Raw genomic sequence first — 56348 nt, 5'->3', positions numbered from 1 at the left:
CTGGGCGACATCAGTCGGGATCTCATCAGCCATCGCGGTAACGCACAGACTGCTGAGGGCCAGAACTAATAAAGCTTTCATTTGCGTTTTACCTTTCTAAGGTCGTGTGGGGTCACGCAGCCTTTGTGGGGCTGCGTGTGGAACTTGAGTAGAAGTTTGATTAACTGCCTTCGTGGGGGCTGCAACTTGGTTAATCAGATTGCCTGTTTGGCGAGACGGATTTTAGGCCCGGGGTCGGCGGCCATATAGGCGTACTTTTGATAAACACCTTTGACAGTTTTTGTAACAATCCCCGAAAAAGGCCTGTCTGCAGGTCTGTTTGAACATTTTTATCCGCGGTGAATATCGCTGTAAGCAGCGTTCTTGAAGGGTTGCGGCAAATATCAGGGTATTTCGCAGGGGGTTGTTACTACCATCGTCGAATGGTTCTATAGGCGCCCCCCGGCTACAACGGGGTCATACAAAAACAACTATGTCACCGAGGTAAGAAAGATGAGTGCGGCTTCTCTGTATCCCGTTCGTCCCGAGGTTTTGGCCAATACGCTGACTGACGAGGCGACCTACAAGGCCATGTACCAGCAGTCGGTCGTGAACCCGGACGGTTTCTGGCGCGAACAGGCCAAGCGTCTCGACTGGATCAAGCCTTTTACCACGGTGAAGCAGACCTCCTTCGACGACCACCACGTGGATATCAAGTGGTTCGCCGATGGCACCTTGAACGTCTCCTACAACTGTCTGGATCGCCATCTCGCCGAACGTGGCGATCAGATCGCGATCATCTGGGAAGGCGACGATCCTTCCGAAAGCCGCAACATCACCTACCGCGAACTGCATGAAGAAGTCTGCAAGTTCGCCAACGCCCTGCGCGGCCAGGACGTGCACCGCGGCGACGTGGTGACTATCTATATGCCGATGATCCCCGAAGCGGTGGTGGCCATGCTGGCCTGTACCCGTATCGGCGCGATCCATTCGGTGGTGTTCGGTGGCTTCTCGCCTGAGGCGCTGGCCGGTCGCATTATCGACTGCCGTTCGAAAGTGGTGATCACTGCCGACGAAGGCATCCGGGCGGGCAAGAAGGTGCCGCTCAAGGCTAATGTCGACGACGCCCTGACCAATCCGGAAACCAGCAGCATCCAGAAAGTCATCGTGTGCAAGCGCACCGGTGGCGACATCAAGTGGAACCAGCACCGCGACATCTGGTACGAAGACCTGATGAAAGTGGCCGGCAGCGTCTGTGCACCGAAAGAGATGGGTGCCGAAGAAGCGCTGTTCATCCTTTACACCTCTGGCTCCACCGGCAAGCCCAAGGGCGTGCAGCACACCACTGGCGGTTACTTGCTCTATGCGTCGCTGACCCATGAGCGGGTGTTCGACTACCGTCCGGGCGAAGTCTACTGGTGCACCGCCGACGTCGGCTGGGTCACCGGCCACACCTACATTGTCTATGGCCCCTTGGCCAACGGCGCCACCACTGTGCTGTTCGAAGGTGTGCCCAACTACCCGGACGTGACCCGGGTGGCGAAGATCGTCGACAAGCACAAGGTCAATATCCTCTACACCGCTCCGACCGCGATCCGCGCCATGATGGCTTCGGGCACCGCCGCCTGCGAAGGCGCCGACGGCAGCAGCCTACGCTTGCTGGGGTCGGTGGGCGAGCCGATCAACCCGGAAGCTTGGGATTGGTACTACAAGAACGTCGGCCAATCCCGTTGCCCGATTGTCGACACCTGGTGGCAGACCGAAACCGGCGCCACTCTGATGAGCCCGCTGCCGGGGGCGCATGCCCTGAAGCCGGGTTCTGCAGCACGTCCATTCTTCGGCGTGGTCCCGGCCCTGGTAGACAACCTGGGCAACATCATCGAAGGCGCGGCCGAGGGCAATCTGGTGATCCTCGACTCCTGGCCGGGCCAGGCGCGGACCCTGTACCGCGATCATGATCGTTTCGTCGATACCTACTTCAAGACCTTCCGTGGCATGTACTTCACTGGTGACGGCGCTCGTCGCGATGAAGACGGCTACTACTGGATCACCGGTCGCGTGGACGATGTACTCAACGTGTCCGGGCACCGCATGGGGACCGCCGAGATCGAAAGTGCCATGGTCGCTCACCCTAAAGTTGCCGAAGCGGCGGTGGTGGGCGTGCCTCACGACATCAAGGGCCAGGGCATCTATGTCTATGTGACCCTCAATGGCGGCGAAGAACCGAGCGAAGCCCTGCGTCTGGAGCTGAAGAATTGGGTGCGTAAGGAGATCGGTCCGATCGCCTCGCCGGATGTCATCCAATGGGCGCCGGGCCTGCCGAAAACGCGTTCCGGGAAGATCATGCGGCGAATCCTGCGCAAGATTGCCACGGCGGAGTACGACGGTCTGGGCGATATCTCCACCTTGGCCGACCCAAGTGTGGTGCAGCATCTGATTGATACTCACAAGACCATGAACGTCGCCTGAGGCGGGTTCCGAGTCATCCAGCCCCGCCCGGCCTTGTGCCGGGCGGGGCTTTTTTATGGCCACGTGATGCGCCGGCAAGCTGATTGCTGCGGGGCTGCGTGGTTGTTGCAGGGGGTTGGCTTGTCAGCGAAGAGGGGCGAATAAATATCGGATATTTCCGGCGAGCGCATATGAATGTTACCGACGTTGCCGAAGATGTAACCCCGCGCTCACTTTCGGGGCAATGGGAAACGCCCGGCCCTATTTCGGGGCCTTTTATACCCTTATAAAAAATAAGTCATCACGCTGCGCTTGCCGGAATAGAAGGCTTTGCGAATAATAGGCCCGCAATTTGCAACATAGATCGGTTTACTGTCTTTTGCTCTTGCATAGATTTGAAGAGCTGTCAATGTGCTGCCCCGGCATTCTCAATGCTTCTGTAATTTGTTGTCGCATTGAGGAAATATCGGCTTCCAGCCTGTCGTTAGAATGCCGGTCACTCGCTCGTCGCTGCCTGTGTGTGAGTCCTCTGCGGAGTTCCCAGGACGCAGCGCGGCAATTCAGGTTTCACCCATTCGCATATTGGGCTGTCGCTCACTCTGCCGTTTTCGCCCTTTACCGATGGAGTTCTAAGATGAAGAAACTCGTGCTTCTTGGCGCCCTGGCACTGTCCGTGCTGTCCTTGCCGACTTTCGCCGATGAAAAGCCGCTGAAAATTGGTATCGAAGCGGCTTACCCTCCGTTTGCCTCCAAGGCGCCGGATGGCAGCATCGTCGGTTTCGACTACGACATCGGCAATGCCCTGTGCGAAGAGATGAAGGTCAAGTGCGTATGGGTCGAGCAAGAGTTCGATGGCCTGATCCCGGCGCTGAAAGTGCGCAAGATCGACGCCATCCTCTCGTCCATGTCGATCACTGACGATCGCAAGAAGTCCGTGGACTTCACCAACAAGTACTACAACACTCCGGCCCGTCTGGTGATGAAGGCCGGTACCCAGGTCGGCGATGGCCTGGCTGAGCTCAAAGGCAAGAATATCGGCGTACAGCGTGGCTCGATCCACGAGCGTTTCGCTCGTGAAGTCCTGGCGCCGCTGGGTGCACAGATCAAGCCTTACGGCTCGCAGAACGAAATCTACCTGGATGTGGCGGCCGGTCGCCTCGACGGCACCGTGGCGGACGCTACGCTGTTGAATGACGGCTTCCTGAAAACCGACGCCGGCAAAGGCTTCGCCTTCGTCGGTCCGGCTTTCACTGACGTCAAATACTTCGGCGATGGCGTAGGGATCGCTGTACGCAAGGGTGACAAGGCCGATCTGGACAAGATTAACGCCGCCATCGCTGCCATTCGTGAGAATGGCAAGTACAAGCAAATCCAGGACAAGTACTTCGACTTCGACATTTACGGCAAGTAAGACCGTCGAAACAGTCAGTCCGAGATGGCGCAAGCAGCAGAATCTCTGAAGTTTGCGCCATTTTTTCATCCCAATTTTCGAGGACCTGAATCATGTTGAAAGGCTACGGGGCTGTCATCCTCGATGGCGCTTGGCTGACGCTTCAGCTCGCCTTGTCGTCCATGGCCCTGGCCATTGTTCTGGGTCTGGTCGGGGTCGCGTTGCGCCTCTCGCCGGTGCGCTGGCTGGCCTGGCTCGGCGATCTGTATTCCACGGTGATTCGTGGCATTCCCGATCTGGTGCTGATCCTGCTGATCTTCTACGGCGGCCAGGACCTGCTGAACCGTGTGGCGCCGCTGCTGGGCTACGACGATTACATCGACCTCAATCCGCTGGCCGCCGGTATCGGTACCCTGGGCTTCATCTTCGGTGCCTACCTGTCGGAAACCTTCCGTGGCGCCTTCATGGCGATTCCCAAGGGGCAGGCCGAAGCGGGCATGGCTTACGGCATGAGCAGCTTCCAGGTGTTCTTCCGGGTGATGGTGCCGCAGATGATTCGCCTGGCGATTCCCGGCTTCACCAACAACTGGCTGGTGCTGACCAAGGCTACCGCGCTGATTTCGGTGGTGGGCCTGCAAGACATGATGTTCAAGGCCAAGCAGGCGGCAGACGCCACTCGCGAGCCTTTCACCTTCTTCCTCGCAGTGGCGGCCATGTACCTGGTGATCACCAGTGTCTCGTTGCTGGCATTGCGTCACCTTGAGAAGCGCTACTCGGTAGGCGTAAGGGCGGCTGATCTATGATCTTCGACTACAACGTCATCTATGACGCCTTGCCGCTGTACTTCAGCGGCTTGCTGACCACTCTGAAGCTGTTGGCACTGTCGCTGTTCTTCGGTTTGCTGGTGGCCTTGCCCCTGGGGCTGATGCGGGTGTCCAAGCAGCCATTGGTGAACATGAGCGCCTGGCTCTACACCTATGTAATCCGTGGCACGCCGATGCTGGTGCAGTTGTTCCTGATCTACTACGGCCTGGCCCAGTTTGAAGCGGTGCGTGAGAGTTTCCTCTGGCCCTGGCTGTCCAGCGCGACCTTCTGTGCCTGCCTGGCCTTTGCCGTCAACACCAGCGCCTACACCGCAGAAATCATCGCCGGCAGCCTCAAGGCCACGCCTAACGGTGAGATCGAGGCGGCCAAGGCCATGGGCATGTCGCGCTACAAGATGTATCGCCGCATTCTCCTGCCATCGGCCCTGCGCCGGGCTCTGCCGCAGTACAGCAACGAAGTGATCATGATGCTGCAGACCACCAGTCTGGCCTCCATCGTGACCCTGATCGACATCACCGGCGCGGCGCGCACGGTCAACGCGCAGTACTACCTGCCGTTCGAGGCCTATATCACTGCGGGTGTGTTCTATCTGTGCCTGACGTTCATCCTGGTGCGCCTGTTCAAGCTGGCCGAAGGCCGCTGGCTGCGCTACCTGGCACCGCGGAAGCACTGATATGCAGCGTATCGATCATCCATTGCCCTGGAGCCACCTGGGCAGCGAACGCAGCATCTCGGTGTTCCGTTTCGGCAGTGGCGAGCGCAAGGCCTATATCCAGGCCAGTCTGCATGCCGACGAGTTGCCCGGCATGCGCACCGCCTGGGAGCTGAAAAAGCGCCTGGCCGAACTGGAAGCCGAGGGTGCCCTCAACGGTGTTATCGAACTGGTGCCCGTGGCCAATCCGCTGGGGTTGGGGCAGTTGCTGCAAGGCAATCACCAGGGGCGTTTCGAGGCCGGCAGCGGCAAGAACTTCAACCGCGACTTCGTCGAGTTGAGCGGGCCTGTGGCCCAGCGCCTGGAAGGGCGCCTGGGGGATGATCCTCACGCCAATGTGCGCTTGATCCGTCAGGCCATGAGCGAAGTGCTGTCCGAATTACCGCCGGCCGCCAGCCAGTTGCAGGGCATGCAGCGGGTGCTCCTGAGTCATGCCTGCACGGCGGATGTGGTGCTGGACCTGCATTGCGATACCGAGGCGGCGCTGCATATGTACGCCTTGCCGCAGCATTGGCCGCAGTGGCGCTCCCTGGCGGCGCACCTGGATGTGAAGGTCGGGTTGCTGGCGGAAGATTCCGGTGGCAGTTCGTTCGATGAAGCCTGCTCGCTGCCTTGGTTGCGTCTGTCGCAACAGTTTCCCGAGGCGCAGATCCCCCTGGCCTGCCTGGCCACCACTCTGGAACTGGGCGGTCAGGCCGACACCGGGCGTCCTCAGGCCGAGGCGCATGCCGCTGGCATCCTGGCGTTTCTCGCCGAGCAGGGGCTGATCGCCGGTGAGTGGCCGGCGCCCGGGCGTGAAGCCTGTGAAGCCATGCCGTTTGAAGGCACCGAATTGCTGTATGCGCCGCACCCCGGCGTGGTGAGCTTTCTGCGTCCGGCCGGTAGCTGGGTAGAAGTGGGCGAACCGATTTTTGAAGTGATTGATCCCCTATCCGATCGGGTCAGTACGGTGTGTGCTGGCACCAGCGGCGTGTTGTTCGCCGTTGAGCGGCTGCGTTATGCCCAACCCGGTTTCTGGCTGGCCAAGGTGGCGGGGCGCGAAGCGCTGCGTCACGGGCGCTTGCTCAACGACTGACTGTTTTTGTGAGAACCGACCGCATGTACAAACTTGAAGTCCAAGACCTGCATAAGCGCTATGGCAGTCACGAAGTGCTCAAGGGCGTGTCCCTGAAGGCCGCAGCTGGCGATGTGATCAGCATCATCGGCTCCAGTGGCTCGGGCAAAAGTACCTTTTTGCGCTGCATCAACCTGCTGGAGCAGCCCCATGCCGGCAAGATCCTGCTGAACAACGAAGAGTTGAAGCTGGTGGCCAACAAGGACGGCGCGCTGAAGGCCGCCGATCCCAAGCAGTTGCAGCGCATGCGTTCGCGCCTGTCGATGGTGTTCCAGCACTTCAACCTGTGGTCGCACATGACCGCCATTGAAAACATCATGGAAGCACCGGTGCATGTGCTGGGTGTGTCCAAGGCCGAGGCTCGCGAGAAGGCCGAGCATTACCTGGCCAAGGTGGGTGTGGCGCACCGCAAGGATGCTTACCCGGGGCACATGTCCGGTGGTGAGCAGCAGCGCGTGGCTATCGCCCGGGCTCTGGCCATGGAGCCGGAAGTCATGCTGTTCGACGAGCCGACCTCGGCCCTGGACCCTGAGCTGGTGGGTGACGTGTTGAAGGTCATGCAGGCCCTGGCCCAGGAAGGCCGGACCATGGTGGTGGTGACTCACGAGATGGGCTTTGCCCGTGAAGTCTCCAACCAGTTGGTGTTCCTGCACAAAGGCGTGGTGGAAGAAAGCGGCAACCCGCGGGAAGTGCTGGTGAACCCGCAATCAGAACGTTTGCAACAATTCCTCTCCGGCAGCCTCAAGTAATAGCTGCCGTTATGCACCAAATTAGGTCATGCTGCGCACCGCGCGCCAGATGGTCTAACTTGGTGCTGCCGCCCTTGGCTTCTAACACTGTTTTCGTTTCGGATTGCCCGCCATGACTGCCCATCGAATTGGTTTCCTGATTTGGCCCAGCACTAAAGCCTTGACGCTGGCGCTGGCCGAGGAGGCCTTGCGTGTTGCCCAGCGGGTGCACCCGGACGTGGTCTATGAGCTGGCATTCCTGCAGGCCGAAGCGCCAGTCGAAGGCGCCTGGCAACTGCCGGGGGAGCCTTGGGCGGGCAAGCTTGAAGGTTGTCAGAAGTTGTTCCTGCTGGCCGATGAGCCGCCGGCACCGATGAGTTCGACCCTCAGTAGCGCCCTCAAGCAGCTGGTGCGTGCCGGCTGTGTGATTGGAGGGTTGTCCGCCGGGGTTTACCCGCTGGCCCAACTGGGTCTGCTCGATGGTTATCGGGCGGCGGTGCACTGGCGCTGGCAGGACGATTTTGCCGAACGCTTCCCCAAGGTCATTGCCACCAGTCATCTGTTCGATTGGGATCGTGATCGCCTGACGGCCTGTGGCGGCATGTCGGTGCTGGATCTGTTGCTGGCGGTGCTGGCGCGCGATCACGGTGCCGAGCTGGCCGGTGCGGTGTCGGAAGAACTGGTGGTGGAGCGCATCCGCGAGGGCGGCGAGCGTCAGCGGATTCCGCTGCAGAACCGTCTGGGTTCCAGCCATCCGAAGCTGACTCAGGCCGTGCTGCTGATGGAGGCCAATATCGAAGAACCGCTGACCACCGACGAAATTGCCCAGCATGTCTGTGTGTCCCGACGTCAGTTGGAGCGGATCTTCAAGCAATACCTGAATCGGGTGCCCAGCCAGTATTACCTGGAGCTGCGCCTGAACAAGGCCCGACAGATGCTGATGCAGACCAGCAAGTCGATCATTCAGATCGGCCTGTCCTGCGGCTTCTCCTCCGGTCCGCACTTCTCCAGTGCCTACCGCAATTTCTTTGGCGCCACTCCCCGTGAAGATCGCAATCAACGGCGCAGCAGCAGCCCGTTCGAGCTCTCCTCCGTACCCGCCGAGCGCGGCTGACCCCGTCCGTTAGGCGTCGGCTTGCCGGCCAATCCCACGGGCAACCCGCTCACCGCGCAACATCCTGCTCGACGCCTTGTTATCGCAATGCCGATAACCTTTTCGAGATTTGGGTCCGCTCGCCACGTAACTATCTGAATAGCAACCTGGATAACTACCTGGGTAATTACCTTGGGCAAATTGCCCGGCGAATCTGCCGCTAGAGCCTTGCGCAGTTTAAACTGCGCCTTTGCGACGCTATTTGTCGCATTGCCATAAACCCGCGTAAAACCTGGGTTGGCGCTATAAGAAGTTGTCGCTTGGCGACAAGGCCGGGCACAAAACTGTCCTTACAATCCCTCCATCGCTCGCCAGTTTCAGGCGGGTGTTCCTCTTCAGGAGACTCCGATGTCCGTTGAGCAAGCTCCGGTGCAACGCGCCGATTTCGACCAGGTGATGGTTCCCAACTACGCACCTGCGGCTTTCATTCCTGTGCGCGGCGCGGGGTCTCGAGTCTGGGATCAGTCGGGACGGGAGCTGATCGACTTCGCCGGCGGCATCGCGGTCAACGTACTGGGCCACGCCCATCCGGCGCTGGTGGGGGCTCTGACCGAGCAGGCCAATAAACTGTGGCATGTGTCCAACGTGTTCACCAACGAGCCGGCCCTGCGTCTGGCTCACAAGCTGATCGACGCCACCTTCGCTGAGCGCGCGTTCTTCTGTAACTCCGGTGCAGAAGCCAACGAGGCCGCCTTCAAGCTGGCCCGTCGCGTGGCTCACGATCGTTTCGGTGCCGAGAAGTACGAAATCATCGCCGCGCTGAACAGCTTCCACGGGCGCACCCTGTTCACTGTGAACGTCGGTGGCCAGTCGAAGTATTCCGATGGCTTCGGTCCGAAAATCACCGGCATCACCCATGTGCCGTACAACGACCTGGCTGCTCTGAAGGCTGCGGTTTCCGACAAGACCTGCGCCGTGGTGCTGGAGCCGATCCAGGGCGAAGGCGGCGTGCTGCCGGCCGAACTGGCCTACCTGCAGGGCGCCCGCGAGCTGTGCGACCAGCACAACGCGCTGCTGGTGTTCGACGAAGTGCAGACCGGCATGGGCCGCAGCGGCGAGCTGTTCGCCTATCAGTATTACGGCGTGACCCCGGACATCCTCACCAGCGCCAAGAGCCTGGGCGGTGGTTTCCCGATCGCCGCGATGCTCACCACCGAAGTGCTGGCCAAGCACCTGGTGGTTGGCACCCACGGCACCACCTACGGCGGCAACCCGCTGGCGTGTGCCGTGGCCGAGGCGGTGATCGATGTGATCAACACCCCCGAGGTGCTCAATGGCGTGAAGGCCAAGCACGATCGCTTCAAGACCCGTCTGCTGCAGATCGGCGAGAAGTACGGTTTGTTCACTGAAGTCCGCGGCCTGGGCCTGTTGCTCGGTTGCGTGCTCAGCGAAGCCTGGAAAGGCAAGGCCAAGGACGTGTTCAACGCCGCCGAGAAAGAAGGCCTGATGATTCTGCAAGCAGGTCCGGACGTGGTGCGCTTTGCCCCGAGCCTGGTGATCGAGGATGCCGATATCGACGCCGGCCTGGACCGCTTCGAGCGCGCCGTGGCGAAACTGACTCAAGCCTGATCCAGGTAGCAGTACTTCTCGGCGTTGGCTTTAGTGGCCGGCGTCGAGCCTAATTTCTGTGCCGGGCTGTCCCGGCATTTTTTTCCCTGAGTCGGACGGTTTCCGACCTGTTTTAGAGTAAGGAGTGACACCATGCTGGTGATGCGCCCCGCGCAAATGGCTGATCTGGGCGAGGTACAGCGTCTGGCTGCAGACAGCCCGATTGGTGTCACCTCCTTGCCGGATGATGTGGACCGCCTGAGCGACAAGATCGCTGCAAGCGAGGCTTCGTTCGCTGCTGAAGTGAGCTTCAACGGTGAGGAAAGCTACTTTTTCGTCCTGGAAGACACCGACAGCGGCAAGCTGGTGGGGTGTTCGGCCATCGTCGCGTCCGCCGGTTATTCCGAGCCGTTCTACAGCTTCCGTAATGAAACCTTCGTCCATGCGTCCCGCGAGCTGAAGATCCATAACAAGATCCACGTCCTGTCCCAGTGCCACGACCTGACCGGCAACAGTCTGTTGACCAGTTTCTATGTGGTGCCGGAGCTGGTGGGATCGCCCTGGTCGGAACTCAACTCCCGGGGCCGCCTGCTGTTCGTTGCCAGCCACCCGGAGCGTTTCGCCGATTCGGTGGTGACCGAGATCGTCGGCTACAGCGATGAGCACGGTGATTCGCCGTTCTGGGACGCCATCGGGCGTAATTTCTTCGACCTCAACTACGCTGAGGCCGAGCGCCTGTGCGGCCTGAAGAGCCGGACCTTCCTTGCCGAGCTGATGCCCCATTACCCGATCTACGTGCCGCTGCTGCCGGACGCCGCCCAGGAAGCCATGGGCCAGGTGCATCCGCGGGCGCAGATCACCTTTGACATCCTGATGCGCGAAGGTTTTGAAACCGATCACTACATCGACATTTTCGATGGCGGCCCGACCTTGCATGCACGGGTTTCGGGTATCCGCTCCATTGCCCAGAGCCGCGTGGTGCCAGTGAAGATTGGCGAGGCGCTCAAGGGCGGTGGTCGTCAGTACCTGGTGTCCAACGGTCAGTTGCAGGATTACCGCGCCGTGTTGCTGGAGCTGGATTACGCCCCGGGCAAACCAGTGACCCTGGATCTGCAAGCCGCCGAAGCCCTGGGCGTCGGCGAAGGTGCCAGCGTGCGTCTGGTGGCGGTTTAAAGCCTGCTTCCATTACCTGGAAAGCATGCCTGGAAAGCAGCGAGTTTCGCGCAGGCCATCAGCGGCCTGCGTCTGAGGAGATAGCATGATCGTTCGTCCCGTACGCAGCAGCGATTTACCCGCGCTGATCGACCTGGCCCGCAGCACCGGCACCGGCCTCACCACCTTGCCGGCCAACGAAGAGCGCCTGACCCACAGGGTTGGCTGGGCGGAAAAGACCTTTCGCGGCGAAGCCGAGCGTGGCGATGCGGACTACCTGTTCGTACTGGAGGACGACAATGGCCGGGTGGTGGGGATTTCCGCCATCGCTGGCGCCGTCGGCTTGCGCGAGCCCTGGTACAACTTCCGGGTCGGCCTGACGGTCAGCGCCTCCCAAGAGCTGAACATCTACCGTGAGATCCCCACGCTGTTCCTGGCCAATGACCTGACCGGCAACTCCGAGCTGTGCTCGCTGTTCCTTCACGCCGATTACCGCACCGGCCTCAATGGCCGCATGCTGGCCAAGGCGCGGATGCTGTTCATCGCTGAATTCCCGCAACTGTTCGGCAACAAGATCATTGCCGAGATGCGCGGCATGTCCGATGAGAATGGTCGTTCGCCATTCTGGGAGAGCCTGGGCCGGCACTTCTTCAAGATGGAGTTCAGCCAGGCGGATTACCTGACCGGGGTCGGCAACAAGGCGTTCATCGCCGAGCTGATGCCCAAGTTTCCGCTGTACACCTGCTTCCTGTCCGAGGATGCACGCAACGTGATCGGCAAGGTCCACACCGACACCGAGCCGGCCCTGGCCATGCTCAAGAGTGAAGGTTTCAGCTACCAGGGCTATGTCGACATCTTCGACGCCGGCCCGGCGGTGGAGTGCGAGACCAGCAAGATCCGCGCGGTACGTGACAGCCAGGCATTGGTGCTGGCCATCGGCACCCCAGGCGACGACGCCACGCCGTTCCTGATCCACAACCGCAAGCGCGAGGATTGCCGCATCACCGCGGCGCCTGCACGCTTCGCCGCGGGCACCCTGGTGGTTGATCCTCTGACCGCCAAGCGCCTGCAACTCAACGCCGGCGACCAGGTCCGCGCGGTTCCGCTGTCTGCTTCTCGGGAGTCGAAATAATGAGCACGCTGTACATCGCAGGCCAATGGCTGGCCGGCCAGGGCGAAGCCTTCACCTCGGTCAATCCGGTGACCCAGGCGGTTATCTGGTCCGGTAACGGCGCCACGGCCGCGCAAGTGGAAAGCGCTGTGCAGGCCGCCCGCCAGGCGTTTCCGGCCTGGGCCAAGCGCTCTCTGGAAGAGCGCATCGGCGTGCTCGAGGCCTTTGCCGCCAGCCTGAAGGCGCGGGCCGATGAACTGGCCCGCTGCATCGGTGAGGAAACCGGCAAGCCGCTGTGGGAAGCCGCCACCGAAGTCACCAGCATGGTCAACAAGATCGCCATCTCGGTGCAGAGCTACCGCGAGCGCACCGGCGAGAAGAGCGGCCCCTTGGGCGACGCCACCGCTGTGCTGCGACACAAGCCCCACGGCGTGGTGGCGGTGTTCGGCCCTTACAATTTCCCGGGGCACTTGCCTAACGGGCACATCGTTCCCGCGCTGCTGGCGGGCAACAGCGTGCTGTTCAAACCCAGCGAGCTGACGCCGAAAGTCGCCGAGCTGACGGTGCAGTGCTGGATCGAAGCCGGTTTGCCGGCAGGCGTCCTCAACCTGCTGCAAGGCGCCCGGGAAACCGGTATCGCCCTGGCTGCCAATCCGGGTATCGATGGCTTGTTCTTCACCGGTTCCAGCCGCACCGGCAATCATCTGCACCAGCAATTTGCCGGGCGTCCGGACAAGATCCTGGCGCTGGAAATGGGCGGCAACAACCCGCTGGTGGTGGATCAGGTCGCTGATCTGGATGCGGCGGTGTACACCATCATCCAATCGGCCTTCATTTCAGCCGGCCAGCGCTGCACTTGCGCCCGCCGCCTGCTGGTGCCACAAGGCGCCTGGGGTGATGCGTTGCTGGCGCGCCTGGTGGCGGTCAGCGCAAGCATTGATGTCGGTGCGTATGACCAGCAGCCGGCGCCGTTCATGGGTTCGGTGATTTCCCTGGGCGCGGCTCGCGCGCTGATGGATGCGCAGCAGCAACTGTTGGCCAATGGCGCCGTGGCCTTGCTGGAAATGACCCAGCCCCAGGCTCAGGCCGCTTTGCTGACCCCAGGCATTCTGGATGTGACGGCCGTGGCTGAGCGTCCCGATGAAGAGCTGTTCGGGCCCTTGCTGCAAGTGATCCGCTACGCTGATTTCGATGGGGCCATTGTCGAGGCCAACAACACTCAGTACGGCCTGGCTGCCGGTCTGTTGTCGGACTCTGCCGAGCGTTACCAGCAGTTCTGGCTGCAGAGCCGTGCCGGGATCGTCAACTGGAACAAGCAGTTGACCGGTGCCGCCAGCAGCGCGCCGTTTGGTGGTGTTGGGGCTTCGGGCAACCATCGGGCCAGTGCCTATTACGCGGCGGATTACTGCGCGTATCCGGTGGCTTCCCTGGAAACCCCGAGCCTGGTGCTGCCGAGCGCGTTGACGCCGGGTGTGCGCTTGTCCTGATTCGAGAGGCCTTTATGGTCTCTTCGCCGGCCAGCCGGCTCTTGCAGATCTGTAGGAGCCGGCCGGCTGGCGAACGAGCGCGAAACGCGCGCCCTGTGTAGATACCGATGCCTATAACAAACAGATTCGTGGAGCCTCGCTGATGAAATCCTATGAAGTCAATTTTGACGGTCTAGTGGGGCCGACCCATAACTACGGCGGTTTGTCCTACGGCAACGTCGCCTCCCAGAGCAACAGCCAGCAGGGCTCCAATCCCAAGGAAGCGGCGCTGCAGGGCCTGGCGAAAATGAAAGCGCTGATGGAAATGGGCTTCCAGCAAGGCGTGCTCGCCCCGCAGGAGCGGCCTGATGTTGCGGCCTTGCGCAAACTGGGTTTTGCCGGGACTGATGCACAAGTCATCCAGCAAGCCGCCCAGCAGGCGATGCCCTTGCTGGTCGCCAGTTGCTCGGCATCGAGCATGTGGGTGGCCAACGCCGCCACCGTCAGCCCGAGTGCCGACACCGCCGATGGCCGCGTGCATTTCACCGCCGCCAACTTGAACTGCAAATACCACCGCAGCATCGAGCACCCGACCACCAGCCGCGTGCTGGGGGCGATGTTCGCCGACCAGAAACACTTTGCCCATCACGCCGCGTTGCCGGCGGTGGCGCAGTTCGGTGATGAAGGCGCGGCCAACCACACCCGCTTCTGCCGTGATTACGGCCAGGCCGGTGTCGAGTTCTTTGTCTTCGGTCGCAGCGCGTTCGACAACCGCTACCCGGCGCCGCAGAAGTACCCGGCGCGTCAGACTCTGGAAGCCTCGCAAGCCGTGGCGCGTCTGCATGGCCTGAGCGAGGAGGGTGTGGTCTATGCCCAGCAGAATCCCTCGGTGATCGACCAGGGCGTGTTCCACAACGACGTGATCGCCGTGGGCAATGGCGAGGTGCTGTTCTATCACGAGGACGCCTTCCTCGAGACCGAGAAGATGCTCGCCGAACTGCAGGGCAAACTGGGCAAGCGCGGCGGCAACTTCCAGTCGATTTGTGTGCCGCGCTCGCAGGTGACAGTGGAAGATGCCGTGCGCTCCTACCTGTTCAACAGCCAACTGCTGTCCCGTGCCGATGGTTCAATGCTGCTGATCGTGCCGGAAGAATGCCGCAGCAACGAGCGGGTCTGGCAGTACCTGCAAAGCCTTACCAGCTCGGGTGGCCTGATCCGCGAAGTGAAGGTTTTCGATCTCAAGCAGAGCATGCAGAACGGCGGTGGCCCGGCTTGTCTGCGTCTGCGAGTGGCTCTGAATGAAACCGAGCTGGCGGCAGTCAATCCTGGGGTTATCATGACCGCGCCGTTGTACGACACCCTGACCCAATGGGTCGGCAAGCACTACCGCGACCGCCTCAGTGAAAGTGATCTGGCGGACCCGCAGCTGTTGCTTGAATGCCGGACGGCACTGGATGAACTGACGCAAATCCTTAAACTGGGCGCGGTTTATCCCTTCCAGATCAATTGAAAGCCCGCGCCCGGCGATCCCGGGCGCGCCGCTTCACCCCAGATGAGAACGACCCCCATGAGCGATACCCTGCAACTGATCCTTGAAGACACCGACGGCACCCAACTGCAAACCTCCTGCACCCGCTTCGCGGTGCTGTGGCAGGGCAAGGAAGTGTGGATCCAGCAGGACGGCCGTGGCCAATTGCTGATCGGCGTGGACGTGGAAGAGGGCGATGCCGAATACGCCAGCCTGTTGCTGCGTCCGCTGGCAACCAACCTGGTCAGCCTGCAACTGGAAATGGAACCGGCCGACGCTGGTGAAGATGATCACGTGCATGGCCCTGACTGCGGTCACGCTCACTAAGGAAGCCGCTTTATGCTCGCCCTCGGCAAACTGCTTGAACTGACCCTCGCCGGCCGTGAGCCGGCAGAGAAGACTCAACTGACTGTCGACGGCGTGCGCATGCGCTGGCTGAGCGAGGGCGCCCTGGAAGTACGGCCGCCCGAAGCTCGGGATAACGGTCTGGACCTGTTGCTGTCCGCCGGTATCCACGGCAACGAGACAGCCCCCATCGAGCTGCTCGACCGTTTGTTGCATGACATTGCCCGGGGCGACTTGAAGCCCAGGGCACGCATTCTGTTCCTGTTCGGCAACCCCGAGGCCATGCGCCGTGGCGAGCGATTCGTCGAGCAGGACGTCAACCGGCTGTTCAACGGCCGGCATGAATTGAGCAGCGGTTTCGAAGCCTTGCGGGCTTGCGAGCTGGAACGTCTGGCGGCGAGCTTCTTCAACCTGCCGGGGCGCGAACGCCTGCACTACGATCTGCACACGGCGATCCGTGGCTCGAAGATCGAACAGTTTGCCCTCTATCCGTGGAAGGATGGGCGCCAGCATTCGCGCCGTGAACTGGCACGCCTGCGGGCGGCGGGCATGGAGGCGGTGCTGCTGCAGAACAAGCCTTCCATTGTCTTCAGCGCCTACACCTACGATCAGCTAGGTGCCGAGTCCTTCACCCTGGAGTTGGGCAAGGCACGGCCGTTCGGGCAGAACCAGGGGGTCAATGTCGAGCGCCTGGAAACCCGCCTCAAGCACATCATCGAAGGCACCGAGCCAGAGCCCGAACAGGACACCCTCGATGGCTTGAAACTGTTCAGCGTGGCGCGGGAAATCATCAAGCACAGCGACAGCTTCCACCTGCATTTGCCGGCGGACGTCGAGAACTTTTCCGAGTTGGAAGTGGGTTACCTGCTGGCCGAGGATATCGCCCAGACCCGTTGGGTCATTGAGGAAGACGGCGCGCGTATCATTTTTCCCAATCCCAAGGTCAAGAACGGCCTGCGTGCGGGGATTCTGATTGTGCCGGCATCGGCTGACGGCCTGGCCTGAAGGATCGTTCGCCGGCAAGCCGAGCCCCCGCAGGAGCCAGCTTGCCGGCGATACCGCTAACGCTTAAACCGCTACCGCACGCTGCTCGTTACGGCGCAGGGCGCGAACTTTCTGCAGGGTATCGGCGCAGGTCTTCGCCGCTTCCTGGCCCTTGTGCACGAAGTGCTCGAAGAAGAACTTCTGATGCTCTTCGCCTGCGTGGAAGTGATGCGGGGTCAGCACCACGGAGAATACCGGCACTTCGGTTTCCAACTGCACCTGCATCAGGCCGCTGATCACCGATTGGGCGACGAACTCATGGCGGTAGATGCCGCCGTCCACCACCAGCCCCGCAGCGACGATCCCGGTGTAGCGACCGGACTTGGCCAGCAGTTTGGCGTGCAGAGGAATCTCGAAGGCGCCGCCGACTTCGAAGAAGTCGATATCGCTTTCCTGATAACCCTGGGCGAGCATTTCCGCGACGAACCCCTGGCGGCTCTGATCGACGATTTCCTTGTGCCAGCAGGCCTGGATAAAGGCGACGCGCTCGTTGGGGTGGTGTTTGCTTTTGCTATCGATTGCGGTGGGTTGCATCTGTTCTGACTCCTGTTTGTATGAAAAACAGGGCGTATATGAATCGAATGGGATTTAAGGGTGCGCGCAGAACGGCCGTGGATTTCCCACGAGCTGCCCGGCAGCGGCCCTTTGGCGCCAATCCCGTTCTCTCTTCATCCGGACTATGACCGTCGGCCCCGGAATCACACCGGGTCTGCTGACCTTGTTGGCACCTGTGGACTTGCCACGGGCATCGCCAAGCGCTCGCGGGCTATGCACATTGCGCGCAATTACCGCCGGTGGGGAATTACACCCCGCCCTGAGAACGATTGCCCGCGAGTTTTTCGCGGGCGGTGAGTTTTTAACACAGATTTGGCGGGGAAGCATTGTGCCTTTTGGATAATGTTCATCAGATTTTTCACCCTGTGGCACAAGGTTTTCTACAGTTGCTGCTTGATTAATCGGCCGTGGGGCCGCAGTAATTCGTTTCGAAAGGGAATTCCCCCTGTTCAGCGCGGACCTTGCGGTCCCCCGTAGTTGGAGCCAGATGTGATGAGCGTGATCGATCTTCGTAGTGACACCGTGACCCAGCCGACTCCCGGCATGCTCGAGGCCATGGCTTGCGCCCGTACCGGAGACGATGTCTACGGCGAAGACCCGACGGTCAATCAGTTGGAGGCGGAACTGGCGCAACGCCTGGGATTTGCCGCGGCCCTGTTTGTACCTTCCGGCACCATGAGCAATCTGCTGGCCTTGATGGCTCACTGCGAGCGAGGCGATGAGTACATCGTTGGCCAGCAGGCCCACACCTATAAATATGAAGGAGGTGGTGCCGCGGTGCTGGGATCGATCCAGCCTCAGCCACTGGAGCTCCAGGCCGACGGTTCCCTGGACCTGGATCAGGTGGCGGCCGCGATCAAGCCCGATGACTTTCATTTTGCCCGCACACGCTTGCTGGCCCTGGAAAACACCATGCAGGGCAAGGTGCTGCCCTTGGCTTACCTGGCCCAGGCCCGGGCCTTTACCCGTGAGCGGGGGCTGGCCCTGCATTTGGATGGTGCGCGCTTGTATAACGCGGCGGTGAAGCTAGGGGTGGATGCCCGGGTGATCACCGAACACTTCGATTCGGTATCGGTGTGCCTGTCCAAGGGACTCGGTGCGCCAGTGGGCTCGGTGTTGTGCGGCTCCCGTGAACTGATCGGCAAGGCGCGGCGCCTGCGCAAGATGGTCGGTGGTGGCATGCGCCAGGCCGGTGGGCTGGCGGCAGCGGGGCTGTATGCCCTGGAGCATCAGGTGCAGCGTCTGGCGGATGACCATGCCAATGCGCAGTTGCTGGCCCAGGGGCTGAGCCAGGCGGGCTTCAGTGTCGAGCCGGTGCAGACCAATATGGTGTATGTGCAGATGGGGGATAGGGCCGAAGCCCTCAAGGCGTTCGCCGCTGAGCGAGGGATCAGCCTCAGTGCCGCGTCACGGCTGCGTCTGGTGACCCATTTGGATGTCAGTTCCGGGCAAATCGAACAAGTGGTGCGCACTTTTGCCGAGTTTTCCCGTAACTGACAGTGTTCTCCGTCCAATTGACTGTTTGTATCGTACAAACACGCTGTACCAAGTGATTAACGCCGATATAATGCGGCCCTTTGCCGTCGTTTCGTCTGTTGACGTTGCGCACAGGCCTTTGGCCGCAGTCTCCGTGGAAGAACCTAATGAAAAGCGCAGAAATCCGTGAAGCCTTCCTCCGCTTCTTCGAAGAGCAAGGCCACACCCGTGTAGCCTCCAGCTCCTTGATCCCAGGCAACGACCCCACCCTGCTGTTCACCAACGCGGGGATGAACCAATTCAAGGATTGCTTCCTGGGCCAGGAAAAGCGCGCTTATACCCGCGCTGTGAGCAGCCAGAAGTGCGTCCGCGCCGGCGGCAAGCACAACGACCTGGAAAACGTCGGTTATACCGCTCGTCACCACACCTTCTTCGAAATGCTGGGCAACTTCAGCTTCGGCGACTACTTCAAGCGTGATGCGATCACGTTCGCCTGGACCTTCCTGACCTCCGACAAGTGGCTGAACCTGCCGAAGGAAAAGCTCTGGGTCACGGTTTACGCCAGCGACGACGAGGCTTACGACATCTGGACCAAAGAGGTCGGGGTGCCGGCCGAGCGCATGGTGCGCATCGGTGACAACAAGGGCGCGCCCTACGCTTCCGACAACTTCTGGACCATGGGCGATACTGGCCCGTGCGGCCCTTGCACCGAGATTTTCTACGATCACGGCGCCGATATCTGGGGCGGCCCACCCGGTTCGCCTGAAGAGGACGGTGACCGTTACATCGAAATCTGGAACAACGTGTTCATGCAGTTCAACCGCACCGCCGATGGCGTGCTGCACCCGCTGCCAGCGCCGTCGGTGGACACCGGCATGGGCCTGGAGCGGATCAGCGCGGTGCTGCAGCATGTGCATTCGAACTATGAAATCGACCTGTTCCAGAGCCTGCTGGACGCAGCGGCCAAGGCCATCGGTTGCACCAATGATGCCCAGGCCTCGCTTAAAGTCGTGGCTGACCACATCCGTTCCTGTGGCTTCCTGATTGCCGATGGCGTACTGCCATCCAACGAAGGCCGTGGCTACGTACTGCGCCGGATCATTCGTCGCGCTTGCCGTCACGGCAACAAGCTGGGGGCCAAGGGCAGCTTCTTCTACCAGATCGTCGCGGCCCTGGTGGCCGAAATGGGCGAAGCCTTCCCAGAGCTGAAATCCCAGCAGGCGCATATCGAGCGCGTGCTGAAAGCTGAAGAAGAGCAGTTCGCCAAGACCCTGGAGCAGGGCCTGAAGATCCTCGAGCAGGATCTGGCGGCACTCGAAGGCTCGGTAGTGCCGGGCGACGTGGTGTTCAAGCTCTACGACACCTACGGTTTCCCCATGGACCTGACCGGTGACATCGCCCGTGAGCGCAGCCTGACCCTCGATGAGGAAGGTTTCGAGCGCGAGATGGAAGCCCAGCGGGTACGTGCTCGTTCGGCCAGCTCCTTCGGCATGGACTACAACAGCCTGGTCAAGGTCGATGTGGCCACCGAGTTCACCGGCTATCACGCCACCAGCGGTTCGGCCAAAGTGGTCGCTCTCTATAAAGAAGGGCAATCGGTCGATGTACTGAATGAAGGCGAAGAGGGGGTTGTGGTTCTCGACCAGACTCCGTTCTACGCCGAGTCCGGCGGACAGATCGGTGACTGCGGTTACCTGCAGGCCGGCAATGCGCGCTTTGATGTGCGCGACACCACCAAGACCGGCGGTGCGTTCCTGCATCACGGCGTACTGGCGTCGGGCAGTCTGATCGTGGGGGCTGCGGTTGATGCTCAGGTCGATGCTGACGTGCGTCACGCCACTTCGCTGAACCATTCGGCCACCCACTTGCTGCACGCTGCACTGCGCCAGGTACTGGGCGAGCACGTACAGCAGAAAGGCTCGCTGGTGGACAGTCAGCGTCTGCGTTTCGACTTCAGCCACTTTGAAGCGATCAAGCCTGAGCAGATCAAGGCGCTGGAAGACATCGTAAACGCCGAGATTCGCAAGAACTCTGCGGTGGAAACCGAAGAAACCGACATCGACACCGCCAAGAAGAAGGGCGCCATGGCGCTGTTCGGCGAGAAGTACGGCGACAGCGTGCGCGTACTGAGCATGGGCGGTGATTTCTCGGTGGAGCTGTGCGGTGGCATTCACGCCGACCGTACTGGCGACATCGGCCTGCTGAAGATCACCAGCGAAGGCGGTGTGGCTTCCGGTGTGCGGCGTATTGAAGCGGTCACCGGTGCTGCGGCCCTGGCGTACCTGAACGCTGCGGAAGAACAACTCAAGGAAGCGGCGACCCTGGTCAAGGGCAGCCGCGACAACCTGATCGACAAGCTGTCGGCGGTGCTGGAGCGCAATCGTCTGCTGGAGAAGCAGATCGAGCAGTTGCAGGCCAAGGCTGCCAGCGCTGCGGGTGACGATCTGTCCGCCCAGGCGGCAGACGTCAAGGGCGTGAAAGTGCTGGCAGCGCGTCTTGATGGCCAGGACGGCAAGGCGCTGTTGGCGCTGGTGGATCAGTTGAAAAACAAACTCGGCCGCGCAGTGATCCTGCTCGGCAGTGTCCATGAGGAAAAGGTCGTACTGGTTGCAGGTGTAACCAAGGACCTGACTGGCCAACTCAAAGCCGGTGATTTGATGAAACAAGCCGCTGCGGCAGTGGGCGGGAAGGGTGGTGGTCGTCCAGACATGGCTCAAGGCGGTGGTGTTGATGCTGCTGCGCTGGATGCGGCACTGGCCCTGACCGTGCCATTTGTCGAGCAGGGTATTTAAGGCGCCGAGCCGGGCCCGTCGTCTAGTGGCGGGTCCATGCGCTGTGCAGTTTGATTGATTAACGGGCGCCCCTTTACGGGCTGAGGCGGCTTAGAAAATGGCTTTGATCGTACAGAAATTTGGAGGCACTTCGGTCGGCTCTGTCGAGCGGATCGAGCAGGTCGCCGACAAGGTGAAGAAGTTCCGCGAAGCCGGCGATGACCTGGTGATTGTGCTGTCGGCGATGAGTGGCGAAACCAACCGCCTGATCGATCTGGCCAAGCAGATCAGTGGCGAAGCTAAACCGGTTCCCCGTGAGCTGGATGTGATCGTCTCCACCGGCGAGCAAGTGACCATTGCGTTGCTGGCCATGGCGTTGATCAAGCGTGGTATTCCTGCGGTGTCCTACACCGGCAACCAGGTACGTATTCTTACCGATAGTGCTCACAACAAAGCGCGAATCCTGCAGATCGATGATCAGAAGATTCGTGGTGATCTGAAGGCCGGTCGTGTGGTTGTGGTTGCCGGTTTCCAGGGCGTTGACGAGCACGGCAATATCACCACGCTGGGCCGTGGCGGCTCCGACACTACTGGTGTGGCGCTGGCAGCGGCCCTGAAGGCTGATGAGTGTCAGATCTATACCGACGTAGATGGCGTCTATACCACTGATCCACGTGTGGTACCCAAGGCTCAGCGTCTGGACAAAATCACCTTCGAAGAAATGCTGGAAATGGCCAGCCTCGGTTCCAAGGTGCTGCAGATCCGCGCGGTCGAGTTTGCTGGCAAGTACAACGTTCCGCTGCGCGTGTTGCACAGCTTTCAGGAGGGTCCGGGCACCCTCATTACTATTGATGAAGAGGAATCCATGGAACAGCCGATCATTTCCGGCATCGCCTTTAACCGCGATGAAGCCAAGCTGACTATCCGTGGCGTGCCAGACAATCCTGGCGTGGCCTTCAAGATTCTCGGCCCAATCAGTGCGGCGAACATTGAAGTCGACATGATCGTGCAGAACGTCTCGCACGATAACACCACCGACTTCACCTTCACCGTGCACCGCAATGACTACCTGGCGGCTCAGACTGTGCTGGAAAACACCGCTCGTGAGATCGGTGCCCGTGAAGTGGTCGGTGATACCAATATTGCCAAGGTCTCGATCGTGGGTGTCGGCATGCGCTCCCACGCGGGTGTGGCCAGCCGCATGTTTGAAGCCCTGGCCAAGGAAAGCATCAACATCCAGATGATCTCCACGTCCGAAATCAAGGTTTCGGTAGTGATCGAAGAGAAGTACCTGGAACTGGCAGTGCGTGCGCTGCACACCGCGTTTGAGCTTGACGCTCCAGCCCGCCAGGGCGAGTGATAAGTGTTTGAAAGGGGCGCGGTCTGACCGCGCCCTTTGTGTTTTTGATCGGCACGGGAGAAAACTGTTCTTTTGCCCGTGCTAGTCAATACTTAGGCGTGTAGGACTGCAGCCGACCAGGTTGTAGGCCGACACCCTTTTTTTTGCAGACTGTAGTCCCTGAAAATGTAATGCGTGAGGAGATAGGTATGCTGATTCTGACTCGTCGGTGCGCAGAAAGCCTGATCATTGGTGATGGCGAGATCACTGTGACCGTGCTCGGCGTCAAAGGTAATCAAGTGCGTATTGGTGTCAACGCCCCCAAAGAAGTGGCGGTTCACCGTGAGGAAATTTACCTGCGGATAAAGAAAGAGAAGGACGAAGAACCAAGCCATTAATTTTTATCGTTTTTTTTGTTTGCAAACGGGGAGAAAGCTGGTTAATATACGCCCCGTGTTGCGGAGAGCTGGCCGAGTGGCCGAAGGCGCTCCCCTGCTAAGGGAGTACACCTCAAAAGGGTGTCGGGGGTTCGAATCCCCCGTTCTCCGCCATTATTTGCTTAGTACGTTGTAATCTGGCTTTTTCTGTAAGTTGTTGAAATTACTAGAAAAAGTGCTTTACAAAAAGATTTAACGGCCTATAATGCGCGGCAACAAATGCACTCGTAGCTCAGCTGGATAGAGTACTCGGCTACGAACCGAGCGGTCACAGGTTCGAATCCTGTCGAGTGCACCATTTAAGAGTTAGTTGCAGTAATGTAGTTAACTTGGCTTCAACCAGTTGTGGTCTGGTCTAAAAACACAAAATGCACTCGTAGCTCAGCTGGATAGAGTACTCGGCTACGAACCGAGCGGTCACAGGTTCGAATCCTGTCGAGTGCACCATACATCAGAAAGCCCGCATCGAAAGATGCGGGCTTTTTGCTTTCTGCGTTTTATTTGTCGCTCTTTTGCTCGTCCGGCTGGAACAGCTTTGATCTTCGGAAGTCGAATGCTCTGTCTGTCGCCGAACTTTTTTCTCTGCGTGTGTGTTTTCTTTTTCTGCCGGGGCGTCGCAATCTCATAGATTCGGACGCTACTCAGGTTTATGCCGCAAGCGCTTGTTCTTGCCGCGATTTTTTAACATTTAAAACTGCCAAGCGGTGTATCATTGCGCCCGTCAGCCCCGCCGGGGCTTGTGGAATACCTCCATGGACTTACCCAGTAGTTACTCAGTATCCCGTTTTCACAATCATGAACTGACTGATTGATCCTTCCGGCGTGCTCCTCTGCTGGGAGTGGAGTTCGCCTATGACCGAAGTAGAAGTAAAGAAAACGCAGGAAAGCCTGCAAGACCGCCTCGCTCAAGTCGTTGAGCTGCTGCAGCGCCAGCGGGTGGTTGAAGACCTGACACACCGTCAGGAAGGTCACCATCACGATCGGGTCGAGAACCTGGTCCATCGGCAAAACCTCGTCGAATTGCAGCGCAAGCTCGATGATCTGCACTCTGCCGACGTTGCCTATATCCTTGAAGCCTTGCCTCTGGAAGAGCGCCTGACCGTCTGGCAGTTGGTCAAGGCCGAGCGTGACGGCGACATTCTTCTCGAAGTATCCGACTCCGTGCGTGAAACCCTGATCGCCGACATGGACGATCACGAGCTCCTGGCTGCTGCCAAGGAGATGGACGCCGACGAACTTGCTGACTTGGCTCCCGAGCTGCCGCGAGACGTAGTCCATGAGTTGATGGAGGCCCTTGACGGCCAGCAGCGTGAACGCGTTCGCTCCGCGTTGTCCTATGACGAGGAGCAGGTCGGTGCGCTGATGGACTTCGAGATGGTGACGATTCGAGAGGACGTCAGTCTTGAAGTGGTTCTGCGCTACCTGCGTCGTCTCAAGGAGCTGCCGGGCCATACCGACAAGCTGTTTGTGGTGGATTACGACGGCGTGCTCAAGGGGGTGCTGCCGATCAAGCGCCTGCTGGTCAATGATCCAGACAAGCAGGTCGCGGAAGTCATGGCCAGCGACCCGGTGAGCTTTCATCCGGATGAAGATGCCTACGATGCGGCTCAGGCATTTGAGCGTTATGACTTGATCTCGGCTCCGGTGGTCGACAAGAACGACAAGCTGATTGGCCGTTTGACCATTGACGAAATGGTCGACCTGATTCGTGAGGAAAGCGAGACCGAAGTCCTCAATATGGCCGGTCTGCGGGAAGAGGAGGATATCTTCGCCTCGGTCTGGAAGTCCCTTCGTAACCGTTGGGCCTGGCTGGCAATCAATCTGATCACGGCGTTCGTCGCATCCCGAGTGATTGGCCTGTTCGAAGGCTCTATCGAAAAGCTGGTAGCCCTGGCGGCCTTGATGCCGATTGTTGCCGGTATCGGCGGCAATTCGGGTAATCAGACCATCACCATGATTGTCCGGGCCATGGCCCTGGACCAGGTGAGTACCGGCAATACTTCACGCCTGATGCGCAAGGAGCTGGCTGTAGCCCTGATCAATGGTCTGGTCTGGGGAGGAGTGATCGGAGTTGTCGCTTACATGCTTTACGGAAGTTGGTCGTTGGGAGTGGTGATGACCGCCGCGATGACCTTGAACCTGCTGTTGGCAGCCCTGATGGGGGTCCTGATCCCCATGACACTGGCGCGCTTGGGGCGTGACCCGGCAATGGGCGCCAGCGTAATGATTACTGCCATGACCGACAGCGGCGGCTTCTTCATCTTCCTTGGTTTGGCGACGATCTTCCTGCTCTGAGCCAGCCTTGCACATCGGTTTATTCGCGAAGCGCCTTTATGGCGCTTCGTTGCTTTTATCGCAGGCAAAAAAAAGCCAGCAACTAGGCTGGCTTGAGCTTTCAGGGTGAAATCAGTTGGCGTCTGCGGCCATTTCGGCGTCATGGGCGATCAGCGAAACCAAAGCGTTCTGCTGGCGATGTGAAAGTTGGCGGAAGCGTTGAAGCAGTTCGCGTTCATGCAAGGACAGCTCAGGGCTGTCCAGACGCATGCTCAACTCTTCACCCAAGGCACCTTCCTGAATAAGACTCTGCTCCAGGCGCGCGATGATTTCGGAGTTCATGCTGCGGTGATGATTGCGAGCCACCTCGGCAATGCGTTCACGCATCCCGTCGGGTAGACGTACGACGAACTTGTCAGCCGTACGGCTGGAATAAATTGCCTGTTTCAATGGGCGCATATATTTAACCGGTTAGTTCAGGGGAGCGGTTCTCGGAATTGGCCGCGAGCTGTCTTTTAGGACAAGCCTGATTGCCAAATGTTCAACCTGAATTGTTAAGAGGCCCGCATCATGCCTCAAAATTGCCAGATCCTTGGCGTCAATTCTGTGACAAATATTGAACTGGATAAAGGCGTTATGCCAGCACCAATTATCAGAAATGCGGACTGGTTTGAAAAGATCACCGGGCCCGCGTTGTTGGCCGCATTCTCCCATCCGACGGGAGTGTCAGTGCACTTGTGAAGGTGCATGCTATGCGGATGAAAGCGTAATCCCTACCTGTTAGAGGATAGTGGCAAATGGCCGATTTACTAGTTGTGCTGTCCGGAGCGGCAGCCCATGCCGGGTAGACTGATTTATTTGATGGGGCCTTCAGGGGCCGGCAAGGATAGCCTGATTGATGCGGCCAGGCAGCCTTTAAGTGCATTGGGATGTGAGGTTGTAAGAAGGGTGATCACGCGCTCGGCCGAGTCGGTGGGTGAGGAGGCGCAAGAGGTCACTGTCGAGGAGTTCGAGCGGCGGGTGGCCCGGGGCGATTTTGCCTTGTTTTGGCGAGCTAATGGTCTGGGTTATGGCATTCCCGTGCAAATCGATACTTGGTTGGCGCAGGGGCGGAATGTATTGATCAACGGCTCTAGAGGCCATTTGCCACAGGCACGGGAACGTTATCCTGATTTAGTTCCGATAGTTCTGATGGTCGATACCGAGGTATTGCGCCGTCGCCTGCTGCGTAGAGGCAGGGAAAACCTGCCGGAGATAGAGCGTCGCCTACAGCGCAACGAACAGTTTGCCTCCTCTGCCTGGCTGGATGACGAGCAGGTTGTGCGCCTAGACAATTCCTGTGAGTTGACGACAACCCTGGAACATCTGCTGGCCATACTGAGCGAGCACGGGATCAGCGTAATATCGGGTCGAACTTGATCTTGCGCCCGGCCAGCAGCGCCAAAAGGAATAGGCTGAACATTGAGCCGCAGATGATCAGAGCAGCTTTGCCCAAGGGGGCTTCAGGCAGCAGCAAGGCGGCGATAGCGCTGATTAACGTCAGAATAAGCAGGCTTTTGGCTGCGGTGGACATCGGAGACTCCTGAAGTCTTGGTCTTAAAAAATCCAGCCTTCGGTTGGCGTGGCGGCGAGTTGCTGCGGGCTCTTTTCCTGGGTGACCCGAGCCACTCTGCGAGGCTCGACCTGGGTGTTCATGACTGCCAGCTGCGGTACCGGGTGCTGGTTGTAACGAGCGGTAGACAGTCCGGTAGGGTCAGCGTTGTCTACAGGTTGAAAGTGAAAGGCCACTAGTACGGCAATGGCGATCGCATTCAAGAGAAACAGGGCACTGTTCATGGGCGTCATCTCCGCAGTGTTTTACCCACTGATAAAGCAGCCTGCGTGCCAAGAGTTTAACTGCAGATAAACTCTTTAAAAACAATAACTTGAGATGGATTCTGGGGATTGTTGAATTGCATTTTGCAATGATGGCTTTTTGCAGTGATGCAATGTGCACGACGAGGCCATGAGCGAGCGGAGCGCTCCTGACGGCTCGTGCAAAAAGCCCTATGGATAACATGACAAATGCGGCCTTGGCCGTTAACATGCACGCCGTCCCACGCGTCATGAAATATCAGGCGCCTGCCGTTTTGTCTCAGTAGCTCAATTGGATAGAGCATCCCCCTCCTAAGGGGAAGGTTGGCAGTTCGAACCTGCCCTGGGACACCATCCCTTCGCGGTCTCAATCCGCTACAGGCAACAACGCCGGCAGCCCCTGCCAGGCAACCCCAGCCCAGATGCCGCTACCGGGCATCAGCAGTCGGTTCAGGCTTGTTTCATTGAACACCTCACCCAGAGAGTCGGCCCTGAACGCTGCGATCCATTGGCTGCGCCCGAGCATGAAGGCTCTGCCGAAGTCCTCCCAGTCGCTGAAGCAATCCTGGGCGCGTTGGGCATTGAGGAGCATGATCCGCCATCCGCTCTCGGTGTCGATCCAGCCCATCAACATTGCGCAGCGGACAAAGAAGGCGCTGCGCACGCAGGCGAAGGCCATTGCTGCTCGCGGGTCGTCGCTGGCGTTCAGGCTGTGCAGGTCAACCCGGAACCACTGGCGTTCCAGGGTGCTGTTCAAGTGTTCGCGGACTTCATCGTCCGTGGCGTTGCTGCGAAAGCCGATCTGGTGCAGCAGCGGGGCCCTGAGGGAGGCTTTCGCCTGATCCATGAAATGAGTTGTCTCGGGATCGAAGAAACCGGTCATTCCGGTGGCATCCACCATGGGTTGCGCCAGGCTCAGTGCCCAGCGTTTGCGTGGCGTGAACACCACCAGAGAGGTGGGCGACTGGCGGCGAAAGTAGCGCCATACCAGCCAGGCGCCGAAGGCTACGGCAATTATCGTCATCATGTGCGTTTCACCGGTTCCTGGCCTGCCAGGCCACGATTTCTTCGGCCTGTGGCGCAGACATGTCCGTCCAGGGCACGCCTTCGGTCCGATACAGCGGGTCGTCGGGGTGGCGTTGTGGCCGGGGGCTTTTCTTGAAGATATGGCGGGTGGCGTACTTGACCGATGGCGCCTGGGGGGCAACCTCTAGCAGCAAGTCGGACTGACGGGCCGCCACCAGCCATTCGACCATGGCCGACGGAGCGTCCAGTCGGTAGAACAGTTGCGGGTAGCGAGCCACCAGGCGGGTCTGGGCTTGCGCATCGCTGACTTCCTCGATACGCAACCAGCCGGCATCGGTGCGGACGATGCCGATGGCAATGCAGTCGGCTGGCGTCTGCAGGTCGGTGCCCAGGGTGTTGAGGAGGCGCAGCAGGTCCTGGAAGTAGCGCTCGATGGGCGGGCGGTTCTGCTTGCCTTTGACTTGCTCCACGGTCAGTGCGCCGTCGTCCTGGATGATCAGGCTGACGGTGATGTGGGGCTGGCCCTGGGCATCACGCAGACTGAACACGCGCATGCCCTGTTGCTCCACGGCTTCGGCATAGCGTTCACCGTAGCCGCCGGTCAAGGCCCGGCGGTTGGCGAATTGCCCCAGACAGTGACGCATCACATAGCTTTCGAAGGCCATTTCAGCCCGTAGCAACGGGCTTTCCGGACGCAGTTCGACCCAGGTGTGTTCGGCGCAGGAGACCGTCACATTGAGGGCGTCGGGAGAGCTCTGGCGCCAGCCCTGATCGACCCGGGCGGCCATCTGTGCGTGCTCTTTTTCCCATAGCGCCAGGGCCTGCGGGCAAGTGATGCGCTCCAGCTTGCCCTCCAGTGCCGTGCCTTTGCGCGAGGTCAGGAACTCCACCAGTTGCAGTTCCTGCTGCAACAGCAATGGCTCCTGCGGGTCGACCCATACCAGCGTCGCCACGGCCTTTGCGGCGTCTTCGGGCTGTGCCTTGGCAGCGCTGTCGAAGTACCCGCTCACCCAGGCCGGCGGCGTATCGGTACCCAGCGCTGCACAGGCGTCCTCCAGGGTCTGGATGCGCCGTGCGGGTTCGAAGTTGCCCACCAGGTGTCGATAGAAGTGATTCAGCAACCAACCCTGTACCGCGTCCTCGTCTCCGCGCCCCTGGCTGCGCTGAGTGATGCCGCGTTTGAGTTCATCGGCATTCAGCAGGTTGCGCGGGGCGTAGCTGGGGCTGCGCTTGTCGGCGCTTACTTCCATATCTGCCACCAGTTTTTCTTGGCGGCCGGTTGAGTCGGGGCTTGCAGCTCGCACAGGATTTCTTCGATCCGGGCGCGGCACCTGATGTCGTAGTCATCGTCCGGGGCGCACAGGGCCAGGGTGCGTGCACAGTAGTCAATGGCTTCGGCGGTGCGGCCGCGGGCCTTGAGGAAGTCCACCGAACTGGACATGACCGAGACTTCGTTCAAGGACAGCACTGCTGGCTCGTAACGTTGCCAGAGGCTGTCGGCGTTGTCGGGATGGGCATGGGCCAGGTAGCGCGCGACCTGAATCCGGGCGAACAGTGGGGAGCTGTCCAATTGCTGATCGCTGACGCCTTGCTCTTCCTGCCACTTGAGCAAGCGTTCAAGCCAGATGAGGATTTCATTGTCGCGATCGAGCTTGTACAGGGCGTACGCCACCGAGGCGACGTACTCATTCGGGTCGTGGCGGCTATAGCCGAACTCCGCCGAGTAATGCCAAAGCTGTTCTGCGGCATCAATGATGCCAGGCAGATCTTCCAGGCAGATACGCGCACTGAGCAGGCCGTTGTAGTGCTCGGCGAACGGGCTGGCGGCGATGCCGCGCGCGTGCAACTCGATGGCGTCTTCGTAGCGGATCTGGTTGTAGTAGCGATAGTTGATCGCCAGGTTGTTGCAGAGCATGGAGTACAGGTGCGCGCAGGCATCGTAGGGATGTCCGCTGCCGCTGGCGAAGTAGCGCTCCATGTGGGCCTGGCCCTGCTCGTAGGCGTCTTTCTGCGCTTCGCGCAGCAACGAATAGGCTTGGTCTCGGGCGTCTCTGGGCAACTTGTCGGCTTCGGTCTCTGCCAGATCTTCGATGCTCAGTGCGTAGTTGTAGGCGTATTTGCCGCAGGACAGCACCGGCTTCGGTGCTTTCAGTGCTTCGATCACTCCCAGACTGTTGACCCGAGCGGCAAACAGCGAGAACGCACTGCGATTGTCCTGCATGCGACCTGCCTGGATGGCGTTCTGCAGCAGGCTGGCTTCGGTGGCCGCGTCGATCAGGCCGCGCTCTGCGTCATGCACCGCGGTCAGGCGGGTGATCCAGGGCTGCTCGGGGGCACGCCGCAGGGCTTCGGCGCGGGCTTGGGCAAACAGGGAGTCGCGTGTCTCCAGATCTTCCATGGCCTGGTACAGGGCGGCCAGGAGTGGGGTGGTATCGGGCTCGCTGGTTTCGATGTTCGGCAGCGCTTCGAGAAAACTCTGCAGTGCTTCTTCGGTGATACAGGCGCGCATCACGCAGATCGGCCACCAGGCACTGTGCTCTTGGGGATCTTGCAGGCGGTCGAGAACCAGGCGGGCGGTGGCCGGCCAGAGCTCGGTTTGCCTGTCATAAACGTCGATGAAGGCTCGAAACCCCGCTTCGTCGATACGCCCGGCTTCCATCAGCCAAGGCAGTTCGTACTCGATGAAATTGTTGCCGCCGTCAGAATCCAGGCTCAGGGCTGCGGCATTGCAGACTTTCAACGCTCCGGCCAGATCACCCTGGGCGTGCAGGGCGCGGGCGGCCAGGCGTGCGGTGCGCACTTCCCATTCGCGACGCTGGGGCAGCGAGCGGCCAGCAGTCAGCTGGGCGATGGGTTGTTCGAACAGCGCCAGGCGTAACGGGATGATCTCGATCAGGGAGTTGCCCAGCCACAGCCAGTCGCCTTCATCGATGTCCTGATCGGGGCCGGCAGTGCGTAAGGCGTTGACGGCTTCCAGCGCGGCGCTCCGGGCTTCTTCGTCGCGGTCGTGGAAGGCCAGGACGCGGGCGCGGCGTTGATACTGGTCGGCGGCGTCCCAGGCACGCAGCGCCGCACGGGCAGGATTGCTCAAGGTCAGGGCGTAGCGCACTTCGATGGTTTTCAGCGCGACTTCGAGGCGACCCTGTTCCAGCTCGTCGAAGATTCGGTAGCGACGATAGTGCTCGACATTGAAGTCCAGGGTTTGCGTAGCCATCTGGTTGAGCTGTTCGAGCACCTCAAGCAAGGTTGCGTCGTCGTCCAGATAACTGGCGATGCGCAAGCGCAGGATGGCCAGGTTCATCATCAACTCAGCGCGGGCAGGCTCATGCACGGCTTGCAGCAGGGCATGGCCATCCTCTGCGATAACGGCGCGGGCCGCGGCTGAATCACCGGCCTGCATCCATAGCGTGTGCAGGCGGTCGATCGAGGCCAGGGAGTCGGCCCGCAGCGGCTGTGCTTGCAACTGGGCCAGCAGGGTATCGGTTTCCTGGTCCTGCTGTTGCGCCTCAAGGCGGTCCATGAACTGTTCCAGTTCAATCCCGGTTATCGCACTGCTGTCATGCGCCATCGTTAACTCCATTTGATAATGACCTGCGCATCCCTTGATGCACTGCCTGGCAGACCGGCATTTGCTCGTCGATGATACCGCCGTCGGGCGTCATGCCGATCCTTCGACACCCGGATTGCAAGCCTGTGGGACTTGCGACTGATGGAACCTTTGCCGGCTGGCCGATCCTGCATGCAGGACCAGCATTGCGGAGCAAAAACGATCGAGGCTTTGAGGCGCTGCACGCTATCAGGTGATGTTTCAGAATCCAAGGTTTGAGCACGCCGCCTAAGTGTTTTTCAGCGAAGGGCCAGGACTTTTTTCATCAGGCGGCAAATGCTGTCTGGCCTCTATAAGGGAATGGCGAATCCGGCCGATACCTTCAGTGGACAATTGTGTTCCCAAGTGGCGATCTGCATCACAGGTCGACTTGAAAGTGCTTGATAGCCCGTGGCCAGCAGCTATTATCTGCGCGCCAAAAACAGGCTGCGAAGCCGGGCGGGTCCTGCTGTCCCTGGATTGATCTTCTTACTTGCCTGGAATCTTCGATGCTGGCGTACCACCAAAAGAGCTTTTTGATCGTCGATGATTTCTCGGACTTCCGCAGTTCGGTGCGTTCGATGTTGCGTGAGCTGGGCGTCAAGGACGTGGACACCGCCGACACTGGCGAACAGGCCCTGCGCATGTGCGCACAGAAGCGCTATGACTTCATCCTCCAGGACTATCATCTGGGCGACGGCAAGAAAAACGGCCAGCAGGTGCTGGAAGACCTGATGCTGGAAAAGCTCATCAGTCATGAGAGCGTGTTCCTCATGGTCACTGCCGAGAGCAGTCAGGCCATGGTACTCAGTGCCCTGGAGCACGAGCCCGATGCCTATCTGACCAAGCCCTTCAACCGTTCCGGTCTGGCCCAGCGCCTGGAGCGGCTGCAGCAGCGCAAGACCCTGCTCAAGCCGATTCTTCAAGCCCTTGATCGGGGCAAGCCGGTGGAAGTGCTCAACGCCTGCATCGCCCTGTGCAAGCAGGACCCGCGTTACGCGCCGTTGTGCCTGCGCTATCGGGCGGATGCCCTGCGCGACATGCATCAGAACGAGCCTTTGGAGCGCCTGTATAACAGTATTCTCGCGGATCGGCCTTTGCCCTGGGCCTACGTCGGCCTGGGGCGCCTGCTGTTCAAGCGCGGGCAGGTCGGCGAAGCCAAGGCCGTCTATGAAAAGGCCCTCAAGGTTTTCCCGATGATGCCCGGGCTCTACGACGGACTGGCGGATGTGCTGGTGGCTGAAGGCGACACCAAGCGTGCCCAGCATGTGCTGGAAGAGGCAGTGCGCCTGTCACCGCTGGCGGTGCGTCGTCAGGCGCTGCTGGGCAAGCTGGCCATGGCCAACGAAGACTTCGACAGCGCTTCCAGGGCTTATCGGCAGGCTGTATCTCAGGGCGCGCAGTCGCGCTTCAAGGACCCGGAAAGCAATCTTGGCCTAGCCCATGCATTGATCAGCAAGGGCAGTGAAAAGGGCCTGGACACCCGCACCCGCCTGGAGATCAACCAGACCCTGAGTGCCGTGGCCAAGGAAAACCCCACCGACCCCGGACTGCAGATTCGTGCGCGCTTGATGAAGGCCACCAGCCTGCTGCTCAATGATGCGGAAACCGCAGAGAAGCTCACCGAGCAGGCGTTGATGCGCCTGGACGGCATGGAGCAGTTCATGAGTCCCGAAGCGGCATTGCTGGTGGCCAAGCAGCTGCAGATGTTGGGGCAGGCCAGTGCCGGTGCGTCGATGTTGAAAAACTGTGCGGAAATCTACGGCGACGATCCGAAGGTCATGCAGAACATCGCCAAGCTCACCGATGATCCGACTATTCTCAGTTCGTCCAATGCGGCGGCCGACATCAACCGCCAGGGGGTGCGCAGCTACAAGGCGGGTAATCTGAGCGAGGCTCGGGAGCTGTTCCGCAAGGCTTTGGCCATGCAGCCGAAGAACATCAGTATTGCCCTGAACATGGCGCAGTCGCTGTTGCACGGCACAGACCCCAAGACAGACGCGGCGCTCCTGGAAGAATGCCAGGCGTGCCTGAAAATGGTGGGCATGATGCCCGATACCGATGCGCGTTATGCGCGCTACCAGAAGCTGCGAAGCAAGGCGTTTGGCGAATGAACGAAGAGCAACAGGCGCTCGATTTCTCCACGGTGATTGCCTCCACCGTCCATGACATGAAAAATTCCCTGGCCATGCTGATGCAGGCCCATGCCCAGTGGCAGGCCCGTCAGCCCGAGACGCAACTGGCGCCGGAACAGGGGGTGATCGATTACCACTTCGCTCACCTCAACGGCATGCTGGTGCAGCTCTTGGGGCTGTATAAGCTGGGGGTCAACCAGTTGCCGCTGCAACCGGCTTACCACGAGTTGGATGATTTCATCGAAGCCCAACTGGTGAGCCATCAGGATGTGTTCAAGAGTCGTGGAATCTCTGCCACTTATGAGGTCGATCCCTTGAGTCCCCTGGGCTTCTTCGATCGAGAGCTGATTGCTTCGGTGTTGGCCAACTGCATCAACAATGCGCTGCGTTATGCCCGCCATGCGCTGTTGATCACGGTCAGTGATGAAGAGGGGCAGGTGGTGCTGTCCATCAACGATGACGGCGACGGCTACCCGCAAGCGATGATCGAGCGTCAGGCCGATTATGTGCAGGGCATCAATCAGAGCAGCGGCAGCACCGGGCTGGGGCTGTATTTCGCCGGGCGCATTGCCGAGTTGCATCAGCGCAATGGCGTATGCGGACACACCCGCATCAGCAACGGCGGTCCATTAGGCGGCGGGCTGTTCAAGCTGTACTTGCCTTGAGTGTCTGATCGGCGTGCTCGCAGAAGGCTGCGGCGGCCAGGTGTTATCAGGCTGGCCGTGCCCTATCAGGGGCTATTCCCTTCTTCTTTTTCAGAGTCGGTGCTGGCCGTGACGTGTGGGTTGCTCACCGGGAGTTCGCGCCTTCCCGGGATTTTATTCTTGCCTGCTTGAAATCCTGAACGGGTGATGCGTATTTTGTACGGGTCGCCGTTCGCGGCTCGTATAACAACAAGGATTGAGTCATGACAACCGATGGCCACAGTTCACTCGCCGAGCGATTGACGGGCATTGATGAGATTGAATGCGTCACTGCGGATCTCAATGGCGTGCCGCGGGGCAAGGTGATGACAGCCGAGGGCTTCCTCGAAGGGCGGCGTTTGCAGATGGCTCGCGGGGTGCTGCTGCAATGCATCATGGGCGGGTATCCGCCGGCACGGTTTTACGGCAGCGATGACGGTGACCTGGCGCTCAATGCCGACCCTCGGCAGATTCATCGTCTGCCCTGGAGCCAGACGCCGCGGGCTCTGGCCATTTGTGACGCGGATGAGCTCAGTGGCGAAAGTTCGCGACTCTCCACCCGCGGCCAACTCAAGCAGGTGATCGCACGCTATGCGGCCCTGGGGCTGGCGCCGGTGGTGGCTACGGAACTGGAGTTTTTCGTGTTCGCCGCCAATGACGATCCGGCACAGGCTTTTCGGCCACCGGTAGGCCTGGACGGTCGACGAGAGGAGGGCTACTCGGCATTCAGTGTCAGCTCCAACAACGGCCTGCGGCCGTTCTTCAAGGAAGTCTACGAGTGCATGGCGGCCATGGGCCTGCCTCGCGATACCTTCATGCATGAAATGGGTGTCAGCCAGTTCGAGATCAACCTGCTGCACGGCGATCCGCTGTTGCTGGCAGACCAGACCTTCCTGTTCAAGCACCTGCTCAAGGAAGTGGCCCTCAAGCACGGACTGATCGTGGTTTGCATGGCCAAACCTCTGGCGCATACACCGGGCAGTTCGATGCATATTCACCAGAGCCTGGTGGAGATCGGCAGCGGGCGTAATGTCTTCAGTGACGATGCCGGGCAGCCGACGGCGATGTTCCGCCATTTCATCGGCGGGCTGCAGGCTGGGCTGGCGGATTTCACCGCATTGTTCGCGCCCAACGTGAACTCCTATCAGCGCTTGTGCCATCCTTACGCTTCGCCGAACAATGCCTGCTGGTCCCATGACAATCGGGCTGCGGGGCTGCGTATTCCGGCCAGTTCGCCGGTGGCGCGACGGGTAGAGAATCGCCTGCCGGGCGCGGACGCCAATCCGTACCTGGCGATTGCCGCGAGCCTGGCAGCGGGCTTGCACGGGATCGAGAATGAGCTTGAACCCACGGCAGCGATCCAGGGCGAGTTCGAGGTTCCGGACAATCTGTCGCTGCCTTGTACCTTGCATGCGGCGCTGGAGCGTCTGAAGCGTAGTCAGTTGGCAAGGGAACTGTTCGGCACTGAGTTCATCGAAGGCTACATCGCTTCGAAGACCATGGAGTTGACCAGCTTCTTTGATGAAATCACTCCCTGGGAGCGGCGTGTGCTAGCGGCCCAGGCATAACCGAACCGTCGCTGGTCGGGCCCTGATTTGCCAAGGGTCCGACACCTCATTCAAGGAGCCGCTCGGAACGCCGATGCGCCAAATCTGGAAATCCTTTCGAGCGCTTTATTTCGCCTCGCTGATGATGTTGATCGGCTCGGGTCTGCTCAGCACTTATCTGGCTCTTCGCCTGGCCGCCGACCATGTCGATGGCCTGTGGGTGGGTGCCTTGATGGCGGCCAACTATTTCGGCCTGGTATTGGGGGGCAAGCTGGGGCACCGGTTGATTGCCCGGGTCGGGCATATCCGCGCCTACGCTACCTGTGCCGGGATCGTCGGGGCGGCGGTGCTCGGGCACGGATTGGTGGACTGGCTGCCGGCCTGGCTGGTGCTGCGGATGATCGTCGGCCTGGGAATGATGTGCCAGTACATGGTCATCGAAAGCTGGCTCAACGAGCAGGCCGACGCCAATCAGCGCGGGCTGGTGTTCAGCGGCTACATGATCGCCTCTTACCTGGGGCTGGTTCTGGGTCAGTTGATTCTGGTCATGCATCCCGCTTTGGGGCTGGAACTGTTGATGCTGGTGGCCCTGTGCTTTGCCCTGTGCCTGGTGCCGGTGGCCATGACCCGGCGTATTCACCCGGCGCCTCTGCATCCGGCGCCGATGGAGCCGCGCTTCTTTATCAAGCGAGTTCCCCAGTCACTGAGTACCGTGCTGGGATCGGGGTTGATCGTGGGTTCCTTCTATGGCCTTGCGCCGCTCTATGCGTCGCAGCAGGGCTTGAGTACCGAGCAGGTCGGTCTGTTCATGGGGAGCTGCATTTTTGCCGGTCTGGTGGTGCAGTGGCCATTGGGCTGGTTGTCCGATCGCTATGATCGGGCGTTGTTGATTCGCTGCTTCGCGCTGTTCCTGGCGGTGGTGGCCTTGCCTCTGGCGATCCTGCCGTCGGTCCCCCTGGAGATGCTCTTTGTCCTCGGGTTCCTTTGTTCCCTGGTGCAGTTCTGTCTCTATCCGTTGGCGGTGGCTTTCTCCAATGACCACGTGGAAAGTGATCGTCGGGTGTCGCTGACGGCGATGCTGCTGGTGACCTATGGCGTGGGGGCGAGCATCGGTCCGTTGGCGGCTGGGGTACTGATGAAGTTGTTCGGCAGTCAGATGCTGTATGCCTTCTTCAGTTTCTTTGCCCTGGTCCTGGTCTGGAGGATCCGGCCGAAGGCGGTGACCAATCTGCATCAGGTGGATGATGCGCCGTTGCATCACGTCGCCATGCCGGACAGCATGTCCAGCTCACCTCTGGTGGCGGCCCTCGATCCACGAGTGGATGAGCAGGTGGTGCAGGATCAGATGCAGACGCCCGCGCCGGACGCCGCGCCTGCAGCGGAGCCTGAGACGCCGCAAGCGTCGGATGAGGCGCTGCCCGATGAATGCGCTCGGGATCATTTAAGCGGGGCTCGGCCCTAGAAACGAAAAACGGGCAGTTGCCGCAAGGCACTGCCCGTTTTCATTGGTGCGTGGGGCTCAGAGATCGTCTTTGTCGAAGCGCCGCGCTTCACGCTGTAACTGATAGACGAAGCGCTCTACCTGACGCTGCACCAGGCCGCTCATGTTGTGAAAGCGTACGCCGGCAAAGGTGGTGTCGATACGTTCCTCGTGATGCAGGTAACGCAGTTCGACCGGGGCGGTCATGCTGCCGAAGGGCAGGGCGGCAATAAAGCGCTCGTACACCTGGCCCAGTTGCAGGCGCGAAGAGATATCGCCGTCGAAGCGCAACTTGCAGCCGGTAGCGGAAATATCCAGCAGCTTGCCGGTCAGAGGGGACTTGAGTTTTTCGCCGCTGAGTTCGATGTCGACCAGTTGCGCCAGCTTGAGTGCGGCGCGGAAGGCGTTGCGGCGCTGGTGGTAAACCACTTCGTCCGGCAGGGTGGCCCGGTAGCAGCGACCGCCATTGGACTCGTCGAGGGTCGGCAGGCCGTTGCTTTCCCAGGCGATGCGCACGCCTTCATGAAAGCCTTCAACACGAAATGGCTCGCCCGCCAGCATGAATCGCTCACCGTCGCGGGGGATCATTTCATCGAGGGCAATCATGTTGCTGTCGCGGTCCACTTCCACCAGATAGCTCTGGAAGCGCTGGCTGCGCTCATGGAAAGTGATGATCAGCGGGTCGTGGCTCTCTTGCAGCAGCCGCAGGTTGGAGGAAATTTCCAACGCAGTGGTGAACACCTTAGGTGGCTGCGGAGCATCTTCCGCGTTTGAGGCGTTGAACACGGTTCATCAATCTCCAGACAAAATACAACTACACGCAGGGTCTGGCATTTTGCCAGCATGTTTCACGGCTTGATAGCGCGCGCTCATTTTTGGGGCTTAAGCCTGACTGAGTGGGCGGGGCTTCGCAAGCATAGAGGTAGAGCCGCGGGCGTCATAAAGAGCTGGGGGTTCGCCGCCGTTGAGGATTTTCAGCTGGTTGGCGGTGGTGGCCTGTTGAATCTGGATCGAGCGGCCGTTGAGTTCGTTGGTGGCCTGGCAGTCGGCGAGCAACTGGGTCAGCAGGTTGCCCTGCTCGAGCAGTTGATCGCCCAGGCTGGAGTGACTGGCCAGTTCTTCGAGGCCTGCACGATTGCTCGGCAGGTTCAGGCTGGCAAGGATCTCTGTGCGCTTACGGCCATGCTGTTCCAGCAATATGACCAGGGCCTGCTTCTGCGCCAGGATATCCTCCAGCAGCGGCATGTCGCGGCCGTGCAGGGCAATGGATTCGGCTCTGAGCAGCTCCAGCAGTTGTTGAGCTGGAGCAAGGTCGTCATTGATCAGTTGCAGTAGATTGATGTCGTGCATGGCTGGCCTTGGGGATTAAGCGTCCAAAAGCCTGGCGCAAGCCTGTGGCTAGCGCTGGGCTTCGAAGTTGAGCAGTTTGCTGGCTACACGGTTGCTGTCGACCTTATAGCTGCCATCGGCAATGGCTTGCTTCAACTCGGCCACGCGGGCCTTGTCGACAGCAGGCTGATCGCGCAGCTTGTCGGTGATTTTCTGCAACTGTTGAGCCTCATTGCTGAGGTGTACCGATTCCCCGCTTTTGCTGGTCTCGGCTGCAGTCGTCAGCGCAGCGGATTTGCCGGCATCGCCGGTTTCCTTGCTGGCGCTGGTACGCGTACTGCCTGTCAGTGAGGGGGAGCTGTTTAAACGGCTGAAGTCGATGACCATGATGAAGAAAACCTCTGGGTATTTGGACGCTTGCCATGTTTTCGGCCATACCCTGAAAAACTTTAGGCTCGATTGTCGACGAGCCAGCGCAGGTATCTGCGACCCGTTATCGGCCACAGTTTAGGGAACGAGCGAGTCGAGCGCCAGTTATCTACATGGCCACTTCCACCTGCCCCGGCGCGGTGACGCGAGCCTTGATCACTCGTTGCGAGTTCAGGTTCTTGACCCTGATCTGCTCGCTCAGGCCGCCGTTGGACAGTGCCTCCCCCGGCATCCGCACGTTCAGGGTGCCGCTACGTGCCGAAATCACTACCTGATCGCCCTTGCGTACTACTTCAGCCTGTTCCAGGTGACCCAGAGTAACAAGCTGGTCGGCGACCATTGGTCGGACAAGTTTCTGACCAATGGCCTGGTCCACGGAAGTCAGGTAGCCCTGATTGTTCAGGCTGATATCTCTCTCGCGCAATACCACGTCTTCTGGCTCGATGATCCCGGTGCGTTTGAGTGGGCGCGAAGTGGTGACCACTTCGCGAAACAGTTTGACCTGGGCTGGCACGAACACCGTCCAGGGTGAGCCTCCCTCGCAGCGGACCTTGACCGTTACCCGCCCCAGTGGCTGTGCTGGACTTTCCAGGCTCGCTGTCAATTCCTTGTCGCAAGCAGGCATGCGCATACGCGGATCCAGCTGGTTGACTTGGATTTCGTAGCGTCCTTCCGTTTGACTGGTAGCCAGGTAGTCTTCTACCGTGAATTCAAGAAACCCTTGAGTGACGCCGATAAGTAGATCAGGCAGGGTGACCGAATCAGCAACGGCAGGGCCGCCAGGGTTTAGGATACATAGCGCCGACATCCCGCAAAGCAATGCGCGGTAGGGGGATGTCAGGCGTCGGAAAAATGTCGTTTTGGCGTTCATAACAGTTAAAAAGCAAGCGCCGTGCCGTTTAGTGATGAGCGTGCGTCGGATCTTAAAGCTTTGGGGAGTCTGGGCATGGCTGGTGTAATGGATTCGGTAAACCAGCGCACGCAATTGGTTGGGCAGAATCGCCTGGAGTTGCTGCTGTTCCGTCTGGACGGTGAGCAACTCTACGGGATCAACGTATTCAAGGTTCGCGAGGTGCTGCAATGCCCCAAGTTGACCCTGATGCCCAAATCCAACCCTGTGGTGTGCGGTGTCGCGAATATTCGAGGGGCGACCATTCCGATCCTGGATCTGGCAATGGCCACAGGTTCGGGGGGGTTGCAGGATCAGAGCAATCCGTTCGTCATTATCACTGAGTACAACACCAAGACTCAGGGGTTTTTGGTGCGCTCGGTGGAGCGTATCGTCAATATGAACTGGGAAGAGATCCATCCGCCGCCCAAGGGCACGGGGCGCGATCACTACCTGACGGCGGTGACTCGGGTGGACAACCAGTTGGTCGAGATCATCGACGTTGAAAAGGTTCTGGCGGAAGTCGCCCCCACCTCCGAGTCTATTTCGGTGGGCGTGGTTGACGTCGAGACTCAGCACAAGGCTGTTTCCTTGCGGGTGTTGACCGTTGACGACTCGTCAGTGGCGCGCAAGCAGGTTACTCGCTGCCTGCAGACTGTGGGTGTCGAGGTGGTGGCGCTGAACGATGGCCGGCAGGCGCTGGACTACCTGCGCAAGCTGGTGGATGAGGGCAAGAAGCCGGAAGAGGAATTCCTCATGATGATTTCCGACATCGAGATGCCCGAAATGGACGGTTACACCCTCACGGCCGAGATACGTAGCGATCCACGCATGCAAAAGCTGCATATCATCCTGCATACTTCGTTGTCAGGGGTGTTCAATCAGGCGATGGTGAAGAAGGTCGGTGCCGATGACTTCCTTGCCAAGTTCCGTCCTGACGACCTGGCATCCCGGGTAGTAGACCGGATCAAAGCAGCAGACCACAGCTGAGGGCATCAGCCCCCGGCGAACATAAGATTTAAGAGGCGGCAGCATTGTCTACGGGTAATTTGGATTTTGAACAGTTCCGGGTCTTCCTGGAAAAAGCCTGTGGTATTTTGCTCGGGGAAAACAAGCAATATCTTGTCTCGAGCCGTCTCAACAAACTGATGGAACAGCAAGGCATCAAAACCTTGGGTGAGCTGGTTCAGCGGATTCAGACCCAGCCGCGCAGCGGATTGCGCGAGATGGTGGTGGATGCGATGACGACCAACGAAACCTTGTGGTTTCGTGACACCTATCCCTTCGAAGTATTGAAGAACAAGGTGCTTCCCGAAGCCATCAAGGCCAGCCCCAATCAGCGCTTGCGGATCTGGTCGGCGGCATGCTCGTCGGGGCAGGAGCCCTATTCCTTGTCGATGTCCATCGATGAGTTCGAGCGCAGCAACATGGGCCAGTTGAAGATGGGGGTGCAGATTGTTGCTACCGATCTGTCCGGGACCATGCTCAATAACTGCAAGACCGGCGAATACGACAGCTTGGCCATCGGCCGTGGTTTGTCGGCCGAGCGCCTGCAGCGCTACTTCGACCCTAAAGGGCCGGGGCGCTGGGTGGTCAAGGCGCCGATCAAGAGCCGGGTGGAGTTTCGCTCGTTCAACCTGCTGGACAGTTACGCCAGCCTTGGCAAGTTCGACATCGTGTTCTGTCGCAATGTGCTGATCTACTTCTCGGCTGAGGTCAAGAAGGACATCCTGATGCGCATTCACGGCACGCTGAAGCCTGGTGGTTACCTGTTCCTGGGCGCTTCCGAAGCGCTCAATGGTCTGCCGGATCATTATCAGATGGTGCAATGCAGCCCTGGAATCATCTACCAGGCGAAATGATGGGTGGTGCAGCAATAGAAAAGGAGGCCTCAGGGCCTCCTTTTTTGTGGGTGCCATTTTATCGGGTGGCCGGGCGAAAAGCGGCAGGTCGATTGCCGCTTTGCCGGCGTTTCGCGGAAATCCATTGCCGCTTTTCTGGCATTGCCGCCTTGCCGCTGCCGTAGAACCCTTGATTTATGGGGGTCTTTGACTTGGCACGTAGCTTGCTAAGTCAAGCTTACGAAAAATCAGGTCACCCAAAGGTTTCCGACATGAGCATCAGCTTCGATAAAGCGCTCGGTATTCACGAACAAGCTCTTGGCTTTCGCGCCAAGCGTGCCGAAGTGCTGGCCAACAACATCGCCAACGCCGACACCCCGAACTACAAGGCTCGGGATCTGGATTTCTCCGCTGTGCTCGCCGAGCAGAACGAAAAGGTCAAGAGCGGCAGCTTCGCGTTGAACATGACCAACACCCGGCATATCGAAGCCCAGGGCCTGAGCAGTGGCGCCGAATCGCTGCTGTATCGCACGCCGATGCAACCCTCGATCGACCAGAACACCGTGGATGCCCAGTTGGAGCAGTCGAGCTACGCACAGAACTCGGTGGACTTCCAAGCCAGCTTCACGCTGCTCAACAGCAAATTCAAAGGGCTGGTTGCAGCCCTGCGCGGAGAGTAATCCATGTCCCTTGCCAGTGTTTTCAATATTGCCGGTAGTGGCATGAGCGCTCAGACCACTCGTCTGAACACCGTCGCCAGTAACATCGCCAACGCCGAGAGCGTGTCGTCGAGCATCGACCAGACTTACCGCGCTCGTCATCCGGTGTTTGCCACCATGTTCCAGGGCGCCCAGAGCGGTGGCAGCGATTCGCTGTTCCAGAACCAGGATGCTGCAGGCCAAGGCGTTCAGGTGCTGGGCGTGGTGGAAGACCAGAGCAATCTGGAAGCTCGCTACGAACCGAATCATCCGGCTGCAGATGCCAAGGGCTACGTCTTCTACCCCAATGTCAACGTGGTGGAAGAAATGGCCGACATGATTTCCGCCAGTCGCTCGTTCCAGACCAACGCTGAAATGATGAATACCGCCAAAACCATGATGCAGAAGGTCCTGACCCTGGGTCAGTGATAAGGGGCGAAGCCAATGAGCGTTACTGATACCACCAGCGGTCCGTCCCTCAAGGATGTACTGGCCAACTCGTCGAAGAAGACCGCGAAAACCACCAGCGCCGACGGCCTGGCGGCAGCGACGAACAGCGCCACCGGCAAGCAGGCCCTGGGCAAGGACGCGTTCCTCAAGTTGCTGGTGACCCAGCTGAACAACCAGAACCCGCTGGATCCACAGGACAACAGTGCGTTCGTTGCCCAGTTGGCGCAGTTCTCCACCCTGGAAGGGATCACGACCCTTAATACCTCGGTGAACTCCATCACTGGCAATTACAAATCCTCTCAGGCTCTGCAGGCTTCGTCCCTGGTAGGTCGCTCGGTGATCGTCCAGTCCGGCACCACACAGGTTGACACCAGCAAGAGCATGACCGGTTCGGTGACCGTTCCGTCCAGCGTCAGCTCGGTCAAGGTGACCATCACCGACAAGGATGGCAACACCGTCAAGACCATCGACATGGGCAGCCAGAAGGCCGGCAACGCCAGTTTTGTCTGGGATGGCACCATGACCGATGGCACCAAGGCGGCCCCGGGTAACTACACCTTCAAGGCCAGCACCACCATTGATGGCAAGGGCACTGACCTGATCACCTACCTGCCGGCGACGGTCAACAGCGTCACCATCAGCCAGACCGGCGGAGAGTTGATGCTGAACCTGGCAGGAATGAGCAGCCCGATTGCCCTGTCCAAAGTACAAACCATTGGTATCTAGAGCCGACTAACCGGCACAAGGAGTGGAATATGTCTTTCAATATCGGCCTTAGCGGTCTCTACGCTGCCAACAAACAGCTGGACGTCACCGGTAACAACATCGCCAACGTCGCGACCACCGGTTTCAAATCTTCCCGCGCAGAATTCTCCGACGTTTACTCGGCCACCAAGCTGGGCAGCGGTACTCAGGTGATTGGTAACGGCGTACGCCTGTCCAACGTTTCTCAGCAGTTCACTAACGGTGATATCAACAACACCGGCAACGTGCTGGACATGGGCATTCAGGGGCAGGGCTTCTTCGTGCTCAGCACCAATGGCTCGCTGACCTACACCCGTGCCGGTACCTTCAAGACCGACAAGGAAGGCTTCATCACCAACAGTGATGGCACTGCGCGCCTGCAAGGTTATGCCGTAGATGCCAACGGCAAGATCATCAACGGTGTACTGACCGACCTGCGGATCGATACCTCGAACCTGGCGCCCAAGCCAACCGACTCGATCTCCTCGACGATCAACCTGAACTCCGATTCGACTCCGATCAATGTGGCCTCGACCGCTCCGGCCTATGTGTTCAATCCGACCGACAACACCACCTACACCAAGTCGTTCAGTACCCCGGTGTATGACTCTCAGGGCAACAAGCACGTCATGGATCAGTACATGATCAAGACGCCGAACCCCAATGAGTGGCAAACCTACACGCTGATTGATGGTCGCAACCCGGACGGTACTGCATTCACCATGGCCAACCAGTCGCCGATCACCATGACGTTCGACTCGTCGGGCAAGCTCAGCACCATTACCCCGCCAGCTGCGCCAGGGACTACGCCGTACACCATAGCCGGCAACAAAATTGTCATGTCGGCTGCCGCCTGGACTCCGGGTACCGTCACCAATGGCGTATTCGCCCCTAACGGCGCCAAGCCTGCGGCGAACGGTGTCAGCATCGACATGACCAAAACCGGTTCGGTGTTCGGCGAAAGCACCCGCTCGATCATCGCGCAGAACGGCTACTCCACTGGCCAGATCAGCAGCCTGACCATCGATGGCACCGGTGTGATGCTGGCCAACTTCAGCAACGAGCAGACCAAGGCGATCGGTCAGATTTCCCTGGCCAGCTTCACCAACGAGCAAGGTCTGCAGCCGGTAGGCGGCACTCAGTGGAAAGAGACCTACTCGTCCGGTATTCCAGGTTATGACGCACCGAAGACTGGCACCCTGGGAGCGATCCAATCCAACTCCCTGGAAGAGTCCAACGTCAACCTGACCAACGAGTTGGTGAACCTGATCAAGGCGCAGAGCAACTATCAGGCGAACGCCAAGACCATCTCCACTCAGAGCACCATCATGCAGACCATCATCCAGATGACCTGATACCGGTTCGCTTGAGCGCTACACAAAAAGCCCCTCGATGAGGGGCTTTTTCATGCCTGTTTGCTGCCATCCGGTTCCTTTATTGGTGTTGGGTTCGTAGGCGTGCGCTGGTGGGGGGCTTTGCAGGCGTGCAAGCTTGTATCGCAGGTGGCTGGCTTGTTGTCGGGGCTGGCTTGCCAGTGAAGGCGTCCTCGAGGCTTGCGCACGCTTGGATGGTGAGGCTTGTTCATTGCTAAGCCGGCTTCTACAGCTTTGTTGCGGGCAAAAGAAAACCCCCGATAAGCCGCAGGCCTATCGGGGGTTGGCACAGGCGCCATGGGCGCCTGTCAGCTCAGCTTATTGGCAAGCTTCGCAATCCGGCTCGTCGATGGCGCAAGCCTTCGGCACTGGAGCAGGGCCGGCAGGCGCTGCCAGGACCGAGTCGTCACCGTGGTTGCCGCCGCTGGAGACAGCGTTCAGCTTGCCGGTGTTGATGGTCGACTTCTCGGTGCTGGTAGCGGCCAGGGCACGGAGGTAGTAAGTGGTTTTCAGGCCACGGTACCAAGCCATGCGGTAGGTCACGTCCAGCTTCTTGCCCGAGGCGCCGGCGATGTACAGGTTCAGCGACTGAGCCTGGTCGATCCACTTCTGGCGACGGCTGGCAGCGTCGACGATCCACTTGGTTTCCACTTCGAAGGCGGTCGCGTAGAGCTCTTTGAGTTCTTGCGGGATGCGCTCGATCTGTTGCACCGAACCGTCGTAGTACTTCAGGTCGTTGATCATCACCGAGTCCCACAGACCGCGAGCCTTGAGGTCGCGAACCAGGTACGGGTTGATCACGGTGAATTCGCCCGACAGGTTCGATTTCACGTAGAGGTTCTGGTAGGTCGGTTCGATCGACTGCGATACGCCGGTGATGTTGGCGATGGTCGCGGTCGGTGCGATGGCCATGATGTTGGAGTTACGAATGCCTTTCTGCACGCGGGCACGAACCGGTGCCCAGTCCAGGGTTTCGTTGAGGTCCACATCGATGTACTTCTGGCCGCGAGCCTCGATCAGGATCTGTTGCGAGTCCAGCGGCAGGATGCCTTTGGACCACAGCGAGCCCTGGAACGTCTCGTAGGCGCCGCGCTCGTCGGCCAGGTCGCAGGAAGCCTGGATCGCGTAGTAGCTGACCGCTTCCATGGACTTGTCGGCGAACTCGACGGCAGCGTCGGAACCGTAGGCGATGTGCTGCAGGTACAAAGCGTCCTGGAAGCCCATGATGCCCAGGCCCACTGGACGGTGCTTGAAGTTGGAGTTCTTCGCTTGCGGCACCGAGTAGTAGTTGATGTCGATCACGTTATCGAGCATGCGCACGGCGGTGTTCACGGTGCGTTCCAGCTTGGCGGTGTCCAGCTTGCCGTTGACGATGTGGTTCGGCAGGTTGATCGAGCCCAGGTTGCAGACGGCGATCTCGTCCTTGTTAGTGTTCAGGGTGATCTCGGTGCACAGGTTCGAGCTGTGGACCACGCCCACGTGCTGCTGCGGGCTGCGCAGGTTGCACGGGTCTTTGAAAGTCAGCCATGGGTGGCCGGTTTCAAACAGCATGGAGAGCATCTTGCGCCACAGGTCTTTGGCCTGGATGGTCTTGAACAGCTTGATCTTGCCAGGGTACTCGGTCAGGGCTTCGTAGTACTCGTAGCGCTCTTCGAAGGCCTTGCCGGTCAGGTCGTGCAGGTCCGGTACTTCGGACGGCGAGAACAGGGTCCACTTGCCGTCATCGAAGACGCGCTTCATGAACAGGTCCGGGATCCAGTTGGCGGTGTTCATGTCGTGGGTACGACGACGATCATCACCGGTGTTCTTACGCAGCTCGATGAACTCTTCGATGTCCATGTGCCAGGTTTCCAGGTAGGCACAGACAGCGCCCTTGCGCTTGCCACCCTGGTTCACGGCTACAGCGGTGTCGTTGACCACTTTCAGGAAGGGGACGACGCCCTGGGACTTACCGTTGGTGCCCTTGATGTAGGAACCCAGTGCACGTACCGGAGTCCAGTCGTTGCCCAGGCCGCCGGCGAATTTCGACAGCATGGCGTTGTCGTGGATGGCGCCGTAGATGCCCGACAGGTCGTCCGGGACGGTGGTCAGGTAGCAGCTCGACAGCTGTGGACGCAGGGTACCGGCGTTGAACAGGGTCGGGGTCGAGGCCATGTAGTCGAAGGACGACAGCAGGTTGTAGAACTCGATGGCACGGTCTTCGCGTTGCTTCTCTTCGATTGCCAGGCCCATGGCCACGCGCATGAAGAAGATCTGCGGCAGTTCGAAACGCACGCCATCCTTGTGGATGAAGTAACGGTCGTACAGGGTTTGTAGGCCCAGGTAGGTGAACTGCTGGTCGCGTTCGTGGTTGATCGCCTTGCCGAGTTTCTCCAGGTCGAACTCAGCCAGCACCGGGTTCAGCAATTCGAACTCGATACCCTTGGCGACGTAGGCCGGCAGTGCCTTGGCGTACAGGTCGGCCATTTCGTGATGGGTGGCGCTCTCGGCGACCTCGAGGAAACCCAGGCCTTCGGCGCGCAGGGTGTCCATCAGCAGGCGGGCGGTGACGAACGAGTAGTTCGGCTCGCGCTCGACCAGGGTGCGGGCGGTCATCACCAGGGCGGTGTTGACGTCTTTCAGGGCCACGCCGTCGTAGAGGTTCTTCAGGGTTTCGCGCTGAATCAGGTCGCCATCGACTTCTTCCAGGCCTTCGCAGGCTTCGCTGACGATGGTGTTCAGGCGGCCCATGTCCAGAGGAGCGAAGCTGCCATCGGCGCGGGTGATGCGGATCGAAGGGTGGGCTTGTACCGTCTCTTCGCCGCTGGAGCGAGTGGCACGTTCCTTGGCGCGGGAGTCACGGTAGATCACGTAGTCGCGGGCAACTTTCTGCTCGCCGGCGCGCATCAGGGCCAGTTCGACCTGGTCCTGGATCTCTTCGATGTGGATGGTGCCGCCCGAAGGCATGCGACGCTTGAAGGTCGCGGTGACCTGTTCGGTCAGGCGCGCCACGGTGTCGTGGATTCGCGACGAGGCAGCGGCAGTGCCGCCTTCAACTGCGAGGAACGCTTTGGTGATAGCGACGGTGATCTTGTCATCGGTGTAAGCAACGACAGTGCCGTTTCGCTTGATCACGCGCAATTGGCCAGGGGCGGTAGCAGACAGATCCAGGTTGGAATCGGCGGCCTGCGGCGCATTGGCCTGCGGGTTCTCGCGAGTTGTGTCGGTTTGCATGGGTGTCTCCACGTTCTCTATGTTTGTTTGGGCACCATTGAGGTGCCCACCGTTCCGTCCTGAAGCACTACAGCCGGCAGAGGCCGGGCATAACGACTTCGGGACAGTTCAGGAAGGGGGCTATTGGCGCCGCTTCCATGCCGAAGTCATGGTGTCGAGCCTGGGCTCGGCACCTTATTCCTGGTGGGTGACAGTCTTGTTGCTGCAACACCCGTACCGCTTTCTCCTGGACAGGGTGGAAAACGATGCCATCCGCACGCGCGGTCTTGGTCTTCTGAAACAGCGATTGGTTCCACCAAACGGGGCAAGAAAAGGGCTTGAGTTTCTTGTCTGAAGTGTGTTTGGTTTTTTGGGTAAAACCCTAGATATAGGTGTTTTTGGCCGGCGGGCTACAAGATAATGCGTTTTGGGGGCTGATTGCAACGTGCTGCCTGTGGATAAGGTTGTGCGTAAATTGTGTATGGGCTGGGTAAAACTCGCGCAGGCCGCAGTCCTAGTGCATGGAACCATTTGTCACTGTTTTTTACCGCCTGAAATTGCCTTGGGCGGATTTTTGCGGGCGCGAACCCTATCACAAAAAATCCCCCTGACCGAGTCGTTTTAGTCGCTTGTGTGTGGGCCGATCCCGGTTGCTACAATCCGTCGCGGTCCATGAGTTGCTGGCGACGTTTTCCATGGCCGGTTATCCGTCTTTTTCATGACAAAAAGACGGGTGCTTTCTTTCCAGTGAATGCTGGCAATAAAAAAGAGGTCGAGCGTGGAGCAAGAAGCCTGGCAGGTACTGATTGTCGAGGATGACCAGCGTCTGGCTGAGTTGACCCGTGAATATCTCGAGAGTAACGGCCTGCAGGTGGCCATCGAGGGCAACGGCGCCCGGGCTGCCGCCAGGATCATTGCCGAGCAGCCAGACCTGGTGATTCTCGACCTGATGCTGCCCGGTGAAGACGGCCTGAGTATCTGTCGCAAGGTTCGGGCTCGCTATGACGGGCCAATCCTCATGCTCACCGCCCGTACCGATGACATGGATCAGGTCATGGGCCTGGACCTGGGGGCCGATGACTACGTCTGCAAGCCGGTACGCCCACGGTTGTTGCTGGCGCGGATCCAGGCCTTGCTGCGGCGCAGCGAAGCAGCGGAGCCTGCCCAGGAGAAAACCCGGCGCCTGCAATTTGGTCCTCTGGTGGTGGACAACGCCCTGCGTGAAGCATGGCTGAGCGATGTCGGCATCGAGCTGACCAGCGCCGAGTTCGATCTGTTGTGGCTGCTGGTGGTGAATGCGGGGCGGATACTGTCCCGTGAGGAGATCTTCACCGCTCTGCGCGGCATAGGTTATGACGGCCAGGACCGTTCCATCGATGTGCGCATCTCGCGCATCCGGCCCAAGATCGGCGACGACCCGGAGCACCCGCGACTGATCAAGACCATTCGCAGCAAGGGCTATCTGTTCGTTCCTGAAGCCGCCGCCGACTTGCCCTCGTGAACTCCATCTTCCTGCGGATCTATGGCGGCATGTGCGCCGCGCTGATCCTGGTGGCGCTGCTGGGGGTGCTGGCTCTGCACCTGCTCAACGAGGTGCGCAGCGAGCAGTACCGCGAACGACTGGCCCACGGCACCTTCTCGCTGATGGCGGATAACCTCAAGCCCATGAGCGAGATCGAGCGTCGCCGCGCCCTGGCCGTGTGGGAGCGGCTGTTGGGGATTCCCCTGAGCCTGAAGACCTTCAACCAGACCGACCTGGACAGCAGCCAGCGTGGCCGGGTGCTGCGCGGGCAGGCGCTGGTGGAGCAGATCGGGCCCTTTGCCGCCCGGGTCTATCGCCTGGTCAGCGAGAAGGAGCAGTTGCTGCTCAGTGCCGAAGTGCAACAGATCAGCGAGCAACTGGCCCGGGCAACCATCTATCTGCTGGCGGACGAGTTGGTACGGTATCCGGTGGCGGAGCAGCCTGAGCGTCTGGCGGCATTGAAGAAGGCCAAGGGGTTTGGTTTCGATATGCACCTGTCCACCCTGGATGCCGCCGATATGGATGAGGACCAGCGCCGACGGGTGGCCGAGGGCGATACGGTGATGGCCCTGGGCAAGGGCGGTGATTCGATCCGGGTATTTGCGGGGTTGGTGGGGACGCCCTGGGTGCTGGAAATCGGCCCTCTGTATCAGATGAACCCTTATCCGCCGCAATGGCTGGTGCTGATTGCCGTGCTCGGCCTGAGCTTGATCGGCCTGATCGTCTATTTATTGGTACGCCAACTGGAGCGACGTCTCAGCGGCCTGGAATCGGCAGCCACGAAAATTGCCAAGGGCAGCCTGGAAACTCGCGTGCCGGCTCGTGGTGTGGATTCGGTGGGGCGCCTGGCGGCTGCATTCAACGGCATGGCCGAGCATTTGCAACGCTTGTTGGCGATCCAGCGCGAACTGGTGCGGGCGGTCTCTCATGAGTTGCGTACACCAGTGGCTCGGTTGCGTTTTGGTCTGGAGATGATTGCCTCGGCAAATACCGATCAGGCGCGACAGAAGTACCTGGATGGTATGGATCACGATATTCAGGACCTGGATCGTCTGGTGGACGAGATGCTCACCTATGCCCGCCTGGAACAGGGCTCGCCGGCCTTGAATTTCCAGCGTATCGACCTGGATGCCCTGATTAACCAAGTGATCAGCGAACTGGCACCCTTGCGGGCCAACCTCAAGGTCCAGCGTGGGCTGTGCCTGTCCGACGCCGAGTGCGACGGGGCCTGGGTCGAGGCCGAGCCGCGCTATCTGCACCGGGCGCTGCAGAATCTGGTGAGCAATGCCATGCGCCATGCGGAATCCCAGGTCACTGTCAGTTATCAGGTGGGCCAGTTGCGCTGTCGGGTGGATGTGGAGGATGACGGTCCCGGCGTGCCGGAAAGTGCCTGGGAAAAGATCTTCACGCCTTTTCTGCGCCTGGATGACAGTCGTACCCGGGCTTCCGGCGGTCATGGGCTGGGGCTGTCGATCGTGCGGCGAATCATCCACTGGCACGACGGTCGGGCCCTGATCAGCCAGAGCAAGAGCCTCGGGGGGGCCTGCTTCAGCCTCAGCTGGCCCCGGCAGCAGGAGCCCCGCTGAGGATTGTCGGCGGGGCGGCCTTGATGGCGATCAGACTGAGCAACTGGTTGTCCTCGACCACGAACTGCCCCTGTAGCTCACTGCCGTGGTGCCATTCATCGCTCAGGTCCGTCAGTAGGCGCACTCGGACCTGACCCTCTATAGACCACTCCAGTACTTCGGCGTGTTCGAAGTAGAAGTTTTTGTGCACCAATGGATACAGGGTCTTGTACAGGCTTTCCTTGATCGAGAAGGTCAGGGTCACCGCCAGGGCTTGCAACGCGGGGGGCAACAGGTCCCGACGTTGCAGTTCCGCCGGCGTGAGGATCTGCTCAGCCAGATTGGCCGCACGCTCATTGCTCAGCAGCTTTTCCAGGTCTATTCCCAAGGCTCGCCAGTGCTGTTTGTCGGCGACGATGGCGGCGGCGCGGCCGGTGCCGTGGGTAATGGAACCGCAGATATGCTCGGGCCAGATCGGCGCCCGGTCGGCGCCGATCGGAGGAACCCAATCCACATTCTGCAGTTGCCACAGGGCGGCCCGGGCACACAGGCGTCCGGCCAGGAATTCGGCCTGGCGCTTGGCCACCGAGCGCTGGATGCTGGGCGGCGCTTCAATGCCGCTGCGCTGGAAATCATCCGCGGCCAATTGCCCGGGATCGAACCGAGTGCTCAGCCAAAGGGTATGGGGCAAGGCCTCCGGCAGGGGCCAGGAGGCATCCAGAGAGGTACAGCAAGCGGGGAGAGGGGGGAGTACATTCATGGCCGCTAGTTTGCCGGGTTGAAGAGTTCGAGGGTAGCGGTGTGTGGTGCAGAGAGGGGACTCAGAAAGCTGGGCGAGAGCGTTGTGCAGGTTGAAATGCCTCAAGACAGCTAGATGGATCTGGTTCAGGCGAGGTTAAGAGTGTGTTCAGGGGGAGTTCAGGGCGGGCTGTTTACTCTAGCCCCGTACCCAAAAAGCCAATAGCGCAAAGGAAACTTCCTATGACTTCATTGAAAAAACTGATCCTGGCCTTTACCGTTCTCGGCGCCAGCGCCGCCGTCCAAGCCGCTGACAGTAACTTCGCCAGCCTGACCTACGGCCAGACCAGCGACAAGGTTAAAAAATCCAGCCAGCTCAACAGCAATCTCGGGCATCCGAACGCCGATGGTGTGATCGGCAAGGACAACACCTGGGGTGTGCGTTTCGGTCAACAGAATGACCAGGGCCGTTACTACGCCACTTACGATTACGTTTCCGGCTCTCACAATGGCATTAAACTGCGTCAGCAAAATCTGCTGGGCAGTTACGATATGTTCCTGCCGGTGACCAGCAGCACCAAGCTGTTTGGCGGTGCTACCGCCGGCTTGACCAAGCTGACCCAGGAATCCCCGGGCTTCAGCCGCGATAGCGACATCGGTTACGCGGTGGGAGTGCAGGCGGGTGTCCTGCAGCAGGTTTCACAAAACACGTCGGTGGAGCTCGGCTACCGTTACCTGCGCAGCAATGCCGGGACCGAGATGAGCGAGCGGGGCGGCAGCAAGCAAGGTTCCTTGAGCCTTACCAGCAGTGCCCAGACTTATCTGTCGGCCAACTACGCTTTCTGATAAGCGGCCTGGCCTGAACCGCGCCGGACTGTGCCTTGGGTACGGTCCGGCGCTGGCGCATTGATCGTCAGGGCGCAGGGGCGCCCTTGGAGATGTCGAATTTTGCCTGGGAGAGCGTTATGAAGTTGCTGGTCGTCGAAGATGAGGCGCTGTTGCGCCATCACCTGCAAACCCGCCTCACCGACAGTGGCCATGTGGTCGAGTCCGTGGCGAACGCCGAGGAGGCGTTGTATCAGACCGAGCAGTTCAATCACGACCTGGCGGTGATCGACCTGGGGTTGCCTGGCATGGGCGGACTGGATCTGATCCGTCAGTTACGTGCCCGTGGCAAGACGTTTCCGATCCTCATCCTCACCGCCCGCGGCAATTGGCAGGACAAGGTCGAAGGCCTGGCCGCCGGTGCCGACGACTATGTGGTCAAGCCGTTTCAGTTCGAAGAGCTGGATGCTCGGCTCAATGCGTTGCTGCGGCGTTCCAGCGGTTTTACCCAGTCCACCATCATTGCCGGCCCTTTGCTGCTGGACCTGAATCGCAAGCAGGCGTCCATGGATGATCAACCCCTGGCCCTGACCGCCTACGAATACCGGATCCTCGAGTACCTGATGCGCCATCACCAGCAGGTGGTGGCCAAGGACCGGCTGATGGAGCAGTTGTACCCGGACGATGACGAGCGTGATCCGAACGTCATCGAGGTGCTGGTGGGGCGGCTGCGGCGCAAGCTGGAGGGGCCGTCGGGCTTCAAGCCGATTGATACGGTGCGCGGCCTGGGCTATCTGTTCAACGAGCGCTGCCGATGATTCGATCGCTGCGGCTGCGGCTGATGCTGGCGGCGACCACCTTGGCGGTGCTGTTCATGCTGGCGTTGCTGCCGGCCATGCAGGGGGCCTTCAGCCTGGCGCTGCAGGACTCCATCGAGCAGCGCCTGGCTTCCGACGTCACCACCCTGATTTCGGCGGCGCGGATTGAAAACAACCGCCTGCAGATGCCCGCACAACTGCCGGACGAGCGCTTCAATCTCGCCGACAGTCGCTTGCTGGGCTACATCTATGACCGAGAGGGGCACCTGGTCTGGCGCTCCCGGGCCACCCAGGAAGAGAACATCAATTACCGGCCGCGGTACGACGGGCGCGGTAACGAGTTCGCCAGAATCCGTGAAGCCAATGGCCAGGAGTTCTTCGTCTACGACGTCGAGATCAAGTTGTTGGGGGGCAAGAACGCGGCTTTCAGTATCGTTGCACTGCAACCGGTGCGTGAGTATCAGCAGACTCTGGAAGGGGTCAGGGAAAACCTCTATCTGGGCTTTGGTGCGGCGTTGCTGGTGCTGCTGGCATTGCTCTGGCTGGGGTTGACCTGGGGTTTGCAGGCCCTGCGACGCTTGAGCCAGGAATTGGACCAGATCGAGAGCGGTACCCGCCAAAGCCTCAGTGAGGAGCATCCGCGGGAGCTGTTGCGCCTGACCGGCTCCTTGAACCGCCTGCTGCAAAGCGAGCGCGAGCAGCGTAGCCGCTACCGGGACTCCCTGGATGACCTGGCCCACAGCCTGAAAACCCCGTTGACGGTGTTGCAAGGGGTCAGCGAGGACATGGCGCAACGGCCTCAGGATCGGGAGCAGGCCTGGGTCCTGCAGACGCAGATCGAGCGCATGAGCCAGCAGATCAGCTACCAGTTGCAGCGTGCCAGCCTGCGCAAGAGTGGCCTGGTGCGCCATCAGGTACGTCTGCGGCCGGTGCTGCAAAGCCTGTGCGACACCCTGGACAAGGTCTATCGCGACAAGCAGGTGCGCGTGTCCTTCGATTTGCCCGAGCGCTGCTATGTGCCGATCGAGCACGGGGCCTTGCTGGAATTGCTTGGCAACCTGCTGGAGAACGCCTACCGCCTGTGCCTGAGCTCGGTACGCATCAGTGTGCGCGAGACTCTGGATGGTTCAGAGCTGTGTGTGGAGGACGATGGCCCTGGTGTGCCACCTGATCAGCGGGCCCGGATTCTCCAACGTGGGGAACGTCTTGATCGCCAGCACCCAGGGCAGGGCATAGGCCTGGCGGTGGTCAAGGACATCATCGAGAGTTATGGCGCGCAGTTGACCCTGGGGGATTCAGCCTTGGGCGGTGCGGCCTTCAGGATTCACTTCCCGGCCCTGTAAAGGGCGCTTTGGCTACTGCTCCCGGGCGCGATAGGCGCCTGGGGTCAGGCCAGTCCATTTCTTGAATGCCCGATGAAAGGCCGAGGGTTCGGAAAAGCCCAATTGCTCGGCGATCTGTTGCAATGACAGGTCAGCCCGCCCCAGGTGGTAGATGGCGATGTCACGGCGCAGTTCATCCTTGAGTGCCTGAAAGCTCGAACCTTCTTCGCGCAAATGGCGACGCAATGTCTGCGGGCTGACGTGCAGGTGCTGGGCAACGCTTTCCAGGTCGGGCCAGCGCTCCCGGTCTCGGCTGAGCAGACGCCGCAACTGGCTGCTGAGGCTGTCGCCCTGGTCCGGGCGTGACAGCAGATCGGCGGGGGAGCGCTCAAGAAAGTGCTTGAGGGTACGTTCATCCTGTAGCAGCGGCATGCCCAGGTAGCGACTGTGGAACAACAGGCTGCTGTGCTCCTGGCTGAACAGCAGTGGGCAGGGGAACAGCAAATCGTATTCTGCGCCGTGTTCGGGTTTCGGGTAGCTGAAGCAGGCTTGTTCAAGGCGTATGCGCTGGCCGATCAGCCAACTGCCCAGGCGATGCCAGATCACCAGCAGGCTTTCGCTAAGAAAGTGCTCCGGGTCCCATAACTCAGAATCATCCAGGCTCAGGCGGGCCATTTCTCCTTCGTGCGTCAGGCGAAGGCGCGGTGCTTGCGCAAACAGGCTGTAAAACAACAAGCCGCGATTGAGCGCTTTTTCCAAGGTGCGGCAGTGGATCAGCGCGTGGCACATCATGGCGAAGGTTCCGCGTTTGCTGGGGCCATGGCCGAAACCCAGGTACTCGTCGTCCAACGCTAGCCACAGTTGCTGCAGCAGACTGGTGAATTGTTCGGGGGCGATGCGTGCCTTG

At 59.9% G+C, this 56348-nt stretch carries 50 protein-coding genes, 4 tRNA genes and 1 riboswitch (2 of these 55 only partly in view); of the genes, 39 read left to right on the top strand and 15 right to left on the bottom strand.

Going from position 1 to position 56348, the window contains the following annotated elements:
* Nucleotides 1-81: the 5' end (the start) of a DUF2790 domain-containing protein gene (locus PFZ56_RS27970; protein WP_016968107.1), read on the bottom strand. Its footprint begins 183 nt before the window's first position; the window shows 81 of its 264 coding nt (coding positions 1-81); its start codon is at nt 79-81; its stop codon lies beyond the left edge, outside the window.
* A gap of 411 nt (nt 82-492) precedes the next feature.
* Between PFZ56_RS27970 and acs the strand changes: the two genes are divergently transcribed.
* From acs to astE, 14 genes are all read left to right on the top strand, one after another.
* Complete coding sequence (gene acs / locus PFZ56_RS27965) at nt 493-2448, top strand: acetate--CoA ligase (RefSeq protein WP_016968106.1); 1956 nt, start codon at nt 493-495, stop codon at nt 2446-2448.
* A 613-nt stretch (nt 2449-3061) separates the two neighbouring features.
* Nucleotides 3062-3838, top strand: coding sequence for an ABC transporter substrate-binding protein (locus PFZ56_RS27960; RefSeq protein WP_170001945.1), 777 nt, complete (start codon nt 3062-3064; stop codon nt 3836-3838).
* A gap of 92 nt (nt 3839-3930) precedes the next feature.
* The gene (locus tag PFZ56_RS27955; protein ID WP_102880596.1) at nt 3931-4620 is read left to right on the top strand and encodes an ABC transporter permease; all 690 of its coding nucleotides are present in this window, start codon (nt 3931-3933) and stop codon (nt 4618-4620) included.
* Complete coding sequence (locus PFZ56_RS27950; RefSeq protein ID WP_102860679.1) at nt 4617-5315, top strand: ABC transporter permease; 699 nt, start codon at nt 4617-4619, stop codon at nt 5313-5315. Before PFZ56_RS27955 ends, PFZ56_RS27950 begins: the two co-directional genes overlap by 4 nt.
* A 1-nt stretch (nt 5316) precedes the next feature.
* A complete protein-coding gene (locus tag PFZ56_RS27945) occupies nt 5317-6429 on the top strand; it encodes a succinylglutamate desuccinylase/aspartoacylase family protein (RefSeq protein WP_110594762.1) in 1113 nt (370 codons plus the stop codon).
* Nucleotides 6430-6452: 23 nt separating this feature from the next.
* Nucleotides 6453-7217: an ABC transporter ATP-binding protein gene (locus tag PFZ56_RS27940; protein ID WP_011062773.1), complete on the top strand. Its 765-nt coding sequence runs from the start codon at nt 6453-6455 to the stop codon at nt 7215-7217.
* A 112-nt stretch (nt 7218-7329) separates the two neighbouring features.
* Nucleotides 7330-8310, top strand: a complete 981-nt coding sequence (argR, locus tag PFZ56_RS27935; RefSeq protein ID WP_102860681.1) for a transcriptional regulator ArgR — start codon at nt 7330-7332, stop codon at nt 8308-8310.
* Between the two features lie 387 nt (nt 8311-8697).
* Nucleotides 8698-9918 (top strand): aspartate aminotransferase family protein, encoded by a 1221-nt coding sequence (locus PFZ56_RS27930; RefSeq protein WP_170001943.1) that lies wholly within the window; start codon nt 8698-8700, stop codon nt 9916-9918.
* Between the two features lie 132 nt (nt 9919-10050).
* Entirely contained in the window at nt 10051-11070 is a 1020-nt protein-coding gene (aruF, locus tag PFZ56_RS27925) for an arginine/ornithine succinyltransferase subunit alpha (RefSeq protein ID WP_102860683.1), read from the top strand.
* A gap of 85 nt (nt 11071-11155) precedes the next feature.
* Nucleotides 11156-12181, top strand: a complete 1026-nt coding sequence (gene astA / locus PFZ56_RS27920) for an arginine N-succinyltransferase (protein WP_016968175.1) — start codon at nt 11156-11158, stop codon at nt 12179-12181.
* Entirely contained in the window at nt 12178-13647 is a 1470-nt protein-coding gene (gene astD, locus PFZ56_RS27915) for a succinylglutamate-semialdehyde dehydrogenase (protein WP_170001976.1), read from the top strand. The genes astA and astD overlap by 4 nt, the downstream gene beginning before the upstream one ends.
* 142 nt (nt 13648-13789) lie before the next feature.
* A complete protein-coding gene (astB, locus tag PFZ56_RS27910; protein ID WP_102860685.1) occupies nt 13790-15136 on the top strand; it encodes an N-succinylarginine dihydrolase in 1347 nt (448 codons plus the stop codon).
* A gap of 57 nt (nt 15137-15193) precedes the next feature.
* The gene (locus tag PFZ56_RS27905) at nt 15194-15481 is read left to right on the top strand and encodes a topoisomerase II (protein WP_102860686.1); all 288 of its coding nucleotides are present in this window, start codon (nt 15194-15196) and stop codon (nt 15479-15481) included.
* A gap of 12 nt (nt 15482-15493) precedes the next feature.
* Nucleotides 15494-16504 (top strand): succinylglutamate desuccinylase, encoded by a 1011-nt coding sequence (gene astE, locus PFZ56_RS27900; RefSeq protein WP_170001941.1) that lies wholly within the window; start codon nt 15494-15496, stop codon nt 16502-16504.
* 63 nt (nt 16505-16567) lie between these two features.
* Here the strand turns inward: astE and PFZ56_RS27895 are convergent, their stop codons facing one another.
* Nucleotides 16568-17077, bottom strand: coding sequence for a 6,7-dimethyl-8-ribityllumazine synthase (locus tag PFZ56_RS27895; protein WP_102880592.1), 510 nt, complete (start codon nt 17075-17077; stop codon nt 16568-16570).
* 121 nt (nt 17078-17198) lie between these two features.
* Nucleotides 17199-17369, bottom strand: a riboswitch (FMN riboswitch).
* Between the two features lie 221 nt (nt 17370-17590).
* Between PFZ56_RS27895 and ltaE the strand changes: the two genes are divergently transcribed.
* From ltaE to mgtE, 8 genes are all read left to right on the top strand, one after another.
* Entirely contained in the window at nt 17591-18595 is a 1005-nt protein-coding gene (gene ltaE / locus PFZ56_RS27890) for a low-specificity L-threonine aldolase (protein ID WP_102860689.1), read from the top strand.
* Between the two features lie 146 nt (nt 18596-18741).
* Nucleotides 18742-21366: an alanine--tRNA ligase gene (alaS, locus tag PFZ56_RS27885; RefSeq protein ID WP_170001939.1), complete on the top strand. Its 2625-nt coding sequence runs from the start codon at nt 18742-18744 to the stop codon at nt 21364-21366.
* Nucleotides 21367-21463: 97 nt separating this feature from the next.
* The gene (locus PFZ56_RS27880; RefSeq protein WP_102860691.1) at nt 21464-22705 is read left to right on the top strand and encodes an aspartate kinase; all 1242 of its coding nucleotides are present in this window, start codon (nt 21464-21466) and stop codon (nt 22703-22705) included.
* 188 nt (nt 22706-22893) lie between these two features.
* On the top strand, nt 22894-23082 hold the full coding sequence (csrA, locus tag PFZ56_RS27875; RefSeq protein WP_002554426.1) for a carbon storage regulator CsrA: 189 nt from the start codon (nt 22894-22896) through the stop codon (nt 23080-23082).
* Nucleotides 23083-23144: 62 nt separating this feature from the next.
* Nucleotides 23145-23235 (top strand) — tRNA-Ser (locus PFZ56_RS27870).
* A gap of 107 nt (nt 23236-23342) precedes the next feature.
* Nucleotides 23343-23419: transfer RNA gene (locus PFZ56_RS27865), tRNA-Arg, on the top strand.
* Between the two features lie 72 nt (nt 23420-23491).
* Nucleotides 23492-23568 (top strand) — tRNA-Arg (locus tag PFZ56_RS27860).
* A gap of 405 nt (nt 23569-23973) precedes the next feature.
* The gene (gene mgtE / locus PFZ56_RS27855; protein ID WP_102860692.1) at nt 23974-25416 is read left to right on the top strand and encodes a magnesium transporter; all 1443 of its coding nucleotides are present in this window, start codon (nt 23974-23976) and stop codon (nt 25414-25416) included.
* Nucleotides 25417-25527: 111 nt separating this feature from the next.
* Here mgtE and PFZ56_RS27850 read toward each other — a convergent pair whose 3' ends face one another.
* The gene (locus PFZ56_RS27850) at nt 25528-25854 is read right to left on the bottom strand and encodes an Arc family DNA-binding protein (protein WP_016968184.1); all 327 of its coding nucleotides are present in this window, start codon (nt 25852-25854) and stop codon (nt 25528-25530) included.
* 378 nt (nt 25855-26232) lie between these two features.
* On the opposite strand from PFZ56_RS27850, the gene phnN reads away from it, so the two are divergent.
* Entirely contained in the window at nt 26233-26814 is a 582-nt protein-coding gene (gene phnN, locus PFZ56_RS27845) for a phosphonate metabolism protein/1,5-bisphosphokinase (PRPP-forming) PhnN (protein WP_110594754.1), read from the top strand.
* Here phnN and PFZ56_RS27840 read toward each other — a convergent pair.
* Nucleotides 26789-26968 carry a PA3371 family protein gene (locus PFZ56_RS27840; RefSeq protein WP_102860694.1) on the bottom strand — a complete coding sequence of 60 codons (180 nt, stop codon included), beginning with the start codon at nt 26966-26968 and terminating at the stop codon, nt 26789-26791. The two genes, phnN and PFZ56_RS27840, sit on opposite strands and share 26 nt — an antisense overlap.
* Before the next feature lie 23 nt (nt 26969-26991).
* A complete protein-coding gene (locus tag PFZ56_RS27835) occupies nt 26992-27231 on the bottom strand; it encodes a hypothetical protein (RefSeq protein WP_102880589.1) in 240 nt (79 codons plus the stop codon).
* A gap of 295 nt (nt 27232-27526) precedes the next feature.
* On the opposite strand from PFZ56_RS27835, the gene PFZ56_RS27830 reads away from it, so the two are divergent.
* Nucleotides 27527-27603 (top strand) — tRNA-Arg (locus PFZ56_RS27830).
* A gap of 13 nt (nt 27604-27616) precedes the next feature.
* On the opposite strand, the gene PFZ56_RS27825 is transcribed toward PFZ56_RS27830, so the two are convergent.
* Genes PFZ56_RS27825 through PFZ56_RS27815 form a run of 3 tightly spaced genes read right to left on the bottom strand, consistent with a single transcriptional unit; the run spans nt 27617 to nt 31843 of the window.
* Complete coding sequence (locus PFZ56_RS27825; RefSeq protein WP_110594752.1) at nt 27617-28276, bottom strand: DUF1266 domain-containing protein; 660 nt, start codon at nt 28274-28276, stop codon at nt 27617-27619.
* A gap of 7 nt (nt 28277-28283) precedes the next feature.
* Nucleotides 28284-29525 carry a hypothetical protein gene (locus tag PFZ56_RS27820; RefSeq protein ID WP_110594750.1) on the bottom strand — a complete coding sequence of 414 codons (1242 nt, stop codon included), beginning with the start codon at nt 29523-29525 and terminating at the stop codon, nt 28284-28286.
* Entirely contained in the window at nt 29516-31843 is a 2328-nt protein-coding gene (locus tag PFZ56_RS27815) for a hypothetical protein (protein ID WP_110594748.1), read from the bottom strand. The genes PFZ56_RS27820 and PFZ56_RS27815 overlap by 10 nt, the downstream gene beginning before the upstream one ends.
* Nucleotides 31844-32370: 527 nt before the next feature.
* Here PFZ56_RS27815 and PFZ56_RS27810 point away from each other — a divergent pair.
* The 4 genes from PFZ56_RS27810 (at nt 32371) to PFZ56_RS27795 (ending at nt 37688) form a co-directional block, all read left to right on the top strand.
* The gene (locus PFZ56_RS27810) at nt 32371-33975 is read left to right on the top strand and encodes a tetratricopeptide repeat-containing response regulator (protein WP_110594746.1); all 1605 of its coding nucleotides are present in this window, start codon (nt 32371-32373) and stop codon (nt 33973-33975) included.
* Nucleotides 33972-34661, top strand: coding sequence for a sensor histidine kinase KdpD (locus tag PFZ56_RS27805; protein WP_102880585.1), 690 nt, complete (start codon nt 33972-33974; stop codon nt 34659-34661). The genes PFZ56_RS27810 and PFZ56_RS27805 overlap by 4 nt, the downstream gene beginning before the upstream one ends.
* A gap of 344 nt (nt 34662-35005) precedes the next feature.
* Nucleotides 35006-36247 carry a glutamine synthetase family protein gene (locus PFZ56_RS27800; RefSeq protein WP_170001974.1) on the top strand — a complete coding sequence of 414 codons (1242 nt, stop codon included), beginning with the start codon at nt 35006-35008 and terminating at the stop codon, nt 36245-36247.
* 73 nt (nt 36248-36320) lie between these two features.
* Nucleotides 36321-37688 (top strand): MFS transporter, encoded by a 1368-nt coding sequence (locus PFZ56_RS27795; RefSeq protein WP_170001937.1) that lies wholly within the window; start codon nt 36321-36323, stop codon nt 37686-37688.
* 57 nt (nt 37689-37745) lie between these two features.
* Here PFZ56_RS27795 and PFZ56_RS27790 read toward each other — a convergent pair whose 3' ends face one another.
* The 4 genes from PFZ56_RS27790 to flgA form a co-directional block, all read right to left on the bottom strand.
* A complete protein-coding gene (locus PFZ56_RS27790) occupies nt 37746-38492 on the bottom strand; it encodes a flagellar brake protein (RefSeq protein ID WP_102860703.1) in 747 nt (248 codons plus the stop codon).
* Nucleotides 38493-38588: 96 nt separating this feature from the next.
* Nucleotides 38589-39056 carry a flagella synthesis protein FlgN gene (locus PFZ56_RS27785; protein ID WP_110651461.1) on the bottom strand — a complete coding sequence of 156 codons (468 nt, stop codon included), beginning with the start codon at nt 39054-39056 and terminating at the stop codon, nt 38589-38591.
* 48 nt (nt 39057-39104) lie between these two features.
* On the bottom strand, nt 39105-39422 hold the full coding sequence (gene flgM / locus PFZ56_RS27780; RefSeq protein WP_102880583.1) for a flagellar biosynthesis anti-sigma factor FlgM: 318 nt from the start codon (nt 39420-39422) through the stop codon (nt 39105-39107).
* A gap of 151 nt (nt 39423-39573) precedes the next feature.
* The gene (flgA, locus tag PFZ56_RS27775; RefSeq protein ID WP_110651462.1) at nt 39574-40335 is read right to left on the bottom strand and encodes a flagellar basal body P-ring formation chaperone FlgA; all 762 of its coding nucleotides are present in this window, start codon (nt 40333-40335) and stop codon (nt 39574-39576) included.
* 75 nt (nt 40336-40410) lie between these two features.
* Here flgA and PFZ56_RS27770 point away from each other — a divergent pair, with 75 nt between their 5' ends.
* The 6 genes from PFZ56_RS27770 (at nt 40411) to flgE (ending at nt 45441) form a co-directional block, all read left to right on the top strand.
* Nucleotides 40411-41343: a chemotaxis protein CheV gene (locus PFZ56_RS27770; protein WP_102860707.1), complete on the top strand. Its 933-nt coding sequence runs from the start codon at nt 40411-40413 to the stop codon at nt 41341-41343.
* Nucleotides 41344-41387: 44 nt separating this feature from the next.
* A complete protein-coding gene (gene cheR / locus PFZ56_RS27765) occupies nt 41388-42215 on the top strand; it encodes a protein-glutamate O-methyltransferase CheR (RefSeq protein WP_170001935.1) in 828 nt (275 codons plus the stop codon).
* Between the two features lie 251 nt (nt 42216-42466).
* Nucleotides 42467-42874 (top strand): flagellar basal body rod protein FlgB, encoded by a 408-nt coding sequence (gene flgB / locus PFZ56_RS27760; protein WP_110594740.1) that lies wholly within the window; start codon nt 42467-42469, stop codon nt 42872-42874.
* A 3-nt stretch (nt 42875-42877) separates the two neighbouring features.
* Nucleotides 42878-43321 carry a flagellar basal body rod protein FlgC gene (gene flgC / locus PFZ56_RS27755; protein WP_102860709.1) on the top strand — a complete coding sequence of 148 codons (444 nt, stop codon included), beginning with the start codon at nt 42878-42880 and terminating at the stop codon, nt 43319-43321.
* A gap of 15 nt (nt 43322-43336) precedes the next feature.
* Nucleotides 43337-44068 carry a flagellar hook assembly protein FlgD gene (flgD, locus tag PFZ56_RS27750; protein WP_170001933.1) on the top strand — a complete coding sequence of 244 codons (732 nt, stop codon included), beginning with the start codon at nt 43337-43339 and terminating at the stop codon, nt 44066-44068.
* 29 nt (nt 44069-44097) lie between these two features.
* Nucleotides 44098-45441, top strand: coding sequence for a flagellar hook protein FlgE (gene flgE / locus PFZ56_RS27745; protein WP_110594738.1), 1344 nt, complete (start codon nt 44098-44100; stop codon nt 45439-45441).
* 336 nt (nt 45442-45777) lie between these two features.
* Here the strand turns inward: flgE and PFZ56_RS27740 are convergent, their stop codons facing one another.
* Nucleotides 45778-48672, bottom strand: a complete 2895-nt coding sequence (locus tag PFZ56_RS27740) for a ribonucleoside-diphosphate reductase subunit alpha (RefSeq protein WP_102860712.1) — start codon at nt 48670-48672, stop codon at nt 45778-45780.
* Nucleotides 48673-49429: 757 nt separating this feature from the next.
* Here PFZ56_RS27740 and PFZ56_RS27735 point away from each other — a divergent pair.
* On the top strand, nt 49430-50152 hold the full coding sequence (locus tag PFZ56_RS27735) for a response regulator (protein WP_102880580.1): 723 nt from the start codon (nt 49430-49432) through the stop codon (nt 50150-50152).
* Nucleotides 50149-51759: an ATP-binding protein gene (locus PFZ56_RS27730; protein ID WP_102880579.1), complete on the top strand. Its 1611-nt coding sequence runs from the start codon at nt 50149-50151 to the stop codon at nt 51757-51759. Before PFZ56_RS27735 ends, PFZ56_RS27730 begins: the two co-directional genes overlap by 4 nt.
* Here the strand turns inward: PFZ56_RS27730 and PFZ56_RS27725 are convergent.
* Complete coding sequence (locus PFZ56_RS27725; RefSeq protein ID WP_170001931.1) at nt 51728-52498, bottom strand: 4'-phosphopantetheinyl transferase; 771 nt, start codon at nt 52496-52498, stop codon at nt 51728-51730. The two genes, PFZ56_RS27730 and PFZ56_RS27725, sit on opposite strands and share 32 nt — an antisense overlap.
* Nucleotides 52499-52719: 221 nt before the next feature.
* Between PFZ56_RS27725 and PFZ56_RS27720 the strand changes: the two genes are divergently transcribed.
* From PFZ56_RS27720 to PFZ56_RS27710, 3 genes are all read left to right on the top strand, one after another.
* Nucleotides 52720-53322 carry a hypothetical protein gene (locus PFZ56_RS27720; RefSeq protein WP_102860716.1) on the top strand — a complete coding sequence of 201 codons (603 nt, stop codon included), beginning with the start codon at nt 52720-52722 and terminating at the stop codon, nt 53320-53322.
* Between the two features lie 119 nt (nt 53323-53441).
* The gene (locus PFZ56_RS27715) at nt 53442-54119 is read left to right on the top strand and encodes a response regulator (protein WP_102880577.1); all 678 of its coding nucleotides are present in this window, start codon (nt 53442-53444) and stop codon (nt 54117-54119) included.
* Complete coding sequence (locus PFZ56_RS27710; protein ID WP_102880576.1) at nt 54116-55462, top strand: ATP-binding protein; 1347 nt, start codon at nt 54116-54118, stop codon at nt 55460-55462. Before PFZ56_RS27715 ends, PFZ56_RS27710 begins: the two co-directional genes overlap by 4 nt.
* 12 nt (nt 55463-55474) lie before the next feature.
* Here the strand turns inward: PFZ56_RS27710 and PFZ56_RS27705 are convergent, their stop codons facing one another.
* A protein-coding gene (locus PFZ56_RS27705) for an AraC family transcriptional regulator (RefSeq protein ID WP_110651464.1) crosses the window boundary here: on the bottom strand, nt 55475-56348 show its 3' portion. Its footprint extends 125 nt past the window's final position; only the last 874 of its 999 coding nucleotides appear in the window; its start codon lies off the right edge, out of view; its stop codon occupies nt 55475-55477.

Origin of the sequence: Pseudomonas danubii (genome assembly GCF_042980055.1) — a bacterium.
GTDB lineage: Bacteria > Pseudomonadota > Gammaproteobacteria > Pseudomonadales > Pseudomonadaceae > Aquipseudomonas > Aquipseudomonas danubii.
The sequence above is the reverse complement of the archived record's forward strand: the minus strand, read 5'-3'. Positions and strand labels throughout refer to the sequence as shown.

Excerpts from the sequence above, each read along its gene's own strand:
- acs (WP_016968106.1), top strand. The coding sequence starts at position 493 with ATGAGTGCGGCTTCTCTGTATCCCGTTCGTCCCGAGGTTTTGGCCAAT.
- PFZ56_RS27960 (WP_170001945.1), top strand. The coding sequence starts at position 3,062 with ATGAAGAAACTCGTGCTTCTTGGCGCCCTGGCACTGTCCGTGCTGTCC.
- PFZ56_RS27955 (WP_102880596.1), top strand. The coding sequence starts at position 3,931 with ATGTTGAAAGGCTACGGGGCTGTCATCCTCGATGGCGCTTGGCTGACG.
- PFZ56_RS27950 (WP_102860679.1), top strand. The coding sequence starts at position 4,617 with ATGATCTTCGACTACAACGTCATCTATGACGCCTTGCCGCTGTACTTC.
- PFZ56_RS27945 (WP_110594762.1), top strand. The coding sequence starts at position 5,317 with ATGCAGCGTATCGATCATCCATTGCCCTGGAGCCACCTGGGCAGCGAA.
- PFZ56_RS27940 (WP_011062773.1), top strand. The coding sequence starts at position 6,453 with ATGTACAAACTTGAAGTCCAAGACCTGCATAAGCGCTATGGCAGTCAC.
- argR (WP_102860681.1), top strand. The coding sequence starts at position 7,330 with ATGACTGCCCATCGAATTGGTTTCCTGATTTGGCCCAGCACTAAAGCC.
- PFZ56_RS27930 (WP_170001943.1), top strand. The coding sequence starts at position 8,698 with ATGTCCGTTGAGCAAGCTCCGGTGCAACGCGCCGATTTCGACCAGGTG.
- aruF (WP_102860683.1), top strand. The coding sequence starts at position 10,051 with ATGCTGGTGATGCGCCCCGCGCAAATGGCTGATCTGGGCGAGGTACAG.
- astA (WP_016968175.1), top strand. The coding sequence starts at position 11,156 with ATGATCGTTCGTCCCGTACGCAGCAGCGATTTACCCGCGCTGATCGAC.
- astB (WP_102860685.1), top strand. The coding sequence starts at position 13,790 with ATGAAATCCTATGAAGTCAATTTTGACGGTCTAGTGGGGCCGACCCAT.
- PFZ56_RS27905 (WP_102860686.1), top strand. The coding sequence starts at position 15,194 with ATGAGCGATACCCTGCAACTGATCCTTGAAGACACCGACGGCACCCAA.
- astE (WP_170001941.1), top strand. The coding sequence starts at position 15,494 with ATGCTCGCCCTCGGCAAACTGCTTGAACTGACCCTCGCCGGCCGTGAG.
- PFZ56_RS27895 (WP_102880592.1), bottom strand. The coding sequence starts at position 17,077 with ATGCAACCCACCGCAATCGATAGCAAAAGCAAACACCACCCCAACGAG.
- ltaE (WP_102860689.1), top strand. The coding sequence starts at position 17,591 with ATGAGCGTGATCGATCTTCGTAGTGACACCGTGACCCAGCCGACTCCC.
- alaS (WP_170001939.1), top strand. The coding sequence starts at position 18,742 with ATGAAAAGCGCAGAAATCCGTGAAGCCTTCCTCCGCTTCTTCGAAGAG.
- PFZ56_RS27880 (WP_102860691.1), top strand. The coding sequence starts at position 21,464 with ATGGCTTTGATCGTACAGAAATTTGGAGGCACTTCGGTCGGCTCTGTC.
- csrA (WP_002554426.1), top strand. The coding sequence starts at position 22,894 with ATGCTGATTCTGACTCGTCGGTGCGCAGAAAGCCTGATCATTGGTGAT.
- mgtE (WP_102860692.1), top strand. The coding sequence starts at position 23,974 with ATGACCGAAGTAGAAGTAAAGAAAACGCAGGAAAGCCTGCAAGACCGC.
- PFZ56_RS27850 (WP_016968184.1), bottom strand. The coding sequence starts at position 25,854 with ATGCGCCCATTGAAACAGGCAATTTATTCCAGCCGTACGGCTGACAAG.
- phnN (WP_110594754.1), top strand. The coding sequence starts at position 26,233 with ATGCCGGGTAGACTGATTTATTTGATGGGGCCTTCAGGGGCCGGCAAG.
- PFZ56_RS27840 (WP_102860694.1), bottom strand. The coding sequence starts at position 26,968 with ATGTCCACCGCAGCCAAAAGCCTGCTTATTCTGACGTTAATCAGCGCT.
- PFZ56_RS27835 (WP_102880589.1), bottom strand. The coding sequence starts at position 27,231 with ATGAACAGTGCCCTGTTTCTCTTGAATGCGATCGCCATTGCCGTACTA.
- PFZ56_RS27825 (WP_110594752.1), bottom strand. The coding sequence starts at position 28,276 with ATGATGACGATAATTGCCGTAGCCTTCGGCGCCTGGCTGGTATGGCGC.
- PFZ56_RS27820 (WP_110594750.1), bottom strand. The coding sequence starts at position 29,525 with ATGGAAGTAAGCGCCGACAAGCGCAGCCCCAGCTACGCCCCGCGCAAC.
- PFZ56_RS27815 (WP_110594748.1), bottom strand. The coding sequence starts at position 31,843 with ATGGCGCATGACAGCAGTGCGATAACCGGGATTGAACTGGAACAGTTC.
- PFZ56_RS27810 (WP_110594746.1), top strand. The coding sequence starts at position 32,371 with ATGCTGGCGTACCACCAAAAGAGCTTTTTGATCGTCGATGATTTCTCG.
- PFZ56_RS27805 (WP_102880585.1), top strand. The coding sequence starts at position 33,972 with ATGAACGAAGAGCAACAGGCGCTCGATTTCTCCACGGTGATTGCCTCC.
- PFZ56_RS27800 (WP_170001974.1), top strand. The coding sequence starts at position 35,006 with ATGACAGCCGAGGGCTTCCTCGAAGGGCGGCGTTTGCAGATGGCTCGC.
- PFZ56_RS27795 (WP_170001937.1), top strand. The coding sequence starts at position 36,321 with ATGCGCCAAATCTGGAAATCCTTTCGAGCGCTTTATTTCGCCTCGCTG.
- PFZ56_RS27785 (WP_110651461.1), bottom strand. The coding sequence starts at position 39,056 with ATGCACGACATCAATCTACTGCAACTGATCAATGACGACCTTGCTCCA.
- flgM (WP_102880583.1), bottom strand. The coding sequence starts at position 39,422 with ATGGTCATCGACTTCAGCCGTTTAAACAGCTCCCCCTCACTGACAGGC.
- flgA (WP_110651462.1), bottom strand. The coding sequence starts at position 40,335 with ATGAACGCCAAAACGACATTTTTCCGACGCCTGACATCCCCCTACCGC.
- PFZ56_RS27770 (WP_102860707.1), top strand. The coding sequence starts at position 40,411 with ATGGCTGGTGTAATGGATTCGGTAAACCAGCGCACGCAATTGGTTGGG.
- flgB (WP_110594740.1), top strand. The coding sequence starts at position 42,467 with ATGAGCATCAGCTTCGATAAAGCGCTCGGTATTCACGAACAAGCTCTT.
- flgC (WP_102860709.1), top strand. The coding sequence starts at position 42,878 with ATGTCCCTTGCCAGTGTTTTCAATATTGCCGGTAGTGGCATGAGCGCT.
- flgD (WP_170001933.1), top strand. The coding sequence starts at position 43,337 with ATGAGCGTTACTGATACCACCAGCGGTCCGTCCCTCAAGGATGTACTG.
- flgE (WP_110594738.1), top strand. The coding sequence starts at position 44,098 with ATGTCTTTCAATATCGGCCTTAGCGGTCTCTACGCTGCCAACAAACAG.
- PFZ56_RS27740 (WP_102860712.1), bottom strand. The coding sequence starts at position 48,672 with ATGCAAACCGACACAACTCGCGAGAACCCGCAGGCCAATGCGCCGCAG.
- PFZ56_RS27725 (WP_170001931.1), bottom strand. The coding sequence starts at position 52,498 with ATGAATGTACTCCCCCCTCTCCCCGCTTGCTGTACCTCTCTGGATGCC.
- PFZ56_RS27720 (WP_102860716.1), top strand. The coding sequence starts at position 52,720 with ATGACTTCATTGAAAAAACTGATCCTGGCCTTTACCGTTCTCGGCGCC.
- PFZ56_RS27715 (WP_102880577.1), top strand. The coding sequence starts at position 53,442 with ATGAAGTTGCTGGTCGTCGAAGATGAGGCGCTGTTGCGCCATCACCTG.
- PFZ56_RS27710 (WP_102880576.1), top strand. The coding sequence starts at position 54,116 with ATGATTCGATCGCTGCGGCTGCGGCTGATGCTGGCGGCGACCACCTTG.